The 57,037-nt window shown below is 70.6% G+C and carries 50 protein-coding genes and 5 pseudogenes (2 of these 55 cut by a window edge); 24 read left to right on the top strand and 31 right to left on the bottom strand.

Annotated elements, in window-relative coordinates; genetic code table 11:
* The 8 genes from OG959_RS37760 to OG959_RS37725 all read right to left on the bottom strand — a co-directional run.
* Positions 1-2,299, bottom strand: partial view of a glycoside hydrolase family 95 protein gene (locus tag OG959_RS37760; protein ID WP_326665873.1) — the 5' portion only. It extends 95 nt beyond the left edge of the window; only the first 2,299 of its 2,394 coding nucleotides appear in the window; the start codon lies at positions 2,297-2,299; its stop codon lies off the left edge, out of view.
* A gap of 121 nt (positions 2,300-2,420) precedes the next feature.
* Complete coding sequence (locus OG959_RS37755; protein WP_018550733.1) at positions 2,421-2,921, bottom strand: hypothetical protein; 501 nt, start codon at positions 2,919-2,921, stop codon at positions 2,421-2,423.
* A gap of 86 nt (positions 2,922-3,007) precedes the next feature.
* Positions 3,008-3,415, bottom strand: a complete 408-nt coding sequence (locus tag OG959_RS37750) for an ACT domain-containing protein (RefSeq protein WP_326665864.1) — start codon at positions 3,413-3,415, stop codon at positions 3,008-3,010.
* 102 nt (positions 3,416-3,517) lie between these two features.
* A complete protein-coding gene (locus tag OG959_RS37745; protein ID WP_326665862.1) occupies positions 3,518-3,760 on the bottom strand; it encodes a DUF397 domain-containing protein in 243 nt (80 codons plus the stop codon).
* A 113-nt stretch (positions 3,761-3,873) separates the two neighbouring features.
* Complete coding sequence (locus OG959_RS37740) at positions 3,874-5,040, bottom strand: thiolase domain-containing protein (RefSeq protein ID WP_326665860.1); 1,167 nt, start codon at positions 5,038-5,040, stop codon at positions 3,874-3,876.
* Positions 5,033-6,085, bottom strand: coding sequence for a thiolase domain-containing protein (locus OG959_RS37735; protein WP_326665859.1), 1,053 nt, complete (start codon positions 6,083-6,085; stop codon positions 5,033-5,035). The genes OG959_RS37740 and OG959_RS37735 overlap by 8 nt, the downstream gene beginning before the upstream one ends.
* Positions 6,086-7,027 (bottom strand): Zn-ribbon domain-containing OB-fold protein, encoded by a 942-nt coding sequence (locus tag OG959_RS37730; RefSeq protein ID WP_326665857.1) that lies wholly within the window; start codon positions 7,025-7,027, stop codon positions 6,086-6,088. It lies immediately after the preceding gene.
* A gap of 16 nt (positions 7,028-7,043) precedes the next feature.
* Positions 7,044-7,844 (bottom strand): crotonase/enoyl-CoA hydratase family protein, encoded by an 801-nt coding sequence (locus tag OG959_RS37725; RefSeq protein ID WP_326665855.1) that lies wholly within the window; start codon positions 7,842-7,844, stop codon positions 7,044-7,046.
* 165 nt (positions 7,845-8,009) lie between these two features.
* On the opposite strand from OG959_RS37725, the gene OG959_RS37720 reads away from it, so the two are divergent.
* The 3 genes from OG959_RS37720 (at position 8,010) to OG959_RS37710 (ending at position 11,949) form a co-directional block, all read left to right on the top strand.
* Positions 8,010-9,638, top strand: coding sequence for an acyl-CoA synthetase (locus OG959_RS37720; protein WP_326665854.1), 1,629 nt, complete (start codon positions 8,010-8,012; stop codon positions 9,636-9,638).
* Between the two features lie 140 nt (positions 9,639-9,778).
* On the top strand, positions 9,779-10,852 hold the full coding sequence (locus OG959_RS37715; RefSeq protein WP_326665852.1) for a right-handed parallel beta-helix repeat-containing protein: 1,074 nt from the start codon (positions 9,779-9,781) through the stop codon (positions 10,850-10,852).
* A 35-nt stretch (positions 10,853-10,887) separates the two neighbouring features.
* Positions 10,888-11,949 carry a methyltransferase gene (locus tag OG959_RS37710; RefSeq protein WP_326665850.1) on the top strand — a complete coding sequence of 354 codons (1,062 nt, stop codon included), beginning with the start codon at positions 10,888-10,890 and terminating at the stop codon, positions 11,947-11,949.
* 65 nt (positions 11,950-12,014) lie between these two features.
* Here the strand turns inward: OG959_RS37710 and OG959_RS37705 are convergent, their stop codons facing one another.
* The 7 genes from OG959_RS37705 to OG959_RS37675 all read right to left on the bottom strand — a co-directional run bounded on the left by OG959_RS37705 (position 12,015) and on the right by OG959_RS37675 (position 17,349).
* A complete protein-coding gene (locus OG959_RS37705; protein WP_148018250.1) occupies positions 12,015-12,347 on the bottom strand; it encodes a TcmI family type II polyketide cyclase in 333 nt (110 codons plus the stop codon).
* A gap of 80 nt (positions 12,348-12,427) precedes the next feature.
* A complete protein-coding gene (locus OG959_RS37700) occupies positions 12,428-12,907 on the bottom strand; it encodes an SRPBCC family protein (RefSeq protein ID WP_148018249.1) in 480 nt (159 codons plus the stop codon).
* A gap of 1 nt (position 12,908) precedes the next feature.
* Positions 12,909-13,166: an acyl carrier protein gene (locus OG959_RS37695; protein ID WP_326665848.1), complete on the bottom strand. Its 258-nt coding sequence runs from the start codon at positions 13,164-13,166 to the stop codon at positions 12,909-12,911.
* A 38-nt stretch (positions 13,167-13,204) separates the two neighbouring features.
* Positions 13,205-14,455 carry a beta-ketoacyl synthase N-terminal-like domain-containing protein gene (locus OG959_RS37690; protein ID WP_326665846.1) on the bottom strand — a complete coding sequence of 417 codons (1,251 nt, stop codon included), beginning with the start codon at positions 14,453-14,455 and terminating at the stop codon, positions 13,205-13,207.
* Positions 14,452-15,720 (bottom strand): beta-ketoacyl-[acyl-carrier-protein] synthase family protein, encoded by a 1,269-nt coding sequence (locus OG959_RS37685; protein ID WP_326665844.1) that lies wholly within the window; start codon positions 15,718-15,720, stop codon positions 14,452-14,454. Before OG959_RS37685 ends, OG959_RS37690 begins: the two co-directional genes overlap by 4 nt.
* Complete coding sequence (locus tag OG959_RS37680) at positions 15,717-16,151, bottom strand: cupin domain-containing protein (protein WP_148018245.1); 435 nt, start codon at positions 16,149-16,151, stop codon at positions 15,717-15,719. The genes OG959_RS37685 and OG959_RS37680 overlap by 4 nt, the downstream gene beginning before the upstream one ends.
* A 76-nt stretch (positions 16,152-16,227) precedes the next feature.
* Positions 16,228-17,349, bottom strand: coding sequence for a SchA/CurD-like domain-containing protein (locus OG959_RS37675; RefSeq protein WP_326665842.1), 1,122 nt, complete (start codon positions 17,347-17,349; stop codon positions 16,228-16,230).
* Between the two features lie 264 nt (positions 17,350-17,613).
* Between OG959_RS37675 and OG959_RS37670 the strand changes: the two genes are divergently transcribed.
* Entirely contained in the window at positions 17,614-19,248 is a 1,635-nt protein-coding gene (locus OG959_RS37670) for an FAD-dependent oxidoreductase (protein ID WP_148018243.1), read from the top strand.
* A gap of 24 nt (positions 19,249-19,272) precedes the next feature.
* On the opposite strand, the gene OG959_RS37665 is transcribed toward OG959_RS37670, so the two are convergent.
* On the bottom strand, positions 19,273-20,796 hold the full coding sequence (locus OG959_RS37665) for an alpha/beta fold hydrolase (protein WP_326665837.1): 1,524 nt from the start codon (positions 20,794-20,796) through the stop codon (positions 19,273-19,275).
* Between the two features lie 179 nt (positions 20,797-20,975).
* On the opposite strand from OG959_RS37665, the gene paaK reads away from it, so the two are divergent.
* Positions 20,976-22,271: a phenylacetate--CoA ligase PaaK gene (gene paaK, locus OG959_RS37660; protein WP_326666836.1), complete on the top strand. Its 1,296-nt coding sequence runs from the start codon at positions 20,976-20,978 to the stop codon at positions 22,269-22,271.
* 149 nt (positions 22,272-22,420) lie between these two features.
* On the top strand, positions 22,421-22,519 hold the full coding sequence (locus OG959_RS37655; protein WP_326665835.1) for an SAM-dependent methyltransferase: 99 nt from the start codon (positions 22,421-22,423) through the stop codon (positions 22,517-22,519).
* A gap of 12 nt (positions 22,520-22,531) precedes the next feature.
* Here OG959_RS37655 and OG959_RS37650 read toward each other — a convergent pair whose 3' ends face one another.
* Together OG959_RS37650 and OG959_RS37645 are read right to left on the bottom strand one after the other, a co-directional pair.
* The gene (locus OG959_RS37650; protein WP_326665833.1) at positions 22,532-24,736 is read right to left on the bottom strand and encodes a tetratricopeptide repeat protein; all 2,205 of its coding nucleotides are present in this window, start codon (positions 24,734-24,736) and stop codon (positions 22,532-22,534) included.
* A complete protein-coding gene (locus OG959_RS37645) occupies positions 24,733-25,149 on the bottom strand; it encodes a hypothetical protein (protein WP_326665831.1) in 417 nt (138 codons plus the stop codon). Before OG959_RS37645 ends, OG959_RS37650 begins: the two co-directional genes overlap by 4 nt.
* A 675-nt stretch (positions 25,150-25,824) precedes the next feature.
* Between OG959_RS37645 and OG959_RS37640 the strand changes: the two are divergent.
* Positions 25,825-26,115 (top strand): annotated as a pseudogene (locus OG959_RS37640) (DDE-type integrase/transposase/recombinase); the annotation flags it as partial.
* Here the strand turns inward: OG959_RS37640 and OG959_RS37635 are convergent.
* Positions 26,100-26,261: a hypothetical protein gene (locus OG959_RS37635; protein WP_326666834.1), complete on the bottom strand. Its 162-nt coding sequence runs from the start codon at positions 26,259-26,261 to the stop codon at positions 26,100-26,102. The pseudogene OG959_RS37640 and the gene OG959_RS37635 overlap by 16 nt on opposite strands.
* Positions 26,262-26,340: 79 nt before the next feature.
* On the opposite strand from OG959_RS37635, the pseudogene OG959_RS37630 reads away from it, so the two are divergent.
* Positions 26,341-26,496: pseudogene (locus OG959_RS37630) on the top strand (SAM-dependent methyltransferase); the annotation flags it as partial.
* 14 nt (positions 26,497-26,510) lie between these two features.
* Here the strand turns inward: OG959_RS37630 and OG959_RS37625 are convergent.
* The 4 genes and pseudogenes from OG959_RS37625 to OG959_RS37610 form a co-directional block, all read right to left on the bottom strand.
* A complete protein-coding gene (locus OG959_RS37625) occupies positions 26,511-28,010 on the bottom strand; it encodes an acyl-CoA synthetase (RefSeq protein WP_326665829.1) in 1,500 nt (499 codons plus the stop codon).
* Between the two features lie 58 nt (positions 28,011-28,068).
* Positions 28,069-28,347 (bottom strand): annotated as a pseudogene (locus OG959_RS37620) (ionic transporter y4hA); the annotation flags it as partial.
* Positions 28,348-28,465: 118 nt separating this feature from the next.
* Complete coding sequence (locus OG959_RS37615) at positions 28,466-30,007, bottom strand: acyl-CoA synthetase (protein WP_326665827.1); 1,542 nt, start codon at positions 30,005-30,007, stop codon at positions 28,466-28,468.
* Positions 30,004-31,113 carry an NAD(P)H-dependent flavin oxidoreductase gene (locus tag OG959_RS37610; RefSeq protein WP_326665825.1) on the bottom strand — a complete coding sequence of 370 codons (1,110 nt, stop codon included), beginning with the start codon at positions 31,111-31,113 and terminating at the stop codon, positions 30,004-30,006. The genes OG959_RS37615 and OG959_RS37610 overlap by 4 nt, the downstream gene beginning before the upstream one ends.
* A 183-nt stretch (positions 31,114-31,296) precedes the next feature.
* Between OG959_RS37610 and OG959_RS37605 the strand changes: the two genes are divergently transcribed.
* Both OG959_RS37605 and OG959_RS37600 read left to right on the top strand, forming a co-directional pair.
* On the top strand, positions 31,297-33,147 hold the full coding sequence (locus OG959_RS37605; RefSeq protein ID WP_326665823.1) for a serine hydrolase: 1,851 nt from the start codon (positions 31,297-31,299) through the stop codon (positions 33,145-33,147).
* 300 nt (positions 33,148-33,447) lie between these two features.
* Positions 33,448-33,657 carry a hypothetical protein gene (locus OG959_RS37600; RefSeq protein WP_326665821.1) on the top strand — a complete coding sequence of 70 codons (210 nt, stop codon included), beginning with the start codon at positions 33,448-33,450 and terminating at the stop codon, positions 33,655-33,657.
* Here the strand turns inward: OG959_RS37600 and OG959_RS37595 are convergent.
* From OG959_RS37595 to OG959_RS37575, 5 genes and pseudogenes are all read right to left on the bottom strand, one after another.
* A complete protein-coding gene (locus OG959_RS37595; protein WP_326665819.1) occupies positions 33,635-33,970 on the bottom strand; it encodes a Fic family protein in 336 nt (111 codons plus the stop codon). The two genes, OG959_RS37600 and OG959_RS37595, sit on opposite strands and share 23 nt — an antisense overlap.
* Positions 33,971-34,233: 263 nt before the next feature.
* A complete protein-coding gene (locus OG959_RS37590; RefSeq protein ID WP_326665817.1) occupies positions 34,234-34,956 on the bottom strand; it encodes a hypothetical protein in 723 nt (240 codons plus the stop codon).
* Between the two features lie 150 nt (positions 34,957-35,106).
* Positions 35,107-35,343: pseudogene (locus tag OG959_RS37585) on the bottom strand (Tn3 family transposase); the annotation flags it as partial.
* Between the two features lie 91 nt (positions 35,344-35,434).
* Positions 35,435-35,722: pseudogene (locus OG959_RS37580) on the bottom strand (Tn3 family transposase); the annotation flags it as partial.
* Positions 35,719-36,576: an alpha/beta fold hydrolase gene (locus tag OG959_RS37575; RefSeq protein WP_326665816.1), complete on the bottom strand. Its 858-nt coding sequence runs from the start codon at positions 36,574-36,576 to the stop codon at positions 35,719-35,721. The gene OG959_RS37575 and the pseudogene OG959_RS37580, both read right to left, overlap by 4 nt.
* Positions 36,577-36,676: 100 nt before the next feature.
* Here OG959_RS37575 and OG959_RS37570 point away from each other — a divergent pair, with 100 nt between their 5' ends.
* Positions 36,677-37,096 (top strand): winged helix-turn-helix transcriptional regulator, encoded by a 420-nt coding sequence (locus OG959_RS37570; RefSeq protein WP_326665814.1) that lies wholly within the window; start codon positions 36,677-36,679, stop codon positions 37,094-37,096.
* 82 nt (positions 37,097-37,178) lie between these two features.
* Here the strand turns inward: OG959_RS37570 and OG959_RS37565 are convergent, their stop codons facing one another.
* Both OG959_RS37565 and OG959_RS37560 read right to left on the bottom strand, forming a co-directional pair.
* Positions 37,179-39,536, bottom strand: coding sequence for an ABC transporter permease (locus tag OG959_RS37565; RefSeq protein ID WP_326665812.1), 2,358 nt, complete (start codon positions 39,534-39,536; stop codon positions 37,179-37,181).
* Positions 39,533-40,312 carry an ABC transporter ATP-binding protein gene (locus tag OG959_RS37560; RefSeq protein ID WP_326665809.1) on the bottom strand — a complete coding sequence of 260 codons (780 nt, stop codon included), beginning with the start codon at positions 40,310-40,312 and terminating at the stop codon, positions 39,533-39,535. Before OG959_RS37560 ends, OG959_RS37565 begins: the two co-directional genes overlap by 4 nt.
* A 161-nt stretch (positions 40,313-40,473) precedes the next feature.
* Here OG959_RS37560 and OG959_RS37555 point away from each other — a divergent pair, with 161 nt between their 5' ends.
* The 3 genes from OG959_RS37555 (at position 40,474) to OG959_RS37545 (ending at position 44,516) form a co-directional block, all read left to right on the top strand.
* Entirely contained in the window at positions 40,474-41,838 is a 1,365-nt protein-coding gene (locus tag OG959_RS37555) for a sensor histidine kinase (RefSeq protein WP_326665807.1), read from the top strand.
* A complete protein-coding gene (locus OG959_RS37550; RefSeq protein WP_326665805.1) occupies positions 41,835-42,533 on the top strand; it encodes a response regulator transcription factor in 699 nt (232 codons plus the stop codon). The genes OG959_RS37555 and OG959_RS37550 overlap by 4 nt, the downstream gene beginning before the upstream one ends.
* Positions 42,534-43,124: 591 nt before the next feature.
* Positions 43,125-44,516 (top strand): endo-1,4-beta-xylanase, encoded by a 1,392-nt coding sequence (locus OG959_RS37545; RefSeq protein ID WP_326665803.1) that lies wholly within the window; start codon positions 43,125-43,127, stop codon positions 44,514-44,516.
* A 137-nt stretch (positions 44,517-44,653) separates the two neighbouring features.
* On the opposite strand, the gene OG959_RS37540 is transcribed toward OG959_RS37545, so the two are convergent.
* On the bottom strand, positions 44,654-45,736 hold the full coding sequence (locus tag OG959_RS37540) for a LacI family DNA-binding transcriptional regulator (protein WP_326665801.1): 1,083 nt from the start codon (positions 45,734-45,736) through the stop codon (positions 44,654-44,656).
* A gap of 226 nt (positions 45,737-45,962) precedes the next feature.
* Here OG959_RS37540 and OG959_RS37535 point away from each other — a divergent pair, with 226 nt between their 5' ends.
* The 10 genes from OG959_RS37535 to OG959_RS37490 form a co-directional block, all read left to right on the top strand.
* The gene (locus tag OG959_RS37535; RefSeq protein WP_326665800.1) at positions 45,963-47,231 is read left to right on the top strand and encodes an ABC transporter substrate-binding protein; all 1,269 of its coding nucleotides are present in this window, start codon (positions 45,963-45,965) and stop codon (positions 47,229-47,231) included.
* Between the two features lie 138 nt (positions 47,232-47,369).
* Complete coding sequence (locus OG959_RS37530; RefSeq protein ID WP_326665799.1) at positions 47,370-48,212, top strand: carbohydrate ABC transporter permease; 843 nt, start codon at positions 47,370-47,372, stop codon at positions 48,210-48,212.
* A complete protein-coding gene (locus tag OG959_RS37525) occupies positions 48,199-49,122 on the top strand; it encodes a carbohydrate ABC transporter permease (RefSeq protein ID WP_326665798.1) in 924 nt (307 codons plus the stop codon). Before OG959_RS37530 ends, OG959_RS37525 begins: the two co-directional genes overlap by 14 nt.
* A gap of 45 nt (positions 49,123-49,167) precedes the next feature.
* Entirely contained in the window at positions 49,168-49,932 is a 765-nt protein-coding gene (locus OG959_RS37520; RefSeq protein WP_326665797.1) for an SDR family NAD(P)-dependent oxidoreductase, read from the top strand.
* A complete protein-coding gene (locus OG959_RS37515; protein ID WP_326665795.1) occupies positions 49,920-51,707 on the top strand; it encodes a heparinase II/III domain-containing protein in 1,788 nt (595 codons plus the stop codon). Before OG959_RS37520 ends, OG959_RS37515 begins: the two co-directional genes overlap by 13 nt.
* Positions 51,708-51,710: 3 nt before the next feature.
* Positions 51,711-53,690 (top strand): hypothetical protein, encoded by a 1,980-nt coding sequence (locus tag OG959_RS37510; RefSeq protein WP_326665793.1) that lies wholly within the window; start codon positions 51,711-51,713, stop codon positions 53,688-53,690.
* Positions 53,691-53,692: 2 nt separating this feature from the next.
* A complete protein-coding gene (locus OG959_RS37505) occupies positions 53,693-54,295 on the top strand; it encodes a DUF624 domain-containing protein (protein WP_326665791.1) in 603 nt (200 codons plus the stop codon).
* Positions 54,292-55,371 carry a right-handed parallel beta-helix repeat-containing protein gene (locus OG959_RS37500; RefSeq protein ID WP_326665789.1) on the top strand — a complete coding sequence of 360 codons (1,080 nt, stop codon included), beginning with the start codon at positions 54,292-54,294 and terminating at the stop codon, positions 55,369-55,371. Before OG959_RS37505 ends, OG959_RS37500 begins: the two co-directional genes overlap by 4 nt.
* Positions 55,368-56,519 (top strand): SGNH/GDSL hydrolase family protein, encoded by a 1,152-nt coding sequence (locus tag OG959_RS37495; protein ID WP_326665787.1) that lies wholly within the window; start codon positions 55,368-55,370, stop codon positions 56,517-56,519. Before OG959_RS37500 ends, OG959_RS37495 begins: the two co-directional genes overlap by 4 nt.
* 11 nt (positions 56,520-56,530) lie before the next feature.
* A protein-coding gene (locus OG959_RS37490; RefSeq protein WP_326665785.1) for a polysaccharide lyase 8 family protein crosses the window boundary here: on the top strand, positions 56,531-57,037 show its beginning. 1,908 nt of this gene lie beyond the right edge of the window; 507 of the gene's 2,415 nt are visible here — the first part of the coding sequence; it begins with the start codon at positions 56,531-56,533; the stop codon falls past the right edge of the window.

The raw sequence follows: 57,037 nt of genomic DNA, 5'->3' as shown, positions 1-57,037 counted from the left end.
GGGTGCGGCCCGCCGTGATCACTACGCGGCGGGCCTTTCCGGCGGCCCATTCGATGTCGACGGTGAATCCCCCGCGGGCGCGCAGCCCGCGCACGGAGCCGTCGGGCCAGGCGGCGGGCAGTGCGGGCAGGATCTCGACCGTGTCGTGCTGGCTCTGCAGCAGCATCTCCGCGATGCCCGAGGCGGCGCCGAAGTTACCGTCGATCTGGAACGGCGGGTGGGTGTCCCAGAGGTTGGGCAGGGTGGAGCTCTTCAGCTGTTCCGCGAGCATCCTGTGGGCGTGGCTGCCGTCCCGCAGCCTCGCCCAGAAGTTGATCTTCCAGGCCTTGGACCAGCCGGTGCCGCCGTCGCCGCGGGCTCTCAGGGAGACGGCCGCGGCCTCGGCCCAGTTGCTCCCTGGCTCGATCTGCCGGCCGGGGTGGAGGCCGAAGAGGTGCGAGACGTGGCGGTGGGTGTCGGCCGGGTCGTCACGGTCGGTCTTCCACTCCTGGAGCTGCCCCCAGGACCCGGTGCGCAGGCCGGGATCCAGTCGGTCGAGAACCGCTTCGAGACGGTCGCGGAAGGCGGGGGCGTCGCCGAGGGTGCGGGCGGCCTCCAGCGTGCTCGTGAGGAGGTCGTGGACGATCTGCTGGGACATCGCGGCCCCGGCGGTGAAGTCCCCGTGCTCGGGCGAGTAGCTCGGGGTGACGACGAGGAGTCCGTCGCGGGGGTCCGTGCGCAGGTTGGCGAGCCAGAACTCGGCGGCCTCCTTCATCGCCGGGTAGGCGGTGGAGCGCAGATAGCCGGTGGAGCCGCTGAAGCGGTAGTGCTCGTACATCTGCTGGGTGAGCCAGGCGGCCGCCTCGGGGAACCAGAAGGCGGTGGACCAGTCGTGCACGCCGGTGAAGCCGTACGGGTTGGTCTCGTTGTGCACGACCCAGCCGGCGGTGCCGAACATCTCCTTCGCCGTCCTGCGGCCGGGCTCGCGCATCGCCTCGACGTAGCGGTCGTAGGGGGCGGTGGTCTCGGCCAGGTTGGTGACCTCGGCGAGCCAGTAGTTCATCTGGAGGTTGATGTTGGTGTGGTAATCGGCGGACCAGGGCGGGTTGGTGGCGTTGTTCCACACGCCCTGGAGGTTGGCGGGCAGCGAGCCGGCCCGCGAGGACGCGATGAGCAGGTAGCGGCCGTACTGGAAGAAGAGCGCCTCCAGGGCCCGGTCCGCCGCGCTCTCCGATCCGGTGTAGGAGCTCAGCAACCGGTCGGTGGGCAGGTCGGTGAGGTCCTGGCCGATGTCGAGGGCCACCCGGTCGAAGAGGGTCCGGTGGTCGTTCACATGGGCGGCGCGCACGCTCTCGTACGAGGCGGCCGCGGCGGTGTCGACGGCGGCCGTGACCTTCCGGTGCGGGTCCTCGCCCCGGTAGGAGGGGTAGGTGTCCGCGTAGTCGGTGCCCGCCGCCAGGCAGAACCACGCACGGTCGGCTCCGGTGACGGTGAGACTGCCGTCCGCCCCGGCGGTGACCTCGCCACCCGAGGTGCGGACACGGATCTGGGCCTCGAAGCGCAGTCCGTTGTCCTGGAGCGTGCCGCGGACGGTGAGCCGGTCTCCGGCGGCGGAGGCGGTGAAGTCGCTCCGCGGCGAGGTGTAGCGCAGGGTGAAGGTGACGTGCCCCGGGCTGTCCGCCGTCAGCCGGCCGGCGATGACGGAACCCGGGTGGGAGACGAAGAACTCCCTGGTGTGCGCCACCCCTTCGTGCGTATAGGCCACGGACGCCAGGGCGGTGCGCAGGTCCAGGGCGCGCCGGTAGGAGGCGTCGGGGGCGGCCGGTGCGTCCGGTACGTCCAGGTGGAGATCCCCGAGGACCTGGTAGGCGCCGTAGCCGCGGCGCGGCTGTCCGAGTCCGGCGGCCACGGCGTCGGGGCCGAGGGCCCCCTCCCGGTCGAGGCGCTCCTGCACTCCGGCGAGGGCGCCGGGCCTGGGGGCGGTCCAGTTGCCGAAGTCGTACCCCTGGGCCGAGCCGGGTCCGCCGGTCCAGAGCGTCTTCTCGTTGAGGGTGAGGAGTTCGGAGGCGAGCGTTCCGTGCACGCTCGCGCCCAGGGCCCCGCCGCCGATGGGCAGCGATTCGCGCTCCCAGTCGGCGGCGGGCGCCCGGTAGTGGAGTACCGGGTTCGGCAGCTCCGCCTGTCGCTCAGCAGTCCCCGATTCATCGGAGGTACCGGAGGCGGCTGCCGTTCCGGAGAGAGCAGGAACTCCCCACGCCAGAGCCCCTGTTACACCGATCGCCGTCTTCACGGTCGTACGTCGCGTCATCCCGGATGTCATGCCGAACGACGTTAGAGGTCCGACGACTAACCGGACAAGGCGCATGACAAAGCGGCCTCTTGGACAGAGGCCGCGTGTACTTGGACGAAATGGCGCGGCCGAGCGGGCGGCCGGGGCCGGCTCAGCCCTGCTGGAAGAGCTCGGCGGGCAGCGGCTTCAGGAGGGTGTACAGATCATCGGTGATCGGCCGGTCCCAGCTGGCGATGGTGACGAGGACACCGTCGCTGCGGTCGAACTGCACGCAGGAGATTCGGCTCTCGGAGAGCTTCACCCGGCGGACGATCAGCAGGTTGTCGCCCTGCATCACGGGCATGTCCTCGGTGCCGGTGACCTCGACCGGCTCGTCGTTCTCCAGCGCGAGCAGCAGCTGGGCGACCTCGAAGGGGACCTGGCCCTCCTCCGTCTCCCGGGCGGGCGAGCCCTCCGGGAGGTTGCCGATGATCATCGCGGGGCCGCGGCCGCCGAACAGGTCGTAGCGCAGGAACACACCCTGACAGCTGCCGTCGGGAGCGGGCAGCAGACCGGCGCCGAGGTTGCCGGGCCAGTCGCCCGGGTCCATGGCCAGGACGTCGAAGTCGGGGCCCGCGGGTGTGGCGGCGCTACGGCGGCGGAGGAAGGACATGCAGACATGTTACGTGTCCGGAGCGCCCTCGCCGAGCCGGGCCCGGGCAGGCCCGCACCGCCCCGGCCCCCCGGCAACACCCCCGGTCACCCCGTGCCCGACTCCGAGGCCAGCGCCTCCAGCACGGCGACGGCTTCGGTGGACCGCTCGTACGGGACGAAGAGGTGGTCGTGGTGGAACCCGGCCACCACGTTGCAGCTGATCCCCGCGTCGGTGAGGGCGAGCGAGACGGCGGCCGTCAGCCCGACGGCCTCCAGGGCCGAGTGCACACGGAGAGTGATCCAGCCTGCCACGTAGGAGTACGGCAGCCCCGCCGCCGCGGCCTCGGCTTCGGGGAGTACCAGCGTGAGCCCTTCGGCCTCACCGACCGTGACGACGGGTGCGGCACCGTCGGGCACGCGTCCGTCGGGCGCGGTCGCGTAGACATAGCGCCCCGGGTGCAGCTGCGGACGCAGGCCGCTCAGCAGGACGCGAAGATCACTTTCACCGGTCACACCCACCACGCTACCCAAGGTGGGCGCCCAGCCGCTCGTGAGGGCGTGGTGCCCGGACCCCGTGACCGGTCCGGGCGGCCCGGGTGGCTCCCCGTAGGCCGGTCACCGCGGGTCGAATCGGCCGTGCCGGGCGTTCACGACGAAGGTGCGCCATTGCGCGGGAGTGAAGACCAGCGGCGGGCTGCCGGCGCGCCCGGCGTTGCGCATCGCGATGAATCCCTCGACGAAGGCGATCTGGACGTCTCCGATGCCCTGACTGCCGGAATGCCACCGGGCGTTGCCGAGGTCGGGTTCCGGCTTGCCCCAGCGGGTGGAGTGCTGCTGGGGCGTCGTCCTGGGTGCCACGTCGGCTCCTCCCGCTCGTCCTTGCGGCCGGGACCGAGCCTAGCCATCGCCGGCGTTCCCGAACAGGCCGCGGTGCGCGTCGGGCGCGGGCCTGTCCGGGAGGGGTCCCGGCGTCAGCCCGTGGGCGGCTCGGCGCCGACGAGCCACATGGAGAAGAACTGGGCGCCGCCGCCGTAGGCGTGTCCGAGGGCCCGCCGGGCGCCGTCCACCTGGTGCTCCCCCGCCTGTCCTCGTACCTGGAGTGCGGCCTCGGCGAAGCGGATCATCCCGGAGGCGCCGATGGGATTGGTGGAGAGCACGCCGCCCGAGGGGTTCACGGGCAGGTCGCCGTCGAGCTCGGTGACTCCGGCCTCGGTGAGTTTCCAGCCCTCGCCCTCGTCGGCGAAGCCGAGGTTCTCCAGCCACATCGGTTCGTACCAGGAGAAGGGCACGTACATCTCGACGGTGTCGATCTCCCGGCGCGGGTCGCTGATCCCGGCCTGCCGGTACACATCGGCGGCGCAGTCCTTCCCGGCCTGTGGCGAGACGAAGTCCTTGCCGGCGAAGAGGGTCGGTTCGCTGCGCATCGCACCGCCGTGCACCCAGGCGGGCGCGTGCGGTGAACGGTCGGCGCCCGCACGGTCGGTGAGGATCATCGCGCAGGCCCCGTCGGAGGACGGGCAGGTCTCCGAATAGCGGATGGGGTCCCAGAGCATGGGCGCGGCCTGGACCTTCTCCAGGGTGATGTCCGCGTCGTGGATGTGGGCGTACGGGTTCTTCAGCGCGTTGCGCCGGTCTTTGTACGCGACGAGGGAGCCGACGGTGTCCGGCGCCCCGGTCCGGCGCATGTAGGCCCGCACATGCGGGGCGAAGAAGCCGCCCGCGCCGGCCAGCAGCGGTTGCTGGAACGGGATGGGGAGCGAGAGGCCCCACATGGCGTTGGACTCCGACTGCTTCTCGAAGGCGAGCGTGAGGACGGTCCGGTGCACGCGGGCCGCGACGAGGTTCGCGGCGACGAGGGCGGTCGAGCCGCCGACCGAGCCCGCGGTGTGGACGCGGAGCATGGGCTTGCCGACCGCGCCGAGGGCGTCGGCGAGGTAGAGCTCCGGCATCATCACGCCCTCGAAGAAGTCGGGGGCCTTGCCGATGACGACGGCGTCGATGTCCGCCCAGGTCAGTCCGGCGTCCTGGAGGGCGGCCACGGCGGCTTCGCGTACGAGGCCGGCGAGGGAGACGTCGTGGCGGGCGGCGACGTGCTTGGTCTGGCCGATGCCGACGACGGCCACGGGCTCCTTAGGCATGAGCACTCTCCCCTTCGAGGACGGCGACCAGGTTCTGCTGGAGGCACGGGCCGGACGTGGCGTGGGCGAGGGCCCGGTCGGACTCGCCGCGGTGGATGCGGGCGGCGGCCTCGCCGAGGCGGATCAGCCCGGCGGCCATCACCGGGTTGGCGGCCAGCGCGCCGCCGGACGGGTTGACCCTGACCTCGTCGCCCAGGCCGAGCGCCTTGCGCAGCACCACTTCCTGGGAGCTGAACGGGGCGTGCAACTCGGCCGTGTCGACGGGTCGTTCGAAGACCCCGGCGCGTTCGGCGGCGAGCCGGGTCGACGGCGATTCGGTGAGCTCGCGCACTCCGAGGCCGTGGGCCTCGATGCGGTGGTCGATGCCGCGGATCCAGGCGGGCCTCGCGCACAGGGCCCGCGCGGTGTCCCCTGCGGCCAGGATCACGGCGGCGGCGCCGTCGCCGACGGGCGGGCAGTCACCGGTCCGCAGCGGCTGGACGAGGTAGTCACCGGCCGGGACCGTTCCGCTGAGCTGCGCGTGCGGGTTGTCCGAGGCGTCCGCGCGGCTGCGGGCGGCGACGGCGGCGAGCGCGGTCTCGTCCGTGTCGCCCGCGTCGATCAGCGCCTGGGCCTGGAGCGCCGCGAGTGCGACGGAGTCGGGCCACAGCGGGGCGGTGTAGTACGGGTCGAGCTGCCGGGTGAGGACGTCGCGGACCTGGCCGGGCGAGGACTTCCCGTACGCGTAGACGAGCGCGGTGTCCGCCTCCCCGGTCTGGATCTTCACCCAGGCCTCGTACAGGGCCCAGGCGCCGTCCATCTCGACATGGGACTCGGAGATCGGCGGGTGCGCCCCCACCCCGTCCAGCGCCATGGTGAAGGAGAAGGCGCGGCCGGCGAGGTAGTCGCTGGAGCCGGAGCATGTGAAGCCGATGTCGCTGGTCCTCAGGCCGGTGGCGTCGAGGACCTGGTGCAGGACGGGCATCAGCATCTCGACTTCGGACAGTTCGTCGGTGCGCCGCAGATGGTCGGTCTGCGCGAAGGCGACGATCGCTACGTCTCGCATCTACACCAGCTCCTTGTACGCGTCGTAGTCGGCATCGGGCTCGCCGGTGGGCCGGTAGTGGTCGGGGTGGCGGCTCCCCTCGGACCAGACGGGTTCGACCCGCAGTCCCATCCGCACCTGGTCGTACGGGATGCCGCCGATCCGGGCGTGCAGGGCGAGGTCCGCGCCGTCCAGGGCGATGTGGGCGTAGACGTAGGGCACGTCGATATCGAGGTTCTTCGCCTTGATGTTGACCACGCAGAAGGTGGTGACCGTGCCGCGGGGTCCGACCTCGACCCGTTCGTCGGTGGCGACGCCGCAGGTGGGGCAGGCGCCGCGCGGCGGGACGTACACCTTGAGGCAGGACGGGCAGCGTTCCCCGACGACGCGGCGGCCCGCGAGCGCTTCGAGGTAGGCGCTCTGCGCGCGGCCCGGAGAGTAGGTGTAGTCGAGGCGTGCCGGGGTGACGATGCCGGTGACGGGGTCCGCGAACTCGCCGTCGTGCGGGGCGGATCCACCGGGTTCACCCTCGTACGGTTCGAAGCAGGCGATGTCCGTGATGGCGCCGGTGCGGGCCTCGGCCCAGCGGACGCGGACGCGCATACCGGTATGGACGGCGTCGGGTCCGGGTGCGTCCAGGACGTGCAGGAGCGCGGTGTCGGCGCCGTCGAGGCGGACGAGCACCCAGGCGAAGGGGGTGTCGAGCGGCTGGTCGCGGCGGGGGTGCGGGTTCCAGGCCCAGGTGGTGACCGTTCCGGTGGCCGCGACCTCGACCAGGTCCCGGATCTCCTCGGCGGTGACGGGGTCGTACTCGACGGGCGGGACCAGGATCTTGCCGTCCCCGGTCCGGACGCCGAGCACGGTGCGTTCGCGCAGCCCGGTGAGGAAGGCGCTCTGCACCGGGCCGAGGGAGCGGGTGAAGGGGAATTCGACCACCAGCGGTGCGCTGAGTATGTCGGGCACGGGTTCCTCCTACGGTTCAGTGCCGCCGGTAGACGGGCGGGCGCTTCTCGGCGAAGGCGCGGGCGCCCTCCTTGGCGTCGGCGGTCGCGAAGACGGGCCAGCCGCGCTTGAGTTCGGCGGCGAGGCCGTCGGTCTCGGTCATCTCCGCCGTCTCGTACACCGAGGCCTTGACCTCCTCGACGGCGAGCGGGCCGCAGGCGTTGATCTGCTCGGCGACGGCGAGGGCCGCCTCCAGCGCGGTGCCGTCGGGAACGACCCGGCCGATCAGCCCGATCCGGGCCGCTTCGTCCGCCGAGTAGGGGCGGCCGGTGAGCAGCATCTCGAGCGCGTGGGTGCGAGCGATCTGGCGCGGCAGCCGCACGGTGGAACCGCCGATGGGGAAGAGGCCGCGGCGGACCTCGAAGAGTCCGAACGTGGCGCTCTCGCCGGCGATGCGGATGTCGGTGCCCTGCAGGATCTCGGTGCCGCCGGCCACGCAGTGGCCCTCGACGGCGGCGATGACCGGCTTTCGGGGGCGGTGATGGCGCAGCATGGCCTTCCAGTGCAGATCGGGGTCGGCCGTCATCCGGTCCCGGTACTGCTCGCCCTCCATTCCCTTGCCGGCGAGGGCCTTGAGGTCCATGCCGGCGCAGAAGCAGCCGCCGGCTCCGGTGAGGACGACGGAGCGGACCTCCTCGTCCTCGTCCGCGGCCAGCCAGCCGTCGTACAGGCCGACCAGCATCGGCAGCGAGAGCGCGTTCTTGCTCTCGGGCCGGTTCAGGGTGAGCACCAGTGTGGCGCCTTCGCGCCGCACGGTGAGGTGTTCCGTACCGCCCATGGTCTGTCTCCCGTCTCAAGGCTAGAACAGGTTGCAGTAAGCGGGGAGGCAGTTCAATAGTTTTCTGACAGTCAGTCAGATTTCTTCCCGGGCCCCCTTCCCACTTGTGCCGGTCGGCGCTCTAATGACCGCCGAGCCACTCAGCAACCGGGGTCAGGAGGAACGGTGGAGTACAACCTTGCCGACCTGTTCGAATCGGTCGTCGACGCTGTCCCGGAACGCGAGGCGCTCGTCTACCTCGACCATCCCGGAACGGGTGCCGAACGCAGGCTCACGTACGCGGAGCTCGACACCGCGGCGAACCGCATCGCCCACCACCTCATCGAGGCGGGCATCGGCCCCGGCGAGCATCTCGGGCTGCACCTCTACAACGGCATCGAGTACCTCCAGACCGTGCTGGCCTGCATGAAGGCCCGCGTCGTCCCCGTCAACGTCAACTACCGCTACGTGGAGGAGGAGCTGGTCTACCTCTACCGCGACGCGGATCTGGCGGCGCTCGTCTTCGACGCGGAGTTCGACGAGCGCGTCGCCGCCGCCGCCCCGCAGGCACCGGCGCTCCGCCATCTGGTGCGGGTGGGCTCGTCGGCGGACGGCACGTCCGGGCCCGACGCGGTCGCGTTCGCGGCGGCGGAGGCGGCCGGGGACGCGGGGCGCGGCTTCCCGGCCCGCTCCGCCGACGACCAGTTCATCATCTACACGGGCGGCACCACGGGCATGCCCAAGGGTGTGATGTGGCGCCAGGAGGACCTGTTCTTCTCCGGCCTGGGCGGCGGCGCGCCGACGGGCGACCCGGTGAAGACCCCCGAGGAGCTGGCCGAGCGGGTGGCGGCCGGCGGGGAGGGCATCACCTTCTTCCCCACTCCCCCGCTGATGCACGGCACATCGACGCTCACCGCGTTCATCGGCTTCAACTTCGGACAGCGGGTCGTCGTCCATCGCAAGTACGTGCCGCACGAGGTGCTCCGTACCATCGAGAAGGAGAAGGTCACGAGCGTGTCGCTGGTGGGCGACGCGATGCTGCGGCCGCTGATCGACGCACTGAAGGGGCCGCTGAAGGGCACCGACTGTTCGGCGCTTTTCTCCGTCTCCAGTTCGGGCGCGATCATGTCCGACTCGGTGCGGGCGGAGTTCCAGTCCCTGGTGCCCCATGTGATGCTGCTGAACAACTTCGGCTCCTCCGAGTCCGGCTTCAACGGCACGGCGACCGCGGACTCCGGTCCGGAGAACGGCTTCCGGCTCCGGGTCAACGCCCGCACGGCGGTCGTCGACCCGGCGACGTACGAGCCGGTGGTGCCGGGCGAGCCGGGGCGGATCGCCCAGCGCGGTCACGTGCCGCTCGGCTACTACAACGACCCGGGCAAGACCGCCGAGACGTTCTTCCGCAGGGGTGACGAGCGGTGGGTGCTGCTCGGCGACATGGCGACGGTCGACGCCGAGGGCATCGTGACGGTGCTCGGCCGGGGTTCGCAGTGCATCAACACCGGGGGCGAGAAGGTGTATCCGGAGGAGGTCGAGCAGGCGCTCAAGTCCCATCCGGATGTGTACGACGCGCTGGTCGCGGGCGCTCCCGACGAGCGGTGGGGCAACCGGGTCGCCGCCGTGGTGCAGCTGCGCGAGGGCGCCGAGGCCCCTTCGCTCGACGACGTCCAGGCTCACTGCCGCACCCGGCTGGCCGGTTACAAGATCCCGCGCCACCTGGTCATCGCCCCGCAGATCCAGCGCTCCCCCAGCGGCAAGGCCGACTACCGATGGGCCCGCACGGCCGTCGCCCCCCGACCGGCCACCGACGGGTAGCGGCGAATCACCCGAGTGCCCGGCCCCGCGTCCACGACGGACGCGGGGCCTTCGCCACGGCGTAAGCCATTCGGGCACGGCCCGTGAGCAACCGGGCACCCTGCGTGGCATCGGGGGGTGATCGCCCATAGCTTCGGCTCATGAGGAAACGACACATCACCTGCCTCGTGAGCATCGCCGCCGCCACGGCCGCCGGACTGGGCGTCGTCGCCCCGTCCGGCGCGGCCGCCGCCGCGGGCGGCCACGTGGTGCGTCCGGGCCAGTCCATCCAGGCAGCGGTGGACGCCGCCCAGCCCGGTGACACCATCGTCGTCCGGCCCGGCACCTACCGGGAGAGCGTGCTGATCACCACGCCCGGACTGACCCTGCGCGGTTCCGGGGACCGTACCGTCATCAAGCCCGGCGCGAGCACGGACCGGACCGAGAACGCCTGCGCGAAGGCCGGCAACGGGATCTGCGTCCTGGGCACGGCACAGAACACCGTGGACGACGTGTCCATCAAGTCCCTGACCGTGTCCGGCTTCACCAGGAGCGGCATCTGGGCGTCCTGGACGGACGGGCTGGAGGTCCGCTCGGTGACCGCGGCGTCCAACGGCGTCTGGGGCATCGCGCAGCAGCGGTCCACCCGCTCCGACCTCCGGCACAACACCGCCCGCTCCAACGGGGACGCCGGCATCTTCGTCGCCAACAGCGTCGACGAGGAGGGCGGTGCCACCGACACCGGCGGGACCCGGGTCCGGGGCAACACCCTCACCGACAACCGGATCGGGTTCACCGCCCGGCGCGTACGGAACCTGATGGTGAACCACAACACCTTCACCGCCAACTGCAGCGGCGTGTTCGTCGTGGGCGACGAGGGAACGCCGCAGGCCGGCGCCATGACGATCCGGTCGAACCGGATCACCGGCAACAACAAGTTCTGCGCCGCCACCGACCGGCTGCCCGCGATCCAGGGCTCCGGGATCGTCCTCACCGGCACCGAGTCGACCGAGGTGCGGTCCAACGTGATCCGCGACAACGTGGGTGCCACCCCGCTCTCGGGCGGCGTCGTGCTGTTCAAGAGCTTCGTGGGAGCGAAGAACACCGACAACACCATCAGCGGCAACACCGTCCTGGGCAACCAGCCGGCGGACCTCGCCAACCAGGACACCGGCACGGGCAACCGTTTCACCGGCAATGTCTGCACCACCTCCGCACCGGCCGGGATGTGCTGACCGGTGTCCCCCCGCACGAGGAGAAGCGAGACGGCATGACCACCGTGAGCACCACCCCCACCACCACTCCCGTCCAGCCGGTTTCCACCCCGCAGCCGGCCATGCGGCTGCGCGAGATCGTGTTCGGGGCCGCCCGCTCCGCGGCCGTGCGCGCCGCCGCTCGGCTGCGCGTCGCGGACGCGCTGGGAGACGAGCCGGCCACCGCGGACGAGCTCGCCGCTGTGGTGAAGACCGAAGCGGGGCCGCTGAGGCGGCTGCTGCGTGCCCTGTCCTGCTACGGCATCTTCGCCGAGAACGCCGACGGCACCTTCACGCACACCGACATGTCGCGGCTGCTGCGCGAGGACGACCCGCACAGCCTGCGGGACATCTCGCTGTGGTGCACGGAGCCGTGGACGTGGGAGGTCTGGCCCCGGCTGGACGACGCGGTGCGCTCCGGCGGCAACGTCTTCGAGGACGTGTTCGGCAAGGAGTTCTTCGACTACCTCCACCAGGACGCCCACGAGTCGGCCCAGGTGTTCAACCGGGCCATGACGACGTCCAGCATGCAGTCCGCACTGGACGTCGCCGCTCTGCTCGACCTCACCGGGGTGTCGGTCGTCGCCGACATCGGCGGTGGTCAGGGGCACGTGCTGGCGAGCCTGCTGGAGAAGCACCCGTCGGTCAGCGGCACCCTGATGGACCTGCCGGGTGTGGTGGCACGGGCCGACGAGCGGCTGCGGGACGGCGGCTCGCTCGCGGGCCGGGCGTCCATCGTGGCCGGTGACTGCCGCGAGGGCATTCCGGTGGCGGCCGATCTCTACATCATCAAGAACATCCTGGAGTGGGACGACGACAGCACCCGCCGGGCGCTCGCGTCCGTGTGCGCCGCGGCGCGTCCCGGGGCCCGGGTCGTCGTCATCGAGAACCTCGTCGACGACACCCCGTCGATGCGCTTCACCACCGCCATGGACCTGCTGCTGCTCCTGAACGTCGGCGGTGCCAAGCACACCCGGCAGAGCCTGGTCGACAGGCTGTCCGACGCCGGGCTGGCCATCGGCGAGATCCGGCCGGTCAACCCGTACCTCCACGCGTTCGAGTGCGTGGTCCCCGGCTGACGCATGACGACATGACGTGGCCCCGGGCCCGGCCGCAAGGCCGGACCCGGGGCCACGTCATGTCGTCATGCGGTGGAGTCGCGCTCCCAGCGGTAGAACTCCTGCGCCATCGCGTCCTTCGGTCCCCGCCAGGTCTGCGGGTCGTAGGGGCTGACGAAGGCGGTGAGCCGGTCGCTGATGTCCTTGAACGCCGGATGGCCCGTCACCTTGGCAATCTCCGGACCGGGCGGGCGCTCGGACTCGATCAGGTGCAGATAGACGTCGCCGAACTGGAACAGCTTGCGCCGGGTGACGCCCACCAGGTGCGGCAGCTCACTGCTGTCGGAGGCGGCGAACAGCTCGGCGATGTCCGGCGCCGATTCCGGCGCCATCCGGGCGACGATCAGAGCGTGGTGCATCAGGTGGTGCCTTTCTGGTACCCGGTCCGGGGCCCGGCCGGGAAGGCCGGGCGGGCGGACCGCCGTCGGCGGACGGTGTGTCAGTTGGCCGGGACAGCGGCCGTACGGCGCTCGCGGTCACGCTGCTCGATCTTGTCCCGGATGAGTTCCATCTGGACACGGGAGTTGCGGTTGATGTTGTCGGTCATCCACGCGTCGTCGACCGGGGCGTCGGGGCGCATCGCGAAGTCCTGCGTCCACCGCATCCGCGTGCCGCCGGGAGCCTCGGCGTACTCCCAGTGGATGTCCATGTGCTGGAACGGGCCGGGCTCGACGCGGCGGGCACGGACGGTGCGTCCGACGCGGTCCGTGGTGCGCTCGGAGACCCAGCTCCACACCTTGTCGTTCTCGTCGGGGTGCATGGTCAGACGGAAGGTGGTCCGCTCACCGTCCCGCTCGATGACCTCGACCGAGGCGTACTCGCTGAACAGCCGGGGCCAGTTCTCCAGGTCGTTCGTCATGTCCCAGACGAGGTCCAGGGGGGCGGCGATGATGATCTCGTTCTCGGTGTGTCCGGACACTTCAGGCTCCTGTCATGAGGCTGTTGTTGACGAGGTCGAGGAACTCGCGGGGGGTCTTGCAGCGGTCGGCGTCGGCCGGCAGCGGCTGCCCGTGCCGGTTCTCCAGTACGCCGACGATGCCGAGGAGGCCCAGCGAGTCGAGGCCGAACTCGTCGAAGGCCGCGGCGGACCGGTTCTCCATCTCCCGGGGGTCGACGGTCAGTCCGGCGCCCTTCTTCATCAGGGACGCGAGCTCTGCGTACGTCAGTCGGTCGGTCATGAGGGCTTCTCCTTCTCACGGGGGGGTGTCGGTGGGGTTCACGCGCGGCGCCGGAGCACCATCGCCGCGTTGGAGCCCATGAGGCCGCGGCTGAGCACGAGGGCCGTGCGCAGCTCGGCGGGGCGGGCCCGGCCCATGACGACGTCGAGGTCGTGGCACACCTCGAAGACGTTGGGCGTGGGCGGGATCAGGCCGTTCTCCATGGCGAGGACGGCGGCGGCCGCGTCCAGGACGGGGGCTCCGCAGTAGGCCCGTCCGATACCGGTCTTGGGCGCCGTCACCGGGACGCGGCGGCCGTGCGCGCCGAGCGCGTCGGCCAGCGCCAGCGCCTCGGCCCGGTCGGCCGCCGGGACCCCGAGTGCGTCCGCGAAGACCACGTCGATCTCCTCGGGGGCGCAGCCGGCCTCGCGCAGTGCGCCCTCGATGGCGTGGGCGAGTCCCTCACGGGACTCCTCCCAGCGCATCGCGGTGGTGAACGTGGCCGCGTGACCGGCGACCTCGGCCCGGACCCGGGCGCCGCGCTCCCGGGCCGCCGTCTCCTCCTCGACCACGAACATCGCCCCGCCCTCGGCGGGCACGAATCCGCAGGCGTCCGAGGTGAACGGGCGGTAGGCCCGCGTCGGATCCTCGGCGGCGCTCAGGTCCCGGTAGCCGAGCTGGCAGACGACGGAGTAGGGCGCGAGCGGGGCCTCCGCCGCGCCTACCACCACCGCGTCGGTGCCGCGCCGGACGGACCGGTCCGCATGCGCCAGGGCGTCGAGGCCGCCGGCCTCGTCGCTGGCCACCACCGCGCACGGCCCCTTGAAGCCGCCGCGGATGGAGATCTGGCCGGTGCTGGCCGCGTAGAACCAGGCGATCGACTGGTAGGGGCCGACGTACTTGGATCCCTGGCCCCACAGCCGCTGCAGTTCGCGCTGGCCGAACTCACCGCCGCCCGAACCGGCGGCGGTGACCACGCCCACGCTGTACGGTGCGTCCTCGTAGTCGGCGCGGCCCAGCCTGGCGTCGTCCAGTGCCATGTCGGCCGCGGCCATCGCGAAGTGCGTGAACCGGTCGGTCTGCACGAGGTAGCGCTCCTCGATCAGCGAGACCGGGTCGAAACCCCGGACCTCGCCGGCCACGTGCAGGGGCAGTTCCTCGCACCCTTCACGGGTGACCCGGTCCAGGACGCTCATGCCTTCCTGCGTCCGCTTCCAGAAGGCCTCGGTGGTCGTGCCGTTGGGGGCGACGACTCCGATGCCGGTGACGACGGTCTGCCGGGGCCGCCGGGGCTGCCGGGCCTTGCTCATGGTGTCCTCCCACCGCTTCTGGTCAGGGCCACCGCGGACTGGAATCCGCCGAATCCGCTGCCGACCGACAGGACGCTGCGCAGTTTCAGGGGACGTGCGGTGCGGGGCACGTAGTCGAGGTCGCACTCGGGGTCCGGGGACTCGTAGTTCGCCGTCGGCGGTACGGTCTGGTGGACCAGGGCGAGTACGCAGGCGGCGATCTCTATCGCGCCGATCGCCCCGAGCGAGTGACCCACCATCGACTTGATGGAACTCATCGGTACGTCGTGGGCGTGTGCGCCGAGCGCCCGTTTCACGGCGGCGGTCTCGTGCCGGTCGTTCTGCTTGGTGCCCGAGCCGTGCGCGTTGACGTAGTCGATGTCCGCGGCGGCGATCCCGGCGTGGCCGAGCGCCCGGTTGATGGCCTCGGCCATCTCCAGGCCCTCCGGTGTCAGCCCGGTCATGTGGTAGGCGTTGCCGAAGGTCGCGTAGCCGGCGATCTCGCAGTACACCGTCGCGCCGCGGGCGCGTGCGTGCTCCAGTTCCTCCAGGACGAGCACGGCTCCGCCCTCACCCATCACGAAGCCGTCGCGGCGGGAGTCGAAGGGCCGGGACGCGTGTTCCGGGTCCTCGTTGTTGGCCGAGGTCGCCTTGATCGCGTCGAAGCACGCGACGGTGATCGGGGTGATCGGGGAGTCCGAGGCCCCGGCGATGCACACGTCGACGCGGCCTTCCTCGATGGAGTGGAAGGCGTAGCCGATCGCGTCCAGGCCGGAGGTGCAGCCGGTGGAGACGGTCTGCACCGGTCCGTGCGCGCCGACCTGTTCGGCGACCGCCGCGGCCAGCGAGCTGGGTGAGAAGGCGCGCTCCAGATGGGCGCCGGCCGGACGGTGGTCGACGTCCCAGTGTGCTCCGCCGCCGCTGACGGCGACGTAGTCGTGCTCCAGCCGGGTGGTGCCGCCGACCGCGGTGCCGAGCGAGACGCCCATGCGCCACGGGTCGGTCCGCTCCGGGTCGAGGCCCGCGTCGGCGAGGGCCTCGCGGGCGGCCACCATCGCGAACTGCACGTAGCGGTCCGCGCGGGCGACCTCCTCCTCGTCCAGTCCGTACGCCGCCGGGTCGAAGTCGCACTCGGCGGCGATCCGGGACCGGAAGCCGGCCGGGTCGAAGAGGGTGATGCCCCGGGTCGCGGTGCGGCCGTTGGAGAGGAGGTCCCAGAAGGCCGGGGTGCCGATGCCGCCCGGGGCGACGACGCCGACGCCGGTGACGGCCACACGCCGGGTCATGAGGCGGCCTCGGTTCGTTCTGGCGGCGCGCCCCGGTCGGCCGGCTCGGTGACCTCGGTGTCGACGTGGCCGAGTTCCGGGCGGGGCGCGAGCGGGCCGAGGTGGAAGACCATGCGCGCCTCGACGTCACCGACGTTGCGGAAGCGGTGCCGTACGTTCAGGGGGATCAGCAGCCCCTGGTCCGGTCGCATCGCGTACGGCTCACCGTCCAGGTCCACTTCGAGCAGCCCGTCCACGACGTAGACGAACTCCTCGGAGTACGGGTGGTAGTGCTCCGCGATGCGGTCGCCGGGCTGAATGATGGCCAGTCCCATGAAGCCGCTGGTGGCGCCCACGGCCGTCGGGGTGAGAAGGGCGCGCAGGTCACCCCCGCGCCTGGTGTTGGGCTGGGTCTCACTGAGGTCCACGATGCGTGGCCGGTGCATGGTCATGACTGCTTTCCTCCTGGCGCATGGCGCGTTGTGTCGACGGGTTGAGCGAGAACCCCCCAGAGTGCTGCTGCGCGGCTCAGGACTCCGCGGCCCGCCGGTCGGTGACCAGCGTCATCTCGGACCGGGCCAGGAAGCGTGCGGCGTCCTCGTCGCTCGACGGCACGGCGTTCGCCTCGCCGTCGAGGAGTCGGGCGAGCCGGGCGGCCTTGCCGGGGCCGTGGATACCGAGGGCCTTGGCGGGCTGCGCGTCGAGCGGGCCGCCCACCTCCAGCAGACGGACCACGATGTCGTCGCGCTGGAAGATCGTGCTGCTCTCGATGGGGCTGCCGGTGTTGTCGGCCTCCTCCTCGTCGTGCTCGGCCAGGAGGCGGGCCAGCGCCATTCCGCAGCCCTCCTTGGCCTGGTAGAACAGCGCGTGGCGCTTGCGCTCCCCGGCTGCGTGGCGGCCTGTCGTCACGTGGTGGACGGTGGGCAGGGCCGCCCGGGTGAAGAACATCCTCGCGGAGTCGGGATCGGCCAGATCGCGGTCCTGCTCCAGGTAGGGGTTGATCGCCTCCTCCACGGCCCGGACCTCGGGCTGCCGGGAGACGTGGCGCAGGGCCGCGAGGAGGTCGCCCTCGACCTCGACGGCGCGCACCACCCGGTTGCCGTGCATGAACAGCGAGGTGCGGCGCAGTCGGGTGTGCTCGTCGACCCGGGCCTGCGGGGAGTCGTAGTCGGCGAGGATCTTCGCGACGATCTCCTCGGTGCCCGGCTTGACGGTGAAGGTCAGCGCGTGGCGCACCACCCCGTCCCCGAGGCGGGGCGCGGCCTGCAGACCGCCCTTGACGGGCTCGAAGCTCTCCTCGAAGGCCGCTCCGGTCTCACGCAGGACGCTGAAGCGCAGCGAGCGGGTGTCGCGCACGCAGCTGTGCAGGGGCTGGACCGTGGCGACGTGGTCCTCGCTGTTGACCCAGGCGAGGAAGGGCGGCGCGCTCTCCCACTCGCTGGTGATGAGCCACTGGGACGGGTTCTCGATGGACTGGCACAGCTGGTCACTGATGTGGCCGGGGATCGAGGCGACCTGGTTGCGCATGTGTTCGTACGCCTCCAGGAACTGCTTCTGGGCGCCGTCGTGCAGGTCAAGCAGCAGGATGACCCGCAGCCTTGATCCGTCGAAGGCGGACTGGGAGGTCCGTTCCGAGAGCGTGGTGGTCATCTTGCGAACTCCTTCGAGACGGGGGGAGAACCGGCCGGGCCGGTGGGAACCGTCGAGTGGGGGGGCGGAGCGGGGAATCTCCCGGCGGATGCGCACGGTCCGCCCGGACCGTGGGCGACGTCTCCGTGACCGATCGTGAAACGCTGGTCCGCCTGACGCGAGATTTATGAACCGTTCAGGTGAGCGGGCGTCCGAACCGCTCCGAGAAGGCTCCGACAAGGGCATGGACACTGCATCTGTACGGCGTCCGAGCAGGAGCAACTCATGAACGAGAACGTCGACGTCCAAGTACCGGTCCTCATCGTGGGCGGTTCCCTGGTGGGCCTTTCCGCGTCCCTCTTCCTCGGCCGGCTCGGCGTCGAGCACCTGCTGGTCGAGAAGCACGCCGCCACTTCGACACACCCGCGGGGCCGCGGCAACAACGTCCGCACGATGGAGATCTTCCGCCGGGCTGGGGTGGAGCCGCAGATCCGTGCGGCCGCTTCCGTTCTGGCGGAGAACCACGGCATTCTGCAAGCCGGTTCACTGACCGGCGACGACCAGGAGTGGCTGTTCAAGGAGATCGACCCGGGGGGCGCACTGGCCCGGTTCAGCCCGAGCGGGTGGTGCCTGTGCAGCCAGAACGATCTGGAGCCGGTGCTCCTGGACCGGGCCCGGGAGCAGGGCGGCGATCTGCGGTTCTCCACCGAGCTGCTCTCGTTCGACCCGGACGCGGCGGGGGTCGGGGCGGTCCTGAAGAACCGGGAGACCGGCGAGCACACCACCGTGCGGGCCGACTACCTGATCGCGGCCGACGGCCCGCGCAGCCCGGTCCGCGAGCAGTTGCGCATCGGCCGTTCGGGTGCCGGTGACCTCTTCCACAACGTGAGCATCACCTTCCGGTCCCGGCAGCTCGCGGACGTGCTGGGCGACCGGCGCTTCATCGTGTGCTACCTGACCAATCCGGAGGCCGACGGCGCGCTGCTGCCGGTGGACAACGAGCAGGAGTGGGTGTTCCACGCGCCGTGGCAGCCGGACCGGGGCGAGACGCTGGAGGACTTCACGGACGAGCGGTGCGTGGCACACATCCGCAAGGCGGTCGGGGCGCCGGACATCGACGTCGAGATCACCGGCAAGGCGCCGTGGCACGCGGCGGAGCGGGTGGCCGACCGGTACTCACGGGGCCGCGTCTTCCTGGCCGGCGACTCGGCGCACGAGATGTCGCCCACCGGTGCTTTCGGCTCCAACACGGGCATCCAGGACGCGCACAACCTGGCGTGGAAGCTCGCGGCCGTGCTGCGCGACGAGGCGGGCCCCGGCCTGCTGGACACCTACGAGGCGGAGCGGCGGCCGGTGGCCCGGGCGACGAGCGAGCGGGCCTCGGCACGTTCGGGCGAGCACAGCCACCCGGGGTACGCGGCTCCGCCGACCGTGGGCGGCGGGAAGCGGGGCGGGATGCTGAACGTGGCGCTGGGCTACCGCTATGTGGACGGCGCGGTGCTGGGCATCGGACCGGAGTGGCCCGTCGTGCCCGAGGGCGTGCAGCTGTCGGGTGAACCGGGCAGCAGGGCACCGCACTTGTGGGTCCGCAGGGCCGGTGAGCGGATCTCCACGCTGGATCTGTACGAGCGGTCGTTCGTGCTGCTGACCGACGCCGCGGACGTGGCGTGGCGCCGGGCGGCCGCACGGGTCGGCGAACGGCTGGGGGTGCGGCTCGACGCGTTCGGGATCGGCACGGGGCCGGGCGGGGACCTGGAGCCGGAGGACGGTGCCGACTGGGCCGAGGCGCACGGGACGAGCGCCGAGGGCGCCGTGGTGGTGCGCCCCGACGGGTTCGTCGCCTGGCGTGCGGAGTCGGGCGTCGAGGACGCCGACGCGGCGCTGCACGAGGTCATGGTCGCGCTGCTGCGCCGGGACTGACGCGCGCAGAGCCACGAGAACGCTTCAGCCCACACCGAACGACCGGAGGGCCGCGAGGAACTCCTCCGGTCGTTCGGTGTGCACAAGATGGCCCGCGTCGATGGTGACGTGCTGCGCGCCGGGGATCTGCCGGGCCATCCGGGCGATGGCCTCCTGGTCGATCTGGCTCCTGGGACCGCCGCCGATGACGAGCGTGGGGGTGGTGATCTCCCCGAGGAGTTCACGGCCTGCCGGATCCGGGTCGTTGAGCTGGGCGTCGATGGCGGGCACCAGGGGCCAGTCGAAGTCCAGCTCCTCCTCGGAGCGTTCGACGGTTGCGCGGGGCGGGTCGAGCGGGAAGGGCGGTGGCGCCTCCTCGATGACGAGGCGGCCGATGAGTCCGGGCTGCCGTTCGGCGAGCAGATACGCCGCGGCGCCGCCCATGGAGTGTCCGACGACCGTGGCACCGGCGAGGTTGCGTGCTTCCAGGAAGGCGTGCAGATCGTCGCGGAACAGCTCGTAGGAGTAGCGGCCCGGCCAGTCACTGAGTCCGTGGCCGCGGAAGTCGAAGGCGTACACCCGGTGCCGGCCGGCGAGCCGTTCGGCGACGGTGGTCCAGGTGGTGCTGGAGCCGCACCGCCCGTGGACGAGGACGACGGGCGGTGCGGACGGGTCGCCCCACACGCGGTGGGCGAGCCGGATCCCGCCGGCCTGGACGCTGTGCACGTCCGGGTCCAGGAAGGCGGTGACGGTCCGGACGAAGGCGCCCGGGTCGTCGAGCCAGGGGAAGTGCCCGGCGCCGCGCTGCACGGCGAACTCCGATTCCGGGAAGAGCGCGGCGAGTTCGGCGGCCCGGTCGGGCGTGGTCACGCCGTCGTACTCGCCCGCGAGGACGAGAACGGGGGACGGGAGGGTCCGCAGGGCGGCGACCGTCGCAGCCGGGTCGGCCGCCCCTTCCCCGTAATAGGCCCGTGCTGCTTCGGAGTTGATCTGCTGCGCGGACAGAGCGGCGTGCGACTGTGCGGCGTCGTCCCAGCGCCCGTACAGGAACGGCCTGCCCGCCGCGCGCAGTTCGTCCGTCATGCGTCCTGCCCAGATCTCCTCCAGGGCCGGGAGCGCCTGCGCGTACCAGGGTTCGGTGCTGCGCAGCGCGGCGGCCTCCCGGGCCTCGCGCTCGACGAACGGGAAGCCGACCGCCCGCGTGGTGGGTGCGACGAGGATCAGACTCCGCACGGCCTGCGGGTACCGGGCCGCGTAGAGCGCGGCGAGGTCCCCGGCCGCCGAGTGGGCGAGCAGGTCGGCACGGTCGATCCCCAGGTGCCGTCGCAACGCCTCGACGTCCTCGACGAGCCGGTCGCACCGGTAGGTGGAGATGTCGTCCGGTACGGCGGAGTCCCCCGTACCGCGCAGATCGAGGACGACCAGCTGCCTTACGGCGGAGAGCCCGCCGAGGTCCCCGAGGTAGGCGCCGGCTCTCATCGCACCGCCCGGCAGGCAGATCAGGGGCTCACCGTCCCCCATGACGTGATAGGCGAGCTCGGTCCCGTCGTACGTGCGGAAAGTCGGCATGGACCCATCCAAACAGGGCCGACCGGGTGACGCAGCCGTGTTCGGTACGGGCGTATCCGTGGCACGTGTCGGATACGCCGCACCTCTTGCCACACCGGGGAAGATCCTGAATTACTGCTCCCGGAAGGAACGACCGAATGATCGGTCGTCCGCACGGAGCGCGGAAGAGGGAGATCGGCATGGCGGTGCTGCTGGACGCGGCGGAACGGATGGGCCGCGAGGAGCTGGCGGCACTGCAACTGGAACGGCTGCGGGCCACCCTGCACCACGCGTACGACCGGGTCGGTCACTACCGGCAGGCGTTCGACCGGGCGGGGCTGCATCCGGACGACTGCCGCTCGCTGGCCGATCTGGCCCGGTTCCCGTTCACCACGAAGGCCGATCTGCGCGACAACTACCCGTTCGGGATGTTCGCGGTGCCCGAGGAGCAGGTGCGGCGGATCCATGCCTCCAGTGGGACGACGGGCCGCCCGACGGTCGTCGGCTACACGGAGAAGGACCTGGACACCTGGGCCGACGTAGTGGCCCGCTCGATCCGCGCGGCCGGCGGGCGGCCCGGGCAGAAGGTCCATGTCGCGTACGGCTACGGGCTGTTCACCGGCGGGCTGGGCGCGCACTACGGTGCGGAGCGGCTCGGCTGCACGGTCATTCCCGCCTCGGGCGGCATGACGGCCCGGCAGGTCCAGTTGATCCAGGACTTCCGGCCCGAGATCATCATGGTGACGCCGTCCTACATGCTGACGCTCCTGGACGAGTTCGAGCGGCAGGGCGTCGATCCGCGGACGACGTCGCTGAAGGTGGGGATCTTCGGGGCCGAGCCGTGGACCGAGGAGATGCGCGGTGAGATCGAGGAACGGTTCGCGATCGACGCGGTCGACATCTACGGGCTGTCCGAGGTGATGGGCCCGGGTGTGGCGCAGGAGTGCGTGGAGACGAAGGACGGGCTGCACATCTGGGAGGACCACTTCTATCCCGAGGTGGTCGATCCGTTCACCGGCGAGGTGCTGCCCGAAGGGGCGGAGGGCGAGCTGGTGTTCACCTCGCTCACCAAGGAAGCCATGCCGGTGATCCGCTACCGGACCCGCGACCTCACCCGGCTGCTGCCCGGCACGGCCCGGGTCTTCCGGCGCATGGAGAAGGTCACCGGGCGCAGCGACGATCTGGTGATCCTGCGCGGGGTGAACCTGTTCCCGACACAGATCGAGGAGATCGTGCTCCGTACGCCGGGCGTGTCGCCGCACTTCCAGCTGCGGCTGACCCGCGAGGGGCGGCTGGACGTGCTGACAGTGCGGGCCGAGGCCCGGGCCGGAACGACACCGGAGCAGCGGGAGGCGGCCGCCGCTTCGGTCGCGGCGGCCGTCAAGGACGGTATCGGGGTCTCGGTCGGGGTCGAGATCCTCGATCCGGAGACGCTGGAGAGGTCGGTCGGCAAGTTCAGGAGGATCGTCGACGAGCGGGAGCAGCCGGGCAGTTGACGCCCGGGCCAGGCAGCACACCGCTCAACTACCCACGGTGCGACTGTGGTTGCTGTGGCAGGATGCGTCGGGGGTAGGGCACGCAAGCGTGCTCGGCCTGCGCCGACCGTTCCACCTGTTCTCCCGTACCGAAGAACTTGGAGCTCGCCATGACGGCAGGCCCGGCCAAGGCTCGGATCGACACCGGCAGGCCGCACCCGGCGCGCGTCTACGACTACCTTCTCGGCAGGCACTTCCTCTATGCATAGAGGATTTAGCCATCAAGTAGAGGTGTCACCCGTGGTCGGATCTGAGCGGCGCTCAGACAGCGCTTGGCGTTTGGCTGCACCGCCGAGTGCGTCAGATGAAGCCGCCATCTGCTGTTGCAACGCCATAGCCCCAGCGAGGTTGTTGCGGCTGCTAAGGGTGTCGGGGTGGGTGCCACCCAGGACATCCTCACACTGGGCGAGCGTGACCTCGTAGAGCGGGATCGCCCGCGCCAGATCCCCGGCACGCGCATAGGCGCCGGCGAGGTTGTTACGGCTGCTCAGCGTGTCGGGGTGGGCGCCACCCAGGATACTTCCACGCTGACTGAGCGTGGCCTCGTAGAGCGGGATCGCCCGCGCCAGATCCCCGGCACTCTCGTAGGCATAAGCGAGGTTGTTACGGCTGCTCAGCGTATCGGGATGGGTGCCACCCAGAACAGCCTCACACTGGCCGAGCGTGACCTCGTAGAGCGGGATCGCCCGCGCCAGATCCCCGGCACTCTCGTAGGCATAAGCGAGGTTGTTACGGCTGCTCAGCGTATCGGGATGGGTGCCGCCCAGGACATCCTCACGCTGGGCCAGCGTGAGCTCGTAGAGCGGGATCGCCCGCGCCAGATCCCCGGCACGCGCATAGGCACCGGCGAGGTTGTTACGGCTGCTCAGCGTATCGGGATGGGTGCCACCCAGGACATCCTCACGCTCCGCCAGCGTGGCCTCGCAAAGCGGGATCGCCCGCGCCAGATCCCCGGCAGTCACGTAGGCACCGGCGAGATCATTGCGGCTGCTCAGGGTATCGGGGTGGGTACTGCCCAAGACACTCTCACGCTGCGCGAGAGCGGCCTCGCAGAGCGGGATCGCCCGCGCTGTCTGCTCGGCGTGTCGGGCGTTCACGGTAGCCCAGTCGAAGATCTCGAAGGTGGCTTTAGTGGCGCTGGCTGGTGGGAGGTTGATGGCAAAAGCGGTGATGTGGGGCGCCAGTGCCTCCCATTGACCTGCGGTAGCCCGCAAGGCGTCGTCTCCACTCAAAACGGCCACGTGAAGAGCTAGTTCGGCAGCGACTCTCCCCGCTGAGGGATGGCTGGCGTCTGCTGCGGGAGGTGTGCGCAATACGGCTTGCAGGAGACGGTGCACGCTGAAAGTCGGGCCCGAGAGCGTGATCAAATTGTAGGCACGCAGGACGCCGAGGGCGTCGTCAATCTCGTCGTCAGCTTCATCCACGGTGGGCGCGAGGGGGGTCAGGAGAGCGCGGGGGATATTGTCCGGGGCGAGCCAGGATGCAGCGTTGAGGAGTGTCACGGCCAGGGGACCACGCTCTTGGACGGCCTGAATGGACTGATTCCAGACGCGAGCCACCGTGCGTTCGGGGTCGATGCCCTCAGAGTACTTAGGCAGCATCCGTGGCAGCGCTCGCCGGTAGGCGCCGATTTCCTTTCCGGTTTGGTGAAGGTAGGCGCCGGCTTGTTCCAAGGCCAGTGGTAGGTATCCGAGTTCCGCAGCAAGTAGTTCGGCTTCCTTGCGCTGCTCCGAGGTGGGCGTCTGGCGATCGTAGGCAAGCGAGCACACAAGATCAGTAGAAGCCTCGGCTTCGAGGAGATCCAGAGGCAGCGTATGGCGGATCGCGTGCCAGCCAGTGGCCTTGCGGCTGGTCACCAGATGATGCCCGTCAGGCAGGGAACCGAGGTAGGGGCGCAGTTGGTCAGGGTGTTCGACGTTGTCGAAGATCAGGAGCCAGCCCGGATGGCACTGCAGCCAGGCCACCGCCCACGCTGTACATTCCTCAGCTGTGGCACTGCGAGGCCAGTTCGGACACAATCGGACGGTCAGCGCAGCAAGGCCCGCCTCGATCGATTCCGGAGATTCGGCGTTGATCCACCACGTCAGGCTGTAGACGTTCCGGTATCGGATCGCGTAGTGCAAGGCCAAGGCGCTCTTGCCGATCCCTCCCAGGCCGTGAACCGCGCCTGCCTGCGTCACCGCCGCGTCACCCTCGCTGGTCAGCATGCCGCGCAATTGATCCAACGCTTCATCGCGGCCGACGAACACTTTGGAAGCCAAGCCAGGCAGATTAGCCGTACCAGGCGCCGCCTCCACCTCCTTTACCCGCGGGACCGCTTCAGGTGGAAGGACGACGACGCGAGCGTGGTCACCCGTCACCGCGACCCCGATCGACTCCGCAGCCACCGCCCGATCACCTGACGCCTCGAAACCGGGTACGGTCACGGCCTCAAGGTGGCGTTGTCGCCGGAAATCGCGGTGGTGATGTGCTGTGCCGCGATGGCCCTCTCACCTGATGCCGTCGCCGAAACTGTCGAGCGAGCGGGCAACAGAACCAACAACTCCGCCAGGAGTTGCCTGTCTTCGCGCAACGCACGCTTGATCTGCTGGCGCAAGGCCGCCGCAGCATCCGCATCGTCCGGCGCTTCCGCCGCGTCGCCTACGGCCGCCTCCAATTCTGTGCGCCCCTGGCCGCCCCTCCGGCGCCAGACCGAATCTAGAATCCTTCGGCCCACGTCCGCCGTAGCATCAACGGCGGCATCCTCTGCTCGTCCCAACACGCCGACACCATAGGCAGTCAGAGCCGCCGTCAGATACGGCCCCGCCGCGTCCACCAAGGTAACAATTTCAGCATCCACGCCCGCATCCCCGTTCTCCCTCTGGCCTTGCACGAACCCAGTGTGAACCACTGCCCTGCCGCCCGACCATGGAATGAGGGACAGCAGCCAGGTTGCTCTACCGAAGACCGCCGAATCCAGCCAACAGGCTCCGGCGCGTCACGAAGCGATCGACTCGGGGGGCCATGCCGGGCTCGTTCAGCAGGAAGAGCTACCGGAGGGGTCTGATGCACGATCGGGTGACATCTGAACTGGCTTGCCCTGCAGGGCAAGCGGGAAGGATGTCATTTGTGCCCAAGCCCTCTCCGGAAGAGTTCCGCGAGAATGTCGTGCGGGTCGCGAGGAACCGCGGCCCGGGCGTGACTGTCGATCAGGTGGCTGCCGACTGCGGAGTCCACGCGATGACGCTGTGGAAGTGGATGCGCAGGGCGGACATCGACGCCGGGGTAAAGCCCGGTACGACCGGCCAGGAGAGCGCCGGAACTACGGGAAGCGCGCCGGCGGATCAAGCTGCTGGCTCGACAAGCCGGTGACCGACGCTGCGGTCGAGGAGGCGTATCGCGCAACGCGTTGTTCGACGCCCAGCGCGAGGACCCGGAATTCGGTTACGGCTTCCTGGCCGACGAAACACGAGTCACGGGAGCTGGCATGGCGGATAGGACCGCGCGGCGGATCTGCCGGGAAAACCGCTGGTGAAGCGTGTTCGGCAAAGAGCGCGGCAGGGTCGGGAAGGCGGGACCGCCGGTGCACAACGACCTCGTCCGCCGCGACTTCACCGCAGATGGCGCGAACAGGCTCTGGCTCGCCGACATCACCGAACATCCCACAGCGGAAGGGAAAGTTGTATCTCTGCGCGATCAAGGACGTCTTCAGCAAATGGATCGGGTGGGCTACTCGATTGACGAGCGGTTGGAGTCCCGCCTGGCCGTCGCCGCCCTGGACAACGCTGTTGCCCGTCGAATTCGAAACCGTCATGACCACACCGACCCTCCAGGCCGCGTGACTGAACTTGTCACCCAACCCTGCATCAGACCCTCGCGCAGCCCATTCCGGTCCATGAGCGTCCGGACCTCCAGCGCCGAGGCCGACACCGCCCCGCCTTCAAGGCGACTCACCTTGCTGACCGACTTCATGATCGCTTCAGCAGCGGCAGCTTGGTCCAAGCCTGCCGCCTCGCGGTATGTACCGGTCGAGCGGCATCGCCCTGCGCCCCGGACCGGGCCGGAGGTCGCACGGTTCTTCGACGGGCTCGACCTGGTCGATCCGGGCCTGGTCACGGCGCCTCGGTGGAACCCGGGCGCGGCTGTCCCGGAGAGCAGGGACGCCACCGACAGCTTCCATGCCGGGGGCGCCCTCGTCCGTCGGTAGGCGCCCCCTCCGGCTCAGGCGAAGCGGTCGCGGAGCTCCCGCTTGAGGATCTTTCCGCTGGCGTTGCGCGGGAGGCCGTCCACGAACACGACCCTCTTCGGGGCCTTGAAGTGGGCGAGCTTCTCACGGGCGTGGTCGATCAGTTCGGTCTCGGTCGCCTCCCCGCGCAGCACGACGACGGCGGTGACGGCTTCGATCCAGCGCTCGTCGGGCAGTCCGACGACGGCCGCCTCGGCGACGGCGGGGTGGGTGTAGAGCGCGTCCTCGACCTGGCGGGAGGCGACGAGGACGCCGCCGGAGTTGATGACGTCCTTCACTCGGTCGACGACGGTGAAGTAGCCCTCCGCGTCACGGACGGCGAGGTCGCCGGAGTGGAACCAGCCGTCGCGGAACGCCTCGGCGCTCTCCTGCGGCTTGTCCCAGTAGCCGCTGCACAGCTGGGGCGAGCGGTAGACCACCTCGCCCGCGGTGCCGTCAGGGACGTCCTTGCCGTGCTCGTCGACGACCTTCGCCTCGACGAAGAGGACGGGCCGGCCGCAGGAGTCCATCCGGCCCTCGTGCTCGTCCGGTCCCAGGACGGTGGCGAGGGGGCCGATCTCGCTCTGGCCGAAGCAGTTGTAGAAGGCGAGCTCCGGAAGGCGTGCGCGCAAGCGTTCCAGTACCGGGACGGGCATGATCGACGCCCCGTAGTACGCCTTGCGCAGACCGCCGAGGTCGCGGACAGCGAAGTCCGGGTGGTTGGCGAGACCGATCCAGACGGTCGGCGGGGCGAAGAGGCTGTCTGCCTGCCCCGATTCGACGAGGTCGAAGATCCGGGCCGCGTCCGGGGCGTCGAGGACGGTGTTCTCGGCGCCGACGGCGAGGTAGGGCAGCAGGAACACGTGCATCTGCGCGGAGTGGTAGAGCGGCAGGGCGTGCACGGGCCGGTCGCCGGCGCGCAGATCGAGGGCGGTGACGGCGCTGACGTATTCGTGGACCAGGGCGCCGTGCGTCATCATCGCGCCCTTGGGCAGGGCGGTCGTGCCGGAGGTGTACAGCAGCTGGACCAGGTCGTCCGCCGCCGGTTCGTGCGCGGACGTGAAGGGGCGCGGGGTGTCGAGTTCGGCCAGGAGCGAGCCGGTGGCGTCGCGCAGCGGCCGCACGGCGTACCCCGGCGGGACCCGGCCGGCGAGGTCCGGGTCGGTGAGCACCAGGGAGCTGCCGGACTGGCTCAGGATGTACGCGAGGTCCTCGCCGGTGAGGTTCTGGTTGACCGGCACATGGACGAGTCCGGCCCGGGCGCAGGCGAGGTACGCGATCAGGTACGCGTCGGAGTTGTGGGCGTACGAGGCGACCCGGTCCCCCGGGCGCAGCCCGTGGCCCTCCATGAGGACGACGGCCGCGGTGCTGACCGCCTCGTCGAGCCCGCGGTAGGTCCAGGCCCGGTCGGCGTACCGCAGGGCGGTCCGCTCGGGGGTGCGCCGTGCGCTGCGGGTCACGACTCCGTCGACTGTGCTGCTGCGTACTCCGGTCATGGCGTGATCCTGTGCGGCGGGCGCCGTGGGGTCAAGGGCCCGGATCCCGGCCGTGCCGGCCGCCGTCCACCATGAGCGTGGCGATGAGCGCCACCTCGATGACGGTCACGGCGACGGCCAGGACGAGCGAACCGAAGGGTTCGCCGACGCGGTGGGCGATCACCTCGGCGTGATGCACTGCGGCCAGGACGGCGCCCGCGAGGCAGAGCGCGACCACGGCGACGGCGAACGGCGGCAGCTCGCGCCCCCAGCTGAACACCAGAGCGAGCGCCGCGACGAGCGGCACGGCCACGGTCCACCGGGTCGCCAGTGACCGGACCGTCGCGCTCGTGTTCATGGGCCATACGCTGCCAGAGCGGGCCGGTACCCGCTCGCCGGGAGGGACGCCCGGAGCAGGCTTTACGGCCTGGTGCGCGAGGAGGCCCGCCCGCCGGGAGGGAGGCCCGGACAGGTCGTCAGCTGTGCCCCTCCCAGTACGGCTCGCGCAACCGTCGTTTGTACAGCTTGCCGTTGGGGTCGCGGGGCATCGTCGTGATGAAGCCGAGGGTCTTGGGTCGTTTGTACCCGGCGAGCAGCCCGTCGCAGTGTCCGAGGATCTCGGCGGCGAGCTCGTCACCCGCCTCGTGTCCCTCGGCGGCTTCGACGACCGCTCTGACCTCCTCGCCCCAGTCGGCGTGCGGGATGCCGAAGACGGCGGCGTCGGCGACCGCGGGGTGGCTGAGCAGGGCGCTCTCGATCTCGGCGGGGTAGATGTTCACCCCGCCGGAGATGATCATGTCGATCTTGCGGTCGCGGAGGAAGAGGTAGCCGTCCTCGTCCAGGATTCCGAGGTCACCCACGGTGAAGAAGTCGCCGATGCGGCTCTTCCTCGTCTTGCCCTCGTCCTTGTGGTAGCTGAAGCCGCCGGTGCTCATCTTCATGTAGACGGTGCCGAGCTCGCCCGGGCCGAGCCGGTTGCCGTCGTCGTCGAAGACCGCGAGTTCACTGATCGGCCAGGCCCGGCCGACGGTGCCCGGCTTCTTCAGCCAGTCGTCGGCGGTGGCGAAGGCGCCGCCGCCTTCGCTGGCCGCGTAGTACTCCTCGACGCACCGGCCCCACCAGTCGATCATGGCCCGTTTGACGTGGTCGGGGCAGGGGGCGGCGCCGTGGATGGCGTGGCGCATCGCCGAGACGTCGTACCGCCGCCGGACCTCGTCGGGGAGGGCGAGCAGACGGTGGAACTGCGTGGGGACCATGTGGGTGTGGGTGCAGCGATGGGTGTCCATCGCCCGCAGCATCTCCTCGGGCGACCACTTGTCCATCAGGACGAGAGGGTGGCCGATGTGCAGGGCGGCGCCCGCGAACTGGAGCACGGCGGTGTGGTACAGCGGCGAGCAGACCAGGTGGACGTTGCCGTCGAACGGCTTGATGCCGAAGATGCCGAGGAAGCCGCCGAGGTAGCTCTCCTCGGGAAGCTTGCCGGGCAGCGGACGGCGGATGCCGCGCGGCCGGCCCGTGGTCCCGGAGGTGTAGTTCATGACCCAGCCCAGCGTGCGGCCCTCCGGGGGCGACACCGGCCGGTTCTCCAGCAGTTCGGCGTACGGGCGGAAGCCGTCGACCGCACCGACGCCGTAGCGGTGGCTCGCAGGCAGTTTCGCCTCGTCGGCGGCGGCGGTCGCGGCCTCGGTGAAGCGTTCGTGGGCGATGAGCACCTTGGCGCCGGAGTCGGAGACGATCCAGGCGATCTCCGGCCCGACGAGGTGATGGTTGACGGGGACGAGGTAGAAGCCGGCCTGCGAGGCGGCGAGGTACGCGGTGAGGAACTCGACGCCGTTGGGCAGGACGACCGCGAAGGCGTCGCCCTCTTCGAGTCCGGCCGCGCGCAGTCCGTGGACCATGCGGTTGGCGTCGGCGTGCAGCCGCCCCGCCGTCCACGTCCCGCCGTCGGGCGCGATCAGGACCGTGCGGTCGGGGTCGGCGGTGGCCTGGGCCCAGAAGCCGTTGGGCGGCTGGTTCATGACGCACTCCGTCCGGCGATGCGGTTGATCCGGTCGATGGCTCGTTCGAAGCCGCTGGTCAGGTCGTCGAAGACGGCCTGCACGCTGCGTTCGGTGTTCATCCGGCCGACGATCTGGCCGACGGGTGTACCGAGCAGGGCGCCCGTCTCGTACTTCTGGATACGGGAGACGGCCTCGGCGACCAGGAGCCCCTGCAGCGGCATGGGCAGGGTCCCGGGACCCGACGGATCGTCCCAGGCGTCGGTCCATTCGGTACGGAGCTGGCGCGCGGGTTTGCCGGTGAGGGCGCGCGAGCGGACGGTGTCGCCGGAGCCCGCGGCCAGGAGCTTGGCGGTCAGGGCCCGGGAGTGCATGTCGGCCTCCTCGGTGGTGAGCCAGAGGGAGCCGAGCCAGACGCCCTGGGCGCCCAGGGCGAGTCCCGCGGCGATCTGTTCACCGCTGCCGATGCCGCCTGCGGCGAGGACCGGGAGCGGCCCCACGGCGTCGACGACGTCCGGGACGAGGACCATGGAGGCGATCTCGCCCGTGTGGCCGCCCGCCTCGTATCCCTGGGCGACGACGATGTCGATGCCCGCGTCCGCGTGGTGGCGGGCGTGCCGGGCGCTTCCGGCGAGCGCGGCGACGAGGACGTCCTGGTCGTGGGCGCGGGCGACGACGTCGGCGGGCGGTGAGCCCAACGCGTTGGCGAGGAGCTTGATGGGGTAGTCGAATGCCACATCCAGCTGGTTGCGGGCGACTTCCTCCATCCAGCCCGTGATGCGCCAGCCCGACGCCTCGCCCTCGGCGAGTTCGGGGACGCCGTGTTCGGCGAGGGTCTCCTGGACGAACTGCCGGTGGCCGGGCGGGATCATCGCCTCCACATCGGCCTCGCTCACGCCCTCCACCTTCTTCGCGGGCATGACGACGTCGAGACCGTAGGGCTTGCCGTCGGTGTGTTCCTGCATCCAGTCGAGGTCGCGTGCGAGGTCGTCGGGTGCGGTGTAGCGAACCGCGCCGAGTACGCCGAACCCACCGGCCCGGGTGATGGCCGCGGCCACCGCCGGGAACGGCGTGAAGCCGAAGATGGCGTGCTCGATCCCCAGTTTTTGACTCAGCTCCGTCTCCATGGGCGGCAGGATGCCGCAGTCCGACAACCGAGGGAAGAGCTTTTCTGATGCAGTGTCAGATTCTTTGTGATCCTGGGGCCTGCGGGACGGCGGGGGGTGACAGTACTCTCTGCCTCGGCAGGAAGTTTCAGGCTCGGAAGAGATTTCGAAAGTTACTTTCACGGCATGGGGAAGGGGTTCCGGATGACCGAGGACACGGCGGGCGGGGGCATCAGCCGGCGGAGGCTGGGCGGTGGGATGCTGGCCCTGGGCGGCGCACTCGCCCTGGCGCCCATCCCGTTCGCGACGGCGGCGTCTGCCACGGAGTCGGGGGCGGGGTCGTCGGACATGAGCAGAGGGACTGCGGCGGGGACGCTGTCGGGGCAGGGCAGGCCGACGCTGCGGCGCGGGTCCGCCGCCCGTGCGGGACTGCTCCAGGAGCCGCTCGACCAACTCGTCAGCGAGGCGGAGAAGTATCTCGCCGACTCCCCCAAGCACCCGTGGTACGCGGGCGCCGTCCTGCTCGCGGGGCGGGGCGGGACGGTGGCGCTGCACCGGCCGATCGGCAAGGCGGTGCGCTATGCGGCGTACGACGAGAAGACCGACACCGGTGTGGAGTTCCCGGCCGACCAGCAGATCGCCATGGCCGAGGACACCGTCTTCGACCTGGCGTCGGTGTCGAAGCTGTTCACCTCGATCCTGGCCGTGCAGCAGATCGAACGCGGCAGGCTGGAGCTGGAGGCGCCCGTCGCCTCCTACCTCCCCGACTTCGCCGGCGGCGGCAAGCAGGACGTCACCATCCGTCAGCTGCTCACGCACACCTCGGGTTTCCGCGCCTGGATCCCGCTCTACAAGGCGCCCACCCGCGAGGGAAAGCTGGAGCTGATCTGGAACGAGGTACCGGCGAACCCGCCCGGCACGGCGTACCTCTACTCCGACCTCAACCTGATCTCGCTCCAGCTGGTACTGGAGAAGATCACCGGACTGACCGAGGACGTACTGCTCCGCGAGCAGATCACCGCTCCGCTCGGGATGCACCGCACCCGCTACAACCCGCCGGCTTCCTGGAAGCCGAAGATCGCCGCGACCGAGGACGCCCGGCTCCCCTGGTCCGGACTGGAGCGCGGACTGGTCTGGGGCGAGGTGCACGACGAGAACGCGTACAGCCTGGACGGTGTCGCGGGCCACGCCGGGGTCTTCTCCTGCGCCTGGGACCTGGCGATCCTTGCCCGCACCCTGCTCAACGGCGGGGTCTACGGCCGCGCGAGGATCCTCTCCGCGGCATCGGTCGACCTGCTGTTCACGGACTTCAACACGGCGTTCCCCGGTGACGCGCACGGCCTCGGCTTCGAGCTCTACCAGCACTGGTACATGGGGGCGATGGCCACCCCGCGCACGGCGGGCCACACCGGCTTCACGGGCACCAGCCTGGTGCTCGACCCGACCACGGACTCGTTCCTGATCGTGCTGGGCAACTCGGTCCACCCGGTGCGCAGCTGGCGCTCCGGCAGCGCGCCGCGTGTCGCCACCGCCAACCAGATGGCCCGGGCGGTCGCGGTCCGGCCCGCCCGGGGCCGTACGGCGTGGTTCTCCGGCCTGGCGAGTGCCTCGTCGGCCACCCTGGCGCTCCCGCCGCTCCCGCTCGCCTCCGCGCGGGCCCGGCTGAGCTGCGCGCTGTGGTGGGACACCGAGCCCGGTTCCGACTTCCTCTTCCTGGAGGCGTCGGCAGACGACGGGACCACGTGGCAGCCGGTCCCGTTCACCACCGGTCCGGCCTCGCCGAACGGGCAGCAGCAGCCCGAACCGCATCCGACGGGCTCGGTGTCCGGCTGGTCGGGGCGGGTCTGGCACAGGCTGGAGGCGGACCTCGCGCAGTGGGGCGGCGGGGAGTTGCGGCTGCGCTGGCGGTACGCCACGGATCAGCTGTACGTCGGCCGTGGGGTGTACGTGGACGCCATCAAGGTCGAGGACGGCGGACGTACGGTCTTCGACGAGGGCCGGCCGTCCGACGCCCGGCGCATCGAGGCGAACGGCTGGGCTGCATCCGCGAACTGACCGGTACCCGAGGAAGGGTCCAGCCGAGGTGAGCCCAGAAGGAGCAGTGGGATGGTCTTGGTACGTCAGCAGTTCGGTTCGGCGAGATCCTCCTCGGCCGGATCGCGCTCGTCCTCCTGGTCGCCCTGATCGGTCCGGGCTCCGACGGGTCCGGGCAGACCGGGCCCGTCGGAGCCGAGCTGGGCGTTGACAACGGTTGGCCGGCCGCCGGCCTTGCCGCGTACCCGGGCGGCGGCAAGGCCCTCGAGGGGTGCCGGAGACGATCAGCTCCCGGATGAACTCCGCCGGCGCGGCGAAGTCGTGGAACACGAGCCGGCCGCCGGTGGTGGTGTCGAGGCGCTCGTGCAGCGAGGTGAAGCCGGTCTCCCGCTTGCGGAGCTCGTCGGCCATGGCGATCAGGTCCTGCAGGAACAGAAGCAGGAACAGAAGGTGGTCTGTGGAGCCCGGCGGGAGTCGTCGGTGGAGCTGTCGGTGCTCTCGCCGGGCTTCAGTGTCGGTGGAGGCGGTTGAGCACCCCGATGAGAGTGCCGAGGTCGGCGGCACCGGCCGGATCATCCGCGTACCGGATGGTCTGGAGAGGGCCGACCTCGGGAAGGACGATGTCCTCCCGTGCCAGAACATGAACCGAGGCCAACAGCGCGGCGCGGGCATTGCCATCGGTGAAGGGGTGGAAAAACGCCACATCGAGGTAGGCGCGGGCCGCGCGCGCCGCCAGTGGGAGGTCCTGGTCGGTCGTCCCGCGCAGGCAGCAATCGAAATCGGCCTGCGTGTGAGAGGTCAGACCGTAGCGCTCGCGGCCGGCCTTCGCATAGGCGTCGCTCACGCGAAACGGTGCCCCTGGCGCAGCGAGGACTTCGCGCTGCCAACCGGCCGGCAGGGCGAAGTCCAGCGGGCTCTCGCGTGCAGCATCTTCTCGGGCCAGGGTGTGTGCGGCGAGCAGACGCCCGGCGCGAATCGGGTCGCGCCGGCGCACCGGTCCCTCACACCAGGATCGGAACCCATCGCGGTCGGGGCAGGATCCGCCGCAGGGCCGGTGCGTGTTGCCAGTCGACCTCGCGGCGCACGCACAGCCAGGCCGAAAGGCTGTCAGTAGCGGTCATGGAGTTCCTCCAGAGCCGTCCTGTCGTGGTGGTCCAGATACGGGGCGTGGCCGGTGAGGCCGACGGCCAGATCCTCGCCGACGGATTCGATCAGCGTCCGTTTCGGGTAGACCCAGCTCTCGAACCGGCCGCCGATCGCGTTCTCAACTGCTTGCGCGGCCCCGGTTCGGTCCATGCCGGTGCTGGTGAGGAACCAGACCAGGACGATCGAGGTCTGGCCGCGCCAGGCGTTGTCCGCGCCCGAGTCCAGCGTGTGGGTCACGAGCCGGACGCAGGCCCGCTCCAGGTGCCAGCTGCGATCCTCGGGTGAGGCGTCCGGCGGCGGAGCCAGTTCGGCGAAACGCTGGGCCATTCGCTCCAACCACACCCGCCACTCCAACAGCGCGGCCACGACACGTTCCGCGGTCTCGTCGGGGGTCGTCACCGAGATCGACCCGCCGCCCCAGTTGCCGATGGGCCCGCCGCCGCGGTGGCACCAGCTCCACCCCCACGCCCAGGAGCCGTATCGCTCCCGGATGATCGCATTCACCTGACGCTCGCACCAGTGTTCTGCCTGCCACCAGCCGGCCATACCGGAGAGCACGGGCGGCACCCATTCGCGGACCAGCGAGCACAGGCGGGCTTCCTCATCCTCGTCCCAGGCGAACGAGTGGCGGACCGGGTCGAATTCATCCCAGTTCCAGATTTCCTCGTAGGGGGCGCGGGGCACTCGGTTGTCGGGGAAGGGCAGGGTGTCACGGTTGTACGTCAGGGCTGGTCACTCTTTCTGTCCGATGTGATCGACCTGTCAGTCTCGGCTCAATGCCCCCGGGACCGCGAACGGTTTTCCGGACCGCGTCGGCTTGTGTGATGTGCTCGGTCAGGTACGGGGAGACTGCGCGAGGTCGAGCGGGCCGACGGGGCGGCCTTCGGCCTCGAGCTCGCGTGCCATGTCGGCCATGTCCAGGGTGTTGTGGAGGATCCGGGTCGGCCGGCAAGGAGGTGCGCGCTTCAGGTCCTTCTCCCGCTCGACCGGGTCGTTCACCGCCACCGTGCCGTTCCGGCCGAGGCGCACCCGGTCCGGGAGGCCGTTGAACGCCTCGGCCTTGTTGGTCGACGCCGATACCCGGGCCGATCAGGGCCCCGGTCGATGACGTTGCATCCGGCCTCGCCGAACGGTGCGTCGATGTGCTCGTAGCTCGCGGGGCGCAGGGGCGGAAGAACAGCAGGTTCTTCCGGTCGCGGATGCGGGGGATCAGGTCGATGCCGAGCAGGTGGGCGATGGCGAAGACCGGGTGGCTCTGCCCTTGCATGTCCGCGTGGGTGGTGGTCGGGCGGACCTCGGAGGTGTTCTTGAGCAGGCCCTCCATGATGTAGACGGCCTCCCGCGCCCCGCACGGTACGAAGTGCGTGAACAGCGCGATGCTCGGGTCCGGGACGTGGTGGTGGGCGATGCCGCCGACCGCCCCGTTCGGCTTCGGCTCCGCTCCGGTCACTCCGGCAGATCGGCGGAGAGGAACGGGGCAAGGAGCGCGAGCAAGTCGTGCGGGCGGTCGAGGGGGATGATGTGGCCGCAGTCCTGGAGATGATGTCCGGTCAGGTCGTCGGCGATGGGGCGGAGCTGACGTTCGAGCGCGGTGCCGACGGGGTGCGAGCCGACGGCCATCGTGGGCATCGTGAGCCGGGCCGTGGCGACGGCGTCCTGGAACTGCTGCGCGCTGGTGGGCAGGGCCCGGTAGTAGGAGAACGCACAGCGCAGGGCCTCGCTCCCCGTGTACGCGTGGACGAAGGCCGCACGGATGTCCTCGGGTACGCCCCGCCCGAGCGTGCCGGAGTCGAGGAACCATTCGATGTACGGGGCTTCGTTGCCCGCCAGGACGGTCTCGGCGAGTCCGGGGACGTCGTGGAAGCCGAACCACCACGGGGCACCGCCCGCGAACGCGCTCTCCGCTCCGGGCAGACGGCCGAGCAGCGCCTCCATCACGACCAGGCGCCGGACGAGGCCGGGCCGACGCAGCGCGAGCATGGCGGCGGGAGCGGCGCCGGCGTCGATGCCGACCACGGCCGCCGAGGTCTCACCGAGTGCGTCGAGCAGCCCTTCGGCGTCGGCGGCGAGGGTACCCGCGTCGTAGCCGTCGACGGCACGTTCGCTGGCGCCGAAGCCTCGCAGGTCGGGGGCGATGACCCGGTACTGCCCGGACAGCCGGCCCATGATGCCGCTCCAGAGCTGCCAGGTGTGCGGGAAGCCGTGCAGCAGCAGAACGGCTGGGCCGTCCCCGGCGATGGCGACGTCGAGTTCGACGCCGTTCGTTGCGATGCGGCGCAGGTGGTGTGCGGTGGTGACGGGCATGACGGATCCTTGGGATGGTTACCATTGGTGACCACAGAACGATAGGTAACTGCCCGGCCGTTGCCCAGACGGCACTTTGAGGGAAGGTGGTGAGCCACAGGTGACCGCCCCAGGACCCCGGGCCGCCCGGCATGGCGTACGCGGCGATCTGTTCGATCCCCAGTGCCCGACGCGCCAGTTGCTGGACCGGCTGGGTACGAAATGGACCTCCATGGCGGTCAGGACGCTCGCCGATGCCGCACCGGACGAGGTGCGCTTCGCGGAGCTGAGACGCCGCATGCCCGGCGTCTCGCAGAAGATGCTGTCCGTGACGCTGCGGAGTCTGACCCGCGACGGGCTGGTGTCGCGCCGGGTCGAACCGACCGTTCCGCCGCGGGTCTTCTACCGGCTCACCGGGCTCGGGCTGTCCCTGGAGGCCGTGCTTGCGGGGCTGCGTACCTGGGCGGAGGAGCACATGGCCGAGATCGACCGCGCCAACTACGCCGTGGACCAGGAGGCCGGGGAGACCGAGGAGACATAGCCGGGGTCCCGGCTCCGCGCTCGCTCCGAGATCTCCACGCGGTCGGTTCCGGCAAAGGACGCGGTCTCGGAACCCGGCCCTCCTATTCGGTCCGCAGGGCCGTGACGGTCCGGGACCCGGCGGCCCAGCCGGCAGGCAGGAGCGCGCCCAGGATGGCGATGAGCAGGCCCCCGAGTTCGAGGGGAACCAACTGAGCCCCGTGGTATACGGCGATGACGGAATCGGGAAGACGGAGTCCCACACTGTCGCCCATCGCGGGGAGGACCCAGCCGTGCAGGGCCACGCCGAGCGGAACGCCCAGCGTCCCGGCGAGCAGGCCGGTCACGACGACTGAGGTGAGGACCATGGTGACGGTCTGCCGAGGCGTCATGCCGAGCGCCTTGTGGACACCGAGTTCCCGGACGCGCTCGCGGGTGTCGAGCAGTACGCCGTTGAGCACGCCGAGCGCGGCGACGGCGACGAGCATCAGGGTGAGGATCGCGGACAGCGCGTTGAGCGTGAGGACCATGTCGCCGCCCGCGTCGAGTCCGCCGGCCCGGGCGCGGGCCCCCAGCGGTGCCAGGTTCTTGTTCAGCGCCTCGACGTAGGCGGACACGTCAGTGCCCGGGGCGACCGCGATGTGATGGCTCGTTTCCGTCAGGTCGGGATGTGCGGCCGTGAGGGACGAGGCATCGGTGAAGACCTGCATGCCGTCGTTACGGGGGTCGAGCACCTCTCCGACGATCCGGACGGTGACCGGCTCGTTCAGGCCGTTCAGGGTGACGGTGTCCCCGACGCGGGCGCCGGTGGCGGCCAGGAAGGGGGTCGGGACCGCTGCCTCGCCGGACCTGGCGATCCAGCGGCCCGAGACCATCGTGTAGCCGCCCCAGGAGGCGTCGCCGGTGAAAGCGATCACGTCGATGGTGCCGGTCAGGCCGGACACGGTCGCCCGCACCGTCGCGGCGTGGTAGTGCTTCCGGGTTCCCGCGGCGGACTCGATGGCCGCGGCGACCGCGACGGGATCCGCCTTGGACTGCTTCTCCGGACCAGGGCTTCCGGGGCCTTGGGGTCCGAAGTCCGGCAGGGGTGCGGGCACGACGACATCGGCTGCGGCATGGGCCTTGGCCTTCATCACCTGGCCGAGCGTGGCGCCCATTCCCACGGTGAACGTGACGGCGACGGTGCCGAACAGGATCGCCGCGCCCATGGCCAGCGCGCGGGCGGGCCGCGCGAAGGGCCGGGTCAGGCCCAGAGCGACAGGCGGCGCCAAGGGCAGCCGTCCGGCCGCGCGGGCCGCCCACCGGCCGCGCCCCGCCGATGCGGTGCGCCCGACGGCGAGCGCGTCGACCGTACGCAGCCTGCCTGCCCGCCCGGCACTCGCCCACGCGGTGGCGGCCACCAGGCCGAGCACGCCGGCGACCACCGTCAGATCGACCCAGGGGGCGATGCTCAGCGACGAGGTGCCGTAGACCTCCTCGGCCTCGGCCAGCACGGGGACGGCGAGCAGGTGCCCGGCCACGACCCCGAGTGCGGTGCCGACGGCGGCCGGGATCAGCGCCTGGCCGACATAGGCCCGCACGACCTGGGGCGGGGTGAAACCGACGGCCTTGAGGATGCCGATGCGCCGCGTTCCCGTACCCGCGGCCGATGCGACGACGTTGCCGACGATGAGCACCGACATGACCAGACCCAGACCACCGAACGCGATGAGGAACGGGACGTAGAGGGCGGTGTCGCGCTCGGCGGATCTCCTGACCGTGAGCCACGACTGTTCACCGACGGGCGTGGCCCGGGGCAGTGCCCGCGTCACCGACCTGCCGCCCGCGGCAACCTGTGCGGCGGTGGCCGCGTCGGTGAACCGGTAGAGCATCTGGTAGCCGCCGCTGCCGGGCGCGGTGAGCGCCGCCATCTGGGACGGAACCACCCAGGCGTCAGCGGTCCGCGTGACCGAGCGGGCCACACCGACCACCGTCAGGGCCGGACCGCCGCGCAGACCGGGGAACGTGAGCTTCATGCCCATGGTGGGGAAGAGCGAGGAGTCCGCGGACAGCGTGATCTCGCCGGGACGTGCGGGCCATCGCCCGTCGAGGAGTGTCACCGCGTCCACGTCACGGCCCGGATCACCCCGCCCGACGACGGTCATCGGCCACCCGGGGCCCGCACCCTGCGACTGGGGGACGACCGTCGCCGTGCGGAACGGCCCGGCCGCGCTGGTCACTCCTCCGGCGTTACCGGCCTTCGACAGCTCTCCGGCGCTCACCTCTCCCGCGTCGAACTGCAGGGACAGATGCGCGCCGTGCTGTCCGGCGAACGCGTCGTCGAAGGGTGCGCCGGAGACCACCAGCAGGGATCCGCCGAGGACGGAGGCGGCCACCGCCATCATCGTGGCGAGCCCGATCACCAGTGTCTGCACCCGCCGTCGTCCCACGCCGGAGCGCACCACCTTGCCGAGCGCGCTCATCGGACGGCCTGGGGGGCAGCGGTCTGCGGGTCAGCGGTCTGCGGGTCAGCGGTCTGCGGGTCAGCGGTCTGCGGGTCAGCGGTCTGCGGGGCGGCCTGCGACCGGATGTCCTCGGTGATCCGGCCATCGGCGATCCGGACCGTTCGGTTCGTGCAGGACCGGGCCAGCGCCAGGTCGTGGGTGACCACGACGATGGTCTGGCCCTCGGCGTTGAGAGTGTTGAGCAGGGTGCTGACGTCCTGTCCGGCCGCCGTGTCCAGGGCGCCGGTCGGCTCGTCGGCCAGAAGCAGCGCCGGCCGGTTCATCAACGCCCGGGCCACCGCGACACGCTGCCGCTCGCCGCCGGACAGCCGTCCCGGGTACGCGCGGGCGTGCCGGTCGATGCCGAGGGTTTCCAGGAGCTCCGCCGCCCGGCGGCCGGCCTCGCCACGGGCCACGCCGGAAAGCCTTGCGGGCAGGACGACGTTGTCGATGACGGTCAGGTCGTCGAGCAGGTTGAAGAACTGGAAGACCATGCCGATCTTCGATCGCCGGAAGAGCGCCGATCCGGCCTCCCCCAGCCGGTCCACCCGCACCCCGTCCACCGTGACGGTCCCCGTATCGGGACGGTCCAGGCCCGCGATCAGGTTGAGCAGAGTGGACTTGCCGCTGCCCGAAGGGCCGAGGATCGCGACGGCCTCGCCGGGCCGCACGGTCAGCGACGCCTCGTGCAGAGCGGGCGGGCCGTCGTCGTACCTGCGGCTCACCCCGCGCAACTCGATCACCGGTGTGGTCATGAAATGGCTCCTAGCGTTCGGGCAGTCGACTGCCCGAACGCTAGGAGCGGCCCGGCCCCGGCCGCATCGCCCACCCGAACCCCTTGCGGTACCGCGCTCGGACGAGGCACGCAGACGTCATCCCTGCGTTGTAGTCGGATGGTGTATCCGGTACGGAGGGAATGACCGCCGGGACGGACTCCGTGGGTCCGGGCGGCGGCGACAATGAACCGGTGACCGACGTACGTACGACGCTGGACCGGCTGCGGGAAGCCGCCCACCGGACGGTCCGCGATGCCGGGCGGCCGAGCGGTCCGCCGCTGCGGCCCACCCTGCGTGCCCGGCAGTTCGACGTCCTGGTGGCCACGGCACTCGCCGTCATCACCGTGTACTACGGCATCGACAACGCCGGCAACATCGTGGTGCGTGAGATCGCGCCCGGCGTGGAGCACGTCATGGTGCGCCCGTCCGGCCCCGGCGGTCTGGCCTTCATGGTGACCCTCGCCTTCATCGCCTCGAGTGCCCTGGCCCTGCGCCGCCGCTACCCCCTCGCCGTGCTGTCGATCGTGACGGCCGCAACACTCGCGACACCGCAGAGCGTCCTGCGGCTGACGTTCTACGCGTTCGTCATCGCCGTCTACAGCGCCGCCGTGTACAGCCCATTCCGGGTGGCGACCCTGGCGGGGCTGCCGGTGTCGGTCCTCCTGGTCGGCACCGCGGGCAACTCGGTGACGCCGATCGTCCCCAACGAGTACATCGCCCTGCTGATCCTGGTACCGATGGCCGTGGCCGCGCTCGGCCTGCGTACCTGGAAACTCCGGACCGACGACGGCCGCGCCCGGCTCACCACTCTGGAACGTGAACAGGCCGAGGCACTGCGCCGGGCCGTCGAGCACGAGCGGGCCAGAATCGCGCGCGAACTCCACGACGTCGTCACGCACAACGTCAGCGTGATGATCATCCAGGCGGGCGCCGCCCGCACGATCATGAGAGCCTCCCCCGAGCAGGCCGGCGAGGCGCTGCTCGCCGTCGAGGCGGGCGGGCGCGCCGCCATGACCGAACTGCGCCACGTCATGGGGCTGCTCACGATGACCGACGAGGACGAGGCGGGGGACGGAGGCGGCTACCGGGCCGTGACGGAGGCGGAGCTGGCCCCGCAGCCCGGCCTGGACCAGTTGGAACCTCTGGTCGGACGGGTACGGGACACCGGCCTGACGGTCGCTCTGACCATGACCGGGCCGCCCCGCCGGCTGCCGACCGGTATCGAACTCGCCGCCTACCGCGTGGTCCAGGAAGCCCTGACCAACACGGTGAAGCACGCGTCCGGCGCCACCGCCGCCGTGACCGTCGAATACGGCCCGGACCGGCTCCGGGTGGAAGTCACCGACACCGGTGGACGCCCGGGCGTGGGCGCGGCCACCGGCAACGGCCGCGGCCTGATCGGCCTGCGCGAGCGCCTCGCCGTCTACGACGGAACCCTCCACACCGGCCGGCATCTCACCGACGGCTACCGTGTAGAGGCCCTGATCCCCCTGGAGACACCATGACCGAGCCGCTGCGCGTGCTCCTCGCAGACGACCAGACCCTGGTCCGCACCGGCTTCCGGCTGATCCTCGGTGCCGACGGGATCGATGTCGTCGCCGAGGCCACCAACGGAACCGAAGCGGTCGAAGCGGCCCGTCGCACCCGCCCCGACGTGATCCTGATGGACGTCCGGATGCCCGAGATGGACGGCCTGGAAGCCACCCGCCGAATCCTCACCGGCGCCCCCGGCGAACCGCGTGTCATCATCCTGACCACCTTCGACCTGGACCGGTACGTCTACGCGGCACTGTCCGCCGGAGCCAGCGGCTTCCTCCTCAAGGACGTGACCCCCGAGTACCTGACCGCCGCCGTCCGCACGGTCCGTACCGGCGACGCTCTGCTCGCGCCGGCCATCACCCGCCGTCTCGTACAGCGGTTCGCCCGGCGCGGCAGCGAGACAGCCGCCCTGCACCGTGACCTCGCCTCGCTCACCCCGCGCGAACTGGAGGTCCTCGGCCTGCTGGCCCAGGGGCTGAGCAACGCCGAACTCGCCACCCGCCTCCATCTCGCCGAGGCGACCGTCAAGACACATGTGGCGCGCATCCTCGCCAAGCTCGGACTCCGCGACCGCGTCCAAGCCGTCATCGTCGCCTACGAGACAGGTCTGGTCAGCACCGGCGCACGCGAGGCCGCCCAGCAGCCGACCGGGCCGGCCTGAGGCCTTTCGTTCGGATCGGGACGGGTCGGCCCGGGCTGGGGCCGGGGCTGGGCAGGGCCGGAAGCCGCTTCGTCCCTCGTCGTATCTCAAGATTCTTTTCAGGATCGAAATATTTCGATCCATCAGCTCGCCACTTTTGATTGGCCTGTCACCCGATCAGCTGATGCGAGTACGAAATTCCCAGCTCATCCGACGTGTAGCCGAAGGGCGCTCCGGACGTCCGGCGAGTTTCGATGCCGACATCCATTCAACGATCGGAATCCTTTCGTAACCCTCAGAGGCGAATGTGCGCATGCGTCCCATCCGCCATTCCTCACGGCATGAAGACGATCAAATATCAGCAGGTCACAGGCATAAAGAGCACCTGAGTATCGCTTTACCTCGTCGAAATATTTCGGAAATGTGGCGTTGACGAGCCGTCCGGGCGCGCGCATACTCTCCCTCGCTCCCCTGCAACACCGATCAACTTCTCGCCACGGAACCGCTCGTGACTGGCGCGTACCCGTGGCGGACGAACCGCTCTGCGCACAGTCCACCCCCCTCCGGGCGGCCCGCTCATGCCGTCCGGCGATCGGAAGAAGGTGTTGGAAAGTGATCGTCCATTCATCGCGCGGCAGCCGAGCCGAACGGCCCGGACTTCGCTCACGGGCACGAAGGGCATCCGTACTCGCCACCGCGGGTCTGCTCGCCGCGGCGGGAGTCCTCTCGCTCGCGGGCACCGCGGAGGCCGCGACGACGCTCGGGGCCTCCGCCGCCGCCAAGGGCCGCTACTTCGGCACCGCCGTGGCCGCCAACCATCTGGGCGAGTCCGCGTACGCCTCCACCCTGGACACCGAGTTCACCATGGTGACCCCGGAGAACGAGATGAAGTGGGATGCCGTCGAGGCCTCCCGGGGCAGCTTCAACTTCGGCTCCGCGGACCAGATCGTCAGCCATGCCCAGGGCAAGGGCATGAAACTGCGCGGTCACACGCTGGTGTGGCACTCCCAGCTGCCCGGCTGGGTCAGCGGGCTCGCCGCCACCGACCTGCGCTCGGCGATGAACAACCACATCAACCAGGTGATGGCGCACTACAAGGGCAAGATCTACGCCTGGGACGTCGTCAACGAGGCCTTCCAGGACGGCAGCAGCGGGGCCAGGCGCAGCTCGCCCTTCCAGGACAAGCTCGGCAACGGCTTCATCGAGGAGGCGTTCCGCACCGCCCGGGCCGCCGACTCGGGCGCCAAGCTTTGTTACAACGACTACAACACCGACGGCCAGAACGCGAAGAGCAACGCGGTCTACGCGATGGTGAAGGACTTCAAGCAGCGCGGTGTGCCGATCGACTGCGTCGGCTTCCAGTCGCACTTCAACAGCAACTCCCCCGTCCCCTCGGACTACCAGGCCAATCTGCAGCGATTCGCCGACCTGGGTGTGGACGTGCAGATCACCGAACTGGACATCGAGGGATCGGGATCGGCGCAGGCCGCGAGCTACACCAAGGTCGTCAACGCCTGCCTGGCCGTGACGCGTTGCAACGGCATCACCGTGTGGGGCATCCCGGACAAGTACTCGTGGCGCAGCAGTGGCACCCCGCTGCTGTTCGACGACAACTACGGCAAGAAGCCGGCGTACACCGCCGTACTCACGGCACTGGGCGGCACCGGCGACGGCGGGGGTGACCCGGGTACCGGCGGCGGCACATGCACGGCCACGTACAGCAGGACGAACACCTGGGGCGACCGCTTCAACGGGCAGGTGACGGTCAAGGCCGGCAGTTCGGCGATCAGCACCTGGACGGTTCCCGTAACGGTGACGTCCCCGCAGAAGATCACCACGACCTGGAACGGCACCCCGTCCTGGGACGGCAGCGGCAACGTGATGACGATGAAGCCCAACGGCAACGGCACTCTGGCCGCCGGTGCCTCGACGTCCTTCGGGTTCACCGTCATGACGAACGGCAACACCTCGGCGCCCACCATCGGTGCCTGCACCACTTCCTGATCCGGCGCACGTGCGGGCCCGGGGTGCGCCACCCCGGGACGCCCGCCGGCCACCGGCGCGAGGGCACCGTCTCCCGGACGGTGTCCTCGTGTCGTCCGTCCGCGGGACGGCGCGGTGCGGGGGTGCGCGCCGCCAGGTCAGCTGCGCGCGAGCACGTCGTCCGGCGCCGCCACCTCCGCGGGTGCGGGCGCCGTCGACTCCCGGACCACCAGCCGCGGCCTGATCAGGAGCGAGCGCCCGGCGACCGGCGCCGAGTCGATACGGGAACGCAGCTGCTGGAACGTCTCGGCCGCCATTTCCGGCAGCGGCTGGCGGACCGTGGTCAGCGGCGGTTCGAAGAGGTCGGCGAGCAGGATGTCGTCGAACCCGACCACGGACACGTCCTGCCCCGCGCTGCGGCCGGCGTCCTTCGCGCCCCGGCAGATCCCGATGGCGCACATGTCGTTGATGGCGACGAAGGCGGTGGGCGGACGCGGCCCGCAGAGGAGTTCGCGGGCGGCCCTGCGTCCCAGTTCGGCGGCGTCCTTGTCGCCGAACTCGGCGGTGTCGGCGCCGGGCCACACGATCGCGTCGGCAGGGTCGAGGCCCGCCGACTCCAGGGCGGCGCGGAAGCCGCGCAGCCGCTCACGGCGGTTGACGCTGTTGACCGAGCCGGAGACGAACGCCAGCCGGCGGTGCCCCAGTTCCAGCAGATGACGGGTGGCGAGCTCGGCGCCCATCGCGTTGTCGACGCTGATGGAGGCCAGTGACGGCGGATCGCCCGCCTGGGCGGTGCGGTCGAAGGCCACCATCTTCAGACCGCGGCTGAGCAGCGGGGCCACATGATCGAGCGACGGCAGCGACGAGCAGAGCACCACACCGCTGACCCCGTCGGCCAGCAGTTCCTCCCCGTACTTGAGTTCACGGGCGGGATCGCGCTCGCTGTTGCAGAGCAGTACGTGGTACCCCTCGGCCAGCGCGATGGCCTCCAGTTCCCGGGCGAGCGCCCCCCAGAAGGGGTTGGCGACGGACGGCACGATCAGGCCGATGACCTTGATCCGGCCGGTGCGCAGCATGCGGGCAGCCCGGTTGGGCCGGTAGCTGAGCTGCTCGATCACCTGCTCCACCCGGGCCAGGGTCGCCGCCTGCATACGGTCCGTGCGTCCGTTGAGGACGTTCGACACGGTGCTGGCGGAGACACCCGCAGCCTCCGCGACCTGATGGATCGTTACCCCGCTCATGCCACCTCCGGTTCGGAACGTGTTCAGCCACACTAGTGTACCGATTTACTGAACTCTCTTCACCGGTACACCCGTTAACTTGCCGGAAAATTGTTGTGCATCAGCTGTTGACGCGCCTCTCGAGGCGTTCCTAGTCTCAGTGCATCGATTTACCAGCGCTTCCCAGCCATGGCCGGGATGCCATCGCTGGATCGATCCACTGCCTCCACCTCAAAAGGGGTGCCCAATGGAACTCAAACGACGGTCGCTGCTCGCCGCCATCGGCGCAGGTACGGCTGCGGCCGCGCTCTCGGGCTGCGGCACCGGCTCCACGGCCGCAGGCTCCGCCGACGGTCCCGCCGAGGGCGAGATCACGCTGCTCACCCCGATCTACGAAGGCGCCAACGGCAAGACGCTGTTGGAGAAGGAGATCCTCGGCGGCTTCCGGAAGAAGTATCCGGACGTCAAGGTGAACGTGGACTACACCACGTACGCGCAGCTCAACGAGAAGATCACCACGGGTATGGCCGGCGGGCTGCTGCCCGACGTGATGATGATGGGCGTCGGGTGGATCCCGCCGTTCGCGGCGAAGAAGGCCATCGCGCCGCTGCCGGAGAAGTTCGCCACCGCGCACGACTACGAGGAGCGGGTGCTGGAGCCGTCGCGCTACGACGGCAAGCTCTACGCCCTGCCGGTCGTCCTGGACACCCGCATCGTCGTGTACCGCAAGGACCACTTCGCCGAGGCCGGCATCAGGAAGACCCCGGCGAACTGGGCGGAACTGCGTGCCGTCGCCAAGCAGCTGACGAAGGACGGCCGGATCGGATTCGACCCGTTCTCCATCGATCTGCGCCAGTGCTGGGAGACCTTCCTGTTCGCCAACGGCGGTCAGCTGTTCAGCGCCGACGGCAAGAAGGTGCTGTTCACCGACAACCGGGGCGTCGAGGCGCTCCAGTTCTTCAAGGACCTGTCCGCGGACGGCTCCGCCGACTACACGAAGAAGACGGACGCCGGTGCACCGTCGAACGTCCAGACGGGCAAGGCGTCGATGATGATGACGACGAGCGCCCTGTGGGAGCAGGTCCGCACCCAGAACCCGGAGCTGTTGAAGGACGACACGCTCGGCGCGTTCATCCTGGCCAACCGCAAGCCGGCGATGCTCCAGGGCGGCACGCTCGTCACCCAGTCGGCGAGCTCCAAGCACCCGGCGGCGGCGCGCGCCCTGGTCGAGTACCTCGCGACCCCCGACTCGATCCTGGGCGCCGCGAAGCAGCGCGGTTCGGTTCCGGGGCTCAAGGACCTCAACGAGTCCGGGTACGTGAAGGAGAACAAGTTCGTCGATCTCTCGCTCCAGAACATGAGCGCCGCCTGCTCCGAGGGCGGTACCGCGGCCTGGATGGAGATCCGCGAGAAGATCAAGCCGACGCTGGAGCCCGCGATCGTGGGCAACCAGTCCGCGAAGGATGCCATCGCGGAACTCGGCCGTCTCGCCGAAGCCGCCATCGGCCGGATGTGAGGCGCCACTGTGGGAGCTGTATCCGTACTGAAGGCACGGCCCGCGCGGCCGCCTTCTCCGCCTGAGAAGACCCGGCCCGCCAAGCGGCGGACCGACAGGACCCCCACGGGCCCGGGTCGCCGCCGGCAGCGGGCCGGCATGCTGATGGTGGCCCCCGCGCTGCTGCACGCCGCCCTCTGGATCGGCCTGCCGGTCGTCGCCTCGGTCTTCCTCGCCTTCACGAAGTACGACGTGCTGACGCCGCCGCAGTTCGTGGGGCTGGACAACTTCAAGGAGATGATGGACGACGCGGTGTTCCGCAAGTCCATCGTCAACACCGTCATCTACACCTTCTTCACCGTGCCGTTCGGCATGATGCTGGGGCTGCTGCTGGCACTCGCCCTGCACACGGGTCTGAAGGCGCGCGGGATCTTCCGTACCGCGATCTTCCTTCCGCAGGTCACCGCCACCGTAGCGATCGCCCTGGTCTGGCTGTGGATCTACAACCCGAACAACGGGCTGCTCAACGCCCTGCTCTCGTCTCTCGGGATCGACGGTCCGGCCTGGCTCTCGTCGACCACCTGGGCGTTGCCCTCGGTGATCCTGGTCGGGGTCTGGCAGGGCATCGGCATGAAGATGCTCATCTACCTGGCCGCGCTCCAGTCGCTGCCGAGGGAACTGTACGAGGCGGCATCGGTGGACGGCGCGTCCAAGGCCCGGCAGTTCTTCTCGATCACGCTGCCACTGCTGAAGCCCGCGACGTTCTTCGTGCTCATCACCTCGATGATCACCGCGTTCCAGGCGTTCGACCAGATCTACATCCTCACCGAGGGTGGGCCGGCCAACAGCACCACGATGATGACGTACGAGATCTACAAGTCCGCATTCCGGGAGTTCCGCGTCGGCTACGCCAGCGCCCAGTCCCTGGTGCTGTTCGTCCTGCTGATGGGCTTCACCCTGGTCAACCGGCGGATCATGGGAGGTACCCGTGGCCACAACTGAGCTGCACAAGCCCGGGGTCGGGCACACGCCCCACCCGGTGGCGCAGCGGAAGCCGCTCACCGCCGGCCGGATCGCGCTCTACGTGACGCTGTCCGTGATCTCCCTGCTGATGGTCGTGCCGTTCGTCTGGATGGTGCTGACCTCTCTCAAGTCTCCGGTCGAGATCGCGTCCCAGGACGCCGGACTGCTGCCGGAGCACTGGGACTTCAGCAACTACAGCGAGGCGCTGAAGGCCGCCCCCTTCGCCACGTACGCCCGCAACAGCTTCATCATCGCGACCAGCCACACCGTGCTGAACCTGGTGATCGCCTCGATGGCGGGGTACGCGCTGGCCCGGATCAGATTCCGGGGCAGCGAGGTCATCTTCTACCTCTTCATCGCGGCCCTGATGATCCCCACCTACACCAAGGTGCTGCCCGAGTTCCTGATCGTCCGCTTCATGCCGCTGGCCGGCGGGAACGACCTCTTCGGCCAGGGCGGCAGCGGCTGGCTCGACACCTGGTGGGCGCTGATCGTGCCAGGTGCGGTCACCCCGTTCGCCGTCTTCCTCTTCCGGCAGTTCTACCTGGATCTTCCGGTGGAGCTGGAGGAGGCCGCCAGGCTGGACGGTCTGGGCGAGTTCCGGATCTACGCCCGGATCATGACGCCGCAGGTCAAGCCCGCGCTCATCACGGTGGCGCTGCTGACCTTCGAGTCGTCCTGGAACAACTTCCTGTGGCCGCTGCTGGTGACCCGGACGGACAGTCTGCGGGTCATCCAGGTGGGGCTCTCCGTCTTCAAGACGGAGAACGGCCCCCAGTGGCACTTCCTGATGGCGGGCACCACGCTCGCCACCCTGCCCATGGTCGTTCTCTTCCTGATCGGCCAGCGCTACTTCGTGCAGGGCTTCGCCACCGCCGGTCTCAAGTGACCGGTCCCGGTCCTCAAGGGCCGGTTATCGAAAGGGTTACCCCCCATGTCTGCTGATCTCCAAGGTTCCCGCGCGCTGGTGACCGGGGCGGGCCACGGCATCGGCCGCGCCATCGCCGTCGCCCTGGCCGAGGCCGGCGCCGATGTCGCCGTCCACTACCACTCCTCAGCCGACGAGGCCGCGAAGACGGTCTCCGCGATCGAGGCGCTCGGCCGCAAGGCCAAGGCGTTCCAGGCCGACGCGACGGTGACGGCCGAGGTGGACCGCCTGGTCGAGGAGGCCACCGGATTCCTCGGCGGGCTGGACGTCCTGGTCTGCAACGCCGGTCATCTGATCGGGCGGGCGACCATCGCCGAGATGTCCGACGAGCACTTCGGCCAGGTCATCGACACCAACCTGACCTCGACGTTCCGTACGGTGCGGGCGGCGCTGCCGCATCTGAAGGAGTCGTCCGCCGGACGCGTCATCACGATGTCCTCGCTGGCCGCGCACAACGGCGGCGGCCCCGGTTCGGTCGCCTACGCGGCCGCCAAGGCCGGCATCCGGGGCTTCACCAAGGGCCTTGCCAAGGAGCTCGGCGGCAGCGGCATCACGGTGAACACGGTCGCCCCGGGTTTCATCAAGGGCACCGCCTTCCATGACACGTTCACCGCGCCGGCGGCGCAGGAAGCGATGGAGGCAGGCATCCCGGTGGGCCGGGCCGGCACGCCCGAGGACGTCGCCTCGGCCGTCGTGCACCTGGCCTCCCCCTCGTCCGGCTTCCTCACCGCGACCACGGTGGACATCGACGGTGGCGTATGGCCGCGTTGAGGCGGATCGCCCGGGAGCGCGGCGGCTGGTGGCACGCGTACGTCTGCCCGGCGCACGGGGTGGAGCTGGACCACGGCGATGTGCTCGGCGGGGTGTTCCCCGAGGGCGGTGCGCGGTGTTCGTACGGCTGCCGGGTGGACGACGAAGCGGTGCGCGGCGCCTGGCTGGTGCTGTCGCACCAGGCGTGGGCGCGGCATCTGCGGGTGCTCGCCCACCGGGGCGAGCGCGTGGAGGCGGTGGCGCGGCTGGTGGAGTACACCGCTCTGTACGAGGAGCTGGCCACCGCTCAGCACGGTGAGGCGCAGGGCTGGATGCTGCGCGGCCGTCTCTTCCACCAGGCGCTGACCGACGCGATCTGGGCGGTGAACATCGGCCACACCGTCATGACGCTCGCCGAGCACGGCACGGACGACCTGTCCGGGATGCTGCCGCTGCTGGACTCCTTGGAGCGGGCAGCACTCGACGCCCGCGCCGTACTGATCGGCAAGGGCCAGCTCGCCTCGAACTACACCGCGTGGCTCAATGCCGCGGGCGCCGCCACCGGGCGCGCAGCCGCGGCGGTACGCGGGCAGGAGTGGGACGGGCGCAAGGAGTGGCTGGAGGGCGACAGCGGGCTGTACGCGCATCTGCGGGTCGCGGTCGCCGAGGACGGCTGGGAGTGGGAGGGCAGCACCTACTACCACGGGTTCGTGCTGCGGGCCGCGCTGCTGGCCCTGCGGGGCACCGATCCGGCGGCGGTCCCGGCGGACGTGAGGGGCGTGCTGGCGGGAATGACGGATGTTCTGGCGGCGATCGCCACGCCGGGCGGGATCCTTCCGGCGCTTCACGACGGGCCGTACCTGCGTGACCCACTGGCTCTTGAGTGGCTGGAACTGGTGGCTCTGGCGCAGCAGTTGGTTCCTTCGGGCGCGCTGGACACGGTCGCCGCGCGGGCCCGTGCCGAGCTGGGTGCCGGCGACGACGGGCTGGACCGGGAGCTGGGCGGCTGGTTCGCCGGGCCGCCCCTGCCGGAGCGCCCGGCGCCCGGCGCGCTCACGCTGTTCGGTGCCGCGGGCTATGCGGTGCTGCGCGTCGCGGGCATCCACGCGCTGCTCGACTTCGGCCCGCACGGCGGTTCGCACGGCCACCGGGACAAACTGTCTCTTTATCTCTACGGCGATACGACCCCATGGCAGCCCGATCCGGGCCAGGTGCCGTACGCGCACGCCGAGTTCCGTGATCTGTACGCGTCGACCGAGGCCCATCCCGCGTTCCGCGTGGACGGCAGCGAGCAGGCGGAGTGCACGGGAGCGCTGCTCGCCTCGGACGACCGCTCCGTCACCGCCGAGGTGACCACGGCGTACGAGGGGGTGCGGGCGGTCCGGCGCATCGTGGCGGGCAACGGCTGTCTGGTGGACCTGCTGACCGTGACGGCCACGGAGTCCCGGCACATCACCGCCCAGTTGCGCCCCGGCACCGCGCTGGACGTTCAGGTGCAGGCGGCGGGCGCGGCGCGCACCACCTGGTACGGCGACGAGACGCTGCACGGCTGGCACACGCACCGCGCCGAGGCGCCGGTGCGCCCGGTGACCCGGCCGGGTCCCGGCACGGCAGACGATCCGCAACGCACACGGACCCGGGTGGACTTCACCGCCGACACCGACCGGGTCACGTTCGCCTCGGTGTACCAGGCGGCATCGGCCGGACCCGCGGTCACCGACGTACGGCTGGACGGCGACGGGCTGACGGTCTGCCTGGCAGACGGCAGCACCGCACGGTTCCGGACGGAGGACTGACCCTTGCTGCTCTCGGCGACCCCGCCGCCCGGCGCGCGTCCCGCGCAGGAGGTGCGGCTGTACGAGGAGGCCGCCCGCCACCGCGGGCTGACCCCGCCCCGTACGCACCCCCTGGCCAGCATCACGTGGCTCGGCCCGGCCGCCTCCAACCCTGCCCTGGCCCACCGGGTCGGCGGCGACCCGGCGCATCTGGCGGAGAGCCTGCGCTGGATCGAGGCCGCGGTGCGGCTGCCGCACTGGGGCCGGGCGCACATGCCGGACCACGACCTGGACGCCGGCTGGCTGCTGCACCATCTGGCCCTGGCGTACCGGTGGATCGGGGACGACCTGCCGGACGGGGTGCGGGCGCTGTTGCGGTACAAGCTGCTGCTCCAGGGGCGGCGGATGTACGAGTTCGCGGTGGCGAGCGAGGGCCGCTGGTGGTCGTCGTCGTACTGGCAGAACCACAACTGGATCTGTTACGCGGGTCTGGCGACGGCCGGGTACGTGCTGGGCAAGGAGGCGTGGACCGAGCGCGCCAAGGACAATCTCGGGACCGTCCTGGACCTGATGCCGCAGGACGGATCGCACGCCGAGGGCGTCGTCTACTGGCGCTACGGTGTCCCGTTCCTCGCCGCCCACCTGGACCTCCTCAAGGAGGCGGAGGGCATCGACTGGTGGGACCGGGGCGGGTTCATGTCACGGACGTTCCGCTACCGGCTGCACCAGACGGCACCCGGCTTCGCGTTCAACGTCGACCACGGCGACTGCCACGACCGGCGCAGCGGCCACAGCGCCGGTCTCTACTACCGGCTCGCCGCCCAGTACGCGATCCCCGAGGCCCAGTGGATGGGCGATCTCGCCTCGGGCGAACTGCTGTGGCCGGAGGCGGCCGGGAGCGGGGTACGGCCGGGCATCCTGCCGGAGGCCTACCTCGAATACCTCTGGTACGACCCGTCGGTGCCGGCCGCCCGGCCCACCGGGACGCGGGCGTTCTTCCCCGATCTCGGGCTGCTGGCCGCGCGCACGGGCTGGGACGACGACGCCACGCTGGTGTCGTTCAAGGCCAGCCCGGGTGGTGGTCACCGGGCGTGGGAGACTGCCGAGAAACACCGGGTCGACAAGGGGTGGGACACCCTGAACCAGGGTCACCACCACCCCGATTCGGGCTCGTTCGTGTTCGTGTCGCAGGGTGCGTTCCTCGCCGTGGACGAGGGCTACAGCAACCGCAAGCGGGCCGCGCACCACAATCTGCTGCTGGTGGACGGGCAGGGGTACGCGGACGAGGACCGGTACCACGTGTACCGGGACATCCCCTTCGAGCGGCAGGCCCGGCAGCGCGACGTGCTCGTCTCCGACGACTGCGGGTGGGCCCACGCCACGGCGGAGATCGCCGCGATGTACGACCCCGGACTGGGGGTGCGGCGGCTCGACCGGACGCTGGTGTTCACGCCGTCGGGGCGCCTGGTGCTGCTGGACCTCGCCGAGGCGGACGCGGCGCGGGAGTGGACGTTCCTCCTTCAGACCGACCGGCCGACCGAGCCGCAGCAGGACGGCAGCCGGCTGATCCGCTCCGGGGCGGCCTCGGCGCGGCTGCGGCAGTTCGCACCCGCTGATGGCCGTGTCATCGCGGAGGTGACCGAGGTGGAGGCCAATCCGACGTCGAGCACGCCGGAACTGCGCCTCACCCGGACCCTGCACACCCTGCGCTCGACCACGACGCGGTCGGCGGAGGGACTGTTCCTCACCACGATCGCCCCGGGAACGGAGACGGACGCCACCCGGGTCCCGTGCGCGGAGGGCCAGGGCGTGACCTTCGGAACCGAGACCGTGCTGCTCTCCCCCGTCACCCGGCGGATCCGCACCGAAGAGGTACGCGCCGACGCGGCAGCCGTACTGCTCACCACGGGCGACGCACCCCACGTCGTGGCGGCGACCCGGCTGGAGCTGGGCGGCAAGGTGCTCCTCGACGTGGCGCAACCGTACACAGGAAAGGTCGGCTGATCATGCAGGCTACTCTCTCGTCCGGCTGGCCGACGCTGCTGCGGCGGCTGGAGTTCGTGGCCTACCCGGCCGCAGCCGGCGCCGCGTTCGCCCTGCTGTCGCTGGGGGTGGTGACCTGGCTGCCCGCGCTCGCCGCGATGGCGCACGGGCTCCAGCGGTGGCGGGCCGAAGGGGACAGCCGCGCCTTCGTCCATACGTTCACGGCCTTCCCGCGGTACTGGCGGGCGCTGTGGCGCCATTCCCTCGTCTCCACGGCGGCCGGATGTGTACTGGCCGCCAACATCGTCCATCTGCTGGGCCGTTCGGAGCCGTGGACCTTCGTGCTGCTCGCGGCCCAGGTGGGCATCGCGGCCGCCCTGGTCATCCACCATGTGGCGTTCGCGGCCGAAGCCGGCCGGGCCCCGGGCGGCACGGTCCGCGCCTGGACCCGGGGCGCACTGGCGCTCGGCTTCGGTTCGGCCGCCCGGGGCACCGCCCTGCTCGGCGCGGTGGTCTCCGCCGTGCTCCTCTCGCTCTTCGTACCGCTGGGGCCACTGCTGCTCGGCCCGAGCATTCCCGTACTGCTCGCTCTGTCCTTCGCTGATCCCAGGAGGCACACCCCATGAGCCACGCACTGCGTACCGCCCTCGTCGCCGCGCTCGCCGTCGGCGCCCCGCTCGTCCTCCCTCCGCCGTCGGTGGCCGCTGCCGCCGCCACCGCCTACTACGTGTCGCCGTCCGGCAGCGACAGCAACTCCGGTACGTCGGCGGGCTCCCCGCTCGCCACGATCCAGAAGGCGGTCGATCTGGCGCCGACGGGCGCGGTGGTGAACCTCGCCGCCGGCACGTACCGGCAGGACGTCGTGACCAAACGCGCCGGCGTCACGATCACCGGCCCGGCGAACGCCGTGGTGAAGGGGGCGGGCGACGCGCGGATCATCCAGGTGCAGCACGACTCGACGACGCTGAACGGATTCACCGTCGACGGACTGCACGGGTCGTCCACCGATGTGGCGGGGTACCGCCTCAAGCTCATATATGTCATGAGCACGACTCCCGGGAACGGTGTGGGCGGTCTGCGCATCACCGGAATGACGCTGAAGAACGCCGCCGACGAATGTCTGCGCGTTCGCTACCTGGTGACCGGCGCCGACATTTCGGAGAACACCATCACCGACTGCGGAGTCGCCGACTTCAAGTTCGGTGGCGGAGGCAAGAACGGCGAGGGCATCTACCTCGGTACGGCTCCGGAGCAGCAGGGTGCGAACGGGGCACCGGACGCCGCCCCCGACATCAGCAGGAACAACCGCATCCACCACAACACGATCGCCACCCGGGGCAACGAGTGCGTCGACGTGAAGGAGAACGCGACCAACAACTACGTCGAGTACAACGACTGCAGTCAGCAGAAGGACTCCAGCTCCGGCGGGCTCGACGCGCGCGGCAGCGGCAACATCTTCCGCTACAACACGATTCACGACAACACCGGCGCGGGCATCCGGCTCGGTGGTGACACCGCGACCGACGGCATCGACACCAGCGTCTACGGCAACACGATCACCGGGAACGCCGGCGGCGGCATCAAGTTCATGCGCACACCGCAGGGCCCCGTCTGCACCAACACGATGAGCGGGAACACCGGCGGCGACGCCGTGGGCACCTACGGCAGTGCGTACGCCCCGACGGGTGCGTGCCCCCAGTGAGCGGGCGGGGACCCGCGAGACGCGGGGTACTGACAGCGGCGGCCGGGCTGGCCGCGGCCGTGGCGGCGGCGCCGGGCGCGCAGGCCGCGGAGGGACCGGGCAGCGGTGCGCGCCGCTCGCGCTGGACGACGTCGTGGGCGACGGCGCAGACCGCGCCGACGCCCACCGACACGGTGGCGAGCACCGGGCTGACACAGGGCACGTTCACCGCACACGTGCGGCTGTCGGCCGGCGGCCAGGTCCGGCTGCGCTACGGGCACGCCTTCGGCACGGTGCCGGTCCTCATCGGTCCGGTCACCGCGGGCGGCAGGCCCGTGACCTTCGGCGGGCAGCGGCAGGCGTGGCTTGCCGCGGGTGCCTCGTTGACCAGTGACGCGGTCGCGGGGCTGCGGGCCGCCGCAGCCTCCCTCCTGACGATCCGGACCGAACTTCCGGGCCCCACCGGCCCGTTGTCGTTCCACCGCAACACCCATGCCTCGCACGACGTCGACGGGGTCCGCACCACTTCGGTGTTCCTGCTGACGGGCGTCGAGGTGACGGGCGCGCACGGGCCGGTCATCGCGGTTCTTGGCGACTCCATCGCGGAGGGCGTCGGCACGCCGGACGACTCCGATCTGCGCTGGCCCGATCAGCTGGCCAGGCGCCTGCCCGGCGCGGCGGTCGCCGATCTCGGGATCAGCGGCAACCGCGTGCTGCTGGACGACGCCCGGTTCGGGCCGGGCGGGCAGGCCCGCTTCGACCGCGATGTGCTGTCCCTGCCCGGGCTGCGGACCGTTCTGGTCCACCTCGGGGTCAACGACCTCCAGCAGCCGCCCAGCCAGATGGACCCGGCGCTCGTCCTGGCCGGCTACCGGCAGCTGGTGCTGCGCGCCCGTGACGCCGGACTGCGCGTGATCGGCGCGACCATCGCCCCGTTCGGCGGCTGGACCCGCTGGACGCCCGAGCTGGAGACGGTGCGGCAGCGGATCAACGCCGCCGTGCGGACCGGCCGGGTCTTCGACGCCGTGGCCGACTTCGACGCGGCCCTGCGCGATCCGGACCACCCGGAGCGGCTGCTGCCCGCGTACGACAGCGGCGACGGCCTCCACCCCAGTCCTTCCGGCCACGCGGCGCTCGCCGCGGCCGTCGACCGCCGACACCTTCTGTGAGGGCCCGCATCATGAACCCAGGCACCACCAGGGGCACCACGCGCCGTACCGTCCTCGCCGGTGCGGTGGCGCTCGGCGCGGCCGCCGCCCTGCCGCTCACGCTCACGTCGGGTACCGCGCACGCCGCGGACCCGGTCGACGACGCCGCTTCGCTCCGGACCCGGTGGCACACCCTCCTCACCGGCGGCCCCGGCCTCGACCTCACGGACGCACGGGTCGCCGCGGCCGTGGCGCGGATCGGCAAGGCCTCGACGACGTCGGCGAACGGCCTGGACCCGTCCCGTACCGACGGGCTCTTCCCCGACCTGACGAGCACCACGCTCTCCAACCACGTCACCACGTCGTTCAAGCGCCTCGCGACCGTGGCGACCGCGTGGGCCGTCCCCGGCACCGTCCAGTACGGCGACACCGCACTGCGGGACCTGCTCCTGGCGGGCATCGACTGGATGCTGACGAACCGGTACGGGCCGGACCACACCCGGTTCGACAACGACTGGGACTGGGAGATCGGCTCCGCC

The sequence above is a fragment of the Streptomyces sp. NBC_00385 genome (assembly GCF_035917155.1).
GTDB lineage: Bacteria > Actinomycetota > Actinomycetes > Streptomycetales > Streptomycetaceae > Streptomyces > Streptomyces poriferorum.
This window is presented reverse-complemented; position numbering and strand designations above follow the sequence as displayed.

Excerpts from the sequence above, each read along its gene's own strand:
- OG959_RS37755 (WP_018550733.1), bottom strand. The coding sequence starts at position 2,921 with ATGTCCTTCCTCCGCCGCCGTAGCGCCGCCACACCCGCGGGCCCCGAC.
- OG959_RS37740 (WP_326665860.1), bottom strand. The coding sequence starts at position 5,040 with ATGCCTAAGGAGCCCGTGGCCGTCGTCGGCATCGGCCAGACCAAGCAC.
- OG959_RS37735 (WP_326665859.1), bottom strand. The coding sequence starts at position 6,085 with ATGCGAGACGTAGCGATCGTCGCCTTCGCGCAGACCGACCATCTGCGG.
- OG959_RS37725 (WP_326665855.1), bottom strand. The coding sequence starts at position 7,844 with ATGGGCGGTACGGAACACCTCACCGTGCGGCGCGAAGGCGCCACACTG.
- OG959_RS37715 (WP_326665852.1), top strand. The coding sequence starts at position 9,779 with ATGAGGAAACGACACATCACCTGCCTCGTGAGCATCGCCGCCGCCACG.
- OG959_RS37710 (WP_326665850.1), top strand. The coding sequence starts at position 10,888 with ATGACCACCGTGAGCACCACCCCCACCACCACTCCCGTCCAGCCGGTT.
- OG959_RS37705 (WP_148018250.1), bottom strand. The coding sequence starts at position 12,347 with ATGCACCACGCTCTGATCGTCGCCCGGATGGCGCCGGAATCGGCGCCG.
- OG959_RS37695 (WP_326665848.1), bottom strand. The coding sequence starts at position 13,166 with ATGACCGACCGACTGACGTACGCAGAGCTCGCGTCCCTGATGAAGAAG.
- OG959_RS37690 (WP_326665846.1), bottom strand. The coding sequence starts at position 14,455 with ATGAGCAAGGCCCGGCAGCCCCGGCGGCCCCGGCAGACCGTCGTCACC.
- OG959_RS37685 (WP_326665844.1), bottom strand. The coding sequence starts at position 15,720 with ATGACCCGGCGTGTGGCCGTCACCGGCGTCGGCGTCGTCGCCCCGGGC.
- OG959_RS37680 (WP_148018245.1), bottom strand. The coding sequence starts at position 16,151 with ATGACCATGCACCGGCCACGCATCGTGGACCTCAGTGAGACCCAGCCC.
- OG959_RS37675 (WP_326665842.1), bottom strand. The coding sequence starts at position 17,349 with ATGACCACCACGCTCTCGGAACGGACCTCCCAGTCCGCCTTCGACGGA.
- OG959_RS37670 (WP_148018243.1), top strand. The coding sequence starts at position 17,614 with ATGAACGAGAACGTCGACGTCCAAGTACCGGTCCTCATCGTGGGCGGT.
- OG959_RS37665 (WP_326665837.1), bottom strand. The coding sequence starts at position 20,796 with ATGCCGACTTTCCGCACGTACGACGGGACCGAGCTCGCCTATCACGTC.
- paaK (WP_326666836.1), top strand. The coding sequence starts at position 20,976 with ATGGCGGTGCTGCTGGACGCGGCGGAACGGATGGGCCGCGAGGAGCTG.
- OG959_RS37655 (WP_326665835.1), top strand. The coding sequence starts at position 22,421 with ATGACGGCAGGCCCGGCCAAGGCTCGGATCGACACCGGCAGGCCGCAC.
- OG959_RS37635 (WP_326666834.1), bottom strand. The coding sequence starts at position 26,261 with ATGAAGTCGGTCAGCAAGGTGAGTCGCCTTGAAGGCGGGGCGGTGTCG.
- OG959_RS37625 (WP_326665829.1), bottom strand. The coding sequence starts at position 28,010 with ATGACCGGAGTACGCAGCAGCACAGTCGACGGAGTCGTGACCCGCAGC.
- OG959_RS37615 (WP_326665827.1), bottom strand. The coding sequence starts at position 30,007 with ATGAACCAGCCGCCCAACGGCTTCTGGGCCCAGGCCACCGCCGACCCC.
- OG959_RS37610 (WP_326665825.1), bottom strand. The coding sequence starts at position 31,113 with ATGGAGACGGAGCTGAGTCAAAAACTGGGGATCGAGCACGCCATCTTC.
- OG959_RS37605 (WP_326665823.1), top strand. The coding sequence starts at position 31,297 with ATGACCGAGGACACGGCGGGCGGGGGCATCAGCCGGCGGAGGCTGGGC.
- OG959_RS37575 (WP_326665816.1), bottom strand. The coding sequence starts at position 36,576 with ATGCCCGTCACCACCGCACACCACCTGCGCCGCATCGCAACGAACGGC.
- OG959_RS37565 (WP_326665812.1), bottom strand. The coding sequence starts at position 39,536 with ATGAGCGCGCTCGGCAAGGTGGTGCGCTCCGGCGTGGGACGACGGCGG.
- OG959_RS37560 (WP_326665809.1), bottom strand. The coding sequence starts at position 40,312 with ATGACCACACCGGTGATCGAGTTGCGCGGGGTGAGCCGCAGGTACGAC.
- OG959_RS37555 (WP_326665807.1), top strand. The coding sequence starts at position 40,474 with ATGACCGCCGGGACGGACTCCGTGGGTCCGGGCGGCGGCGACAATGAA.
- OG959_RS37550 (WP_326665805.1), top strand. The coding sequence starts at position 41,835 with ATGACCGAGCCGCTGCGCGTGCTCCTCGCAGACGACCAGACCCTGGTC.
- OG959_RS37540 (WP_326665801.1), bottom strand. The coding sequence starts at position 45,736 with ATGAGCGGGGTAACGATCCATCAGGTCGCGGAGGCTGCGGGTGTCTCC.
- OG959_RS37535 (WP_326665800.1), top strand. The coding sequence starts at position 45,963 with ATGGAACTCAAACGACGGTCGCTGCTCGCCGCCATCGGCGCAGGTACG.
- OG959_RS37530 (WP_326665799.1), top strand. The coding sequence starts at position 47,370 with ATGCTGATGGTGGCCCCCGCGCTGCTGCACGCCGCCCTCTGGATCGGC.
- OG959_RS37520 (WP_326665797.1), top strand. The coding sequence starts at position 49,168 with ATGTCTGCTGATCTCCAAGGTTCCCGCGCGCTGGTGACCGGGGCGGGC.
- OG959_RS37515 (WP_326665795.1), top strand. The coding sequence starts at position 49,920 with ATGGCCGCGTTGAGGCGGATCGCCCGGGAGCGCGGCGGCTGGTGGCAC.
- OG959_RS37505 (WP_326665791.1), top strand. The coding sequence starts at position 53,693 with ATGCAGGCTACTCTCTCGTCCGGCTGGCCGACGCTGCTGCGGCGGCTG.
- OG959_RS37500 (WP_326665789.1), top strand. The coding sequence starts at position 54,292 with ATGAGCCACGCACTGCGTACCGCCCTCGTCGCCGCGCTCGCCGTCGGC.